46 protein-coding genes and 3 tRNA genes (1 of these 49 only partly in view) are annotated in these 57,671 nt (G+C 49.9%); 18 read left to right on the forward strand and 31 right to left on the reverse strand.

What is annotated here, in order from left to right; all coding sequences use genetic code 11:
• A protein-coding gene (locus tag MJZ25_05700; protein MCQ2123665.1) for a DEAD/DEAH box helicase crosses the window boundary here: on the forward strand, positions 1-2,948 show its 3' portion. The gene continues 733 nt to the left of window position 1, outside the view; 2,948 of the gene's 3,681 nt are visible here — the last part of the coding sequence; its start codon lies off the left edge, out of view; the stop codon is at positions 2,946-2,948.
• A 131-nt stretch (positions 2,949-3,079) separates the two neighbouring features.
• Here the strand turns inward: MJZ25_05700 and MJZ25_05705 are convergent, their stop codons facing one another.
• From MJZ25_05705 to MJZ25_05735, 7 genes are all read right to left on the reverse strand, one after another.
• Entirely contained in the window at positions 3,080-6,865 is a 3,786-nt protein-coding gene (locus MJZ25_05705; protein MCQ2123666.1) for a hypothetical protein, read from the reverse strand.
• Positions 6,866-7,042: 177 nt separating this feature from the next.
• Entirely contained in the window at positions 7,043-7,945 is a 903-nt protein-coding gene (gene ribF, locus MJZ25_05710) for a riboflavin biosynthesis protein RibF (GenBank protein ID MCQ2123667.1), read from the reverse strand.
• The gene (truB, locus tag MJZ25_05715; protein MCQ2123668.1) at positions 7,938-8,873 is read right to left on the reverse strand and encodes a tRNA pseudouridine(55) synthase TruB; all 936 of its coding nucleotides are present in this window, start codon (positions 8,871-8,873) and stop codon (positions 7,938-7,940) included. Before truB ends, ribF begins: the two co-directional genes overlap by 8 nt.
• The gene (gene rbfA, locus MJZ25_05720; GenBank protein ID MCQ2123669.1) at positions 8,874-9,227 is read right to left on the reverse strand and encodes a 30S ribosome-binding factor RbfA; all 354 of its coding nucleotides are present in this window, start codon (positions 9,225-9,227) and stop codon (positions 8,874-8,876) included.
• Positions 9,227-12,319, reverse strand: a complete 3,093-nt coding sequence (infB, locus tag MJZ25_05725; GenBank protein MCQ2123670.1) for a translation initiation factor IF-2 — start codon at positions 12,317-12,319, stop codon at positions 9,227-9,229. The genes rbfA and infB overlap by 1 nt, the downstream gene beginning before the upstream one ends.
• Positions 12,320-12,400: 81 nt before the next feature.
• Entirely contained in the window at positions 12,401-13,576 is a 1,176-nt protein-coding gene (gene nusA / locus MJZ25_05730; protein ID MCQ2123671.1) for a transcription termination factor NusA, read from the reverse strand.
• A 15-nt stretch (positions 13,577-13,591) separates the two neighbouring features.
• Positions 13,592-14,038 carry a ribosome maturation factor RimP gene (locus MJZ25_05735; protein MCQ2123672.1) on the reverse strand — a complete coding sequence of 149 codons (447 nt, stop codon included), beginning with the start codon at positions 14,036-14,038 and terminating at the stop codon, positions 13,592-13,594.
• Between the two features lie 212 nt (positions 14,039-14,250).
• Between MJZ25_05735 and MJZ25_05740 the strand changes: the two genes are divergently transcribed.
• A complete protein-coding gene (locus MJZ25_05740; GenBank protein ID MCQ2123673.1) occupies positions 14,251-14,460 on the forward strand; it encodes a hypothetical protein in 210 nt (69 codons plus the stop codon).
• Between the two features lie 113 nt (positions 14,461-14,573).
• On the opposite strand, the gene MJZ25_05745 is transcribed toward MJZ25_05740, so the two are convergent.
• From MJZ25_05745 to MJZ25_05765, 5 genes are all read right to left on the reverse strand, one after another.
• Positions 14,574-15,305 carry an NUDIX domain-containing protein gene (locus MJZ25_05745; GenBank protein ID MCQ2123674.1) on the reverse strand — a complete coding sequence of 244 codons (732 nt, stop codon included), beginning with the start codon at positions 15,303-15,305 and terminating at the stop codon, positions 14,574-14,576.
• 1 nt (position 15,306) lies between these two features.
• Positions 15,307-16,428 carry a hypothetical protein gene (locus tag MJZ25_05750; GenBank protein ID MCQ2123675.1) on the reverse strand — a complete coding sequence of 374 codons (1,122 nt, stop codon included), beginning with the start codon at positions 16,426-16,428 and terminating at the stop codon, positions 15,307-15,309.
• Positions 16,429-16,447: 19 nt separating this feature from the next.
• On the reverse strand, positions 16,448-17,368 hold the full coding sequence (locus MJZ25_05755) for a M23 family metallopeptidase (protein MCQ2123676.1): 921 nt from the start codon (positions 17,366-17,368) through the stop codon (positions 16,448-16,450).
• Between the two features lie 6 nt (positions 17,369-17,374).
• Positions 17,375-18,025 (reverse strand): hypothetical protein, encoded by a 651-nt coding sequence (locus MJZ25_05760; protein ID MCQ2123677.1) that lies wholly within the window; start codon positions 18,023-18,025, stop codon positions 17,375-17,377.
• 71 nt (positions 18,026-18,096) lie between these two features.
• A complete protein-coding gene (locus tag MJZ25_05765; protein ID MCQ2123678.1) occupies positions 18,097-19,389 on the reverse strand; it encodes a hypothetical protein in 1,293 nt (430 codons plus the stop codon).
• A gap of 57 nt (positions 19,390-19,446) precedes the next feature.
• Between MJZ25_05765 and MJZ25_05770 the strand changes: the two genes are divergently transcribed.
• Complete coding sequence (locus MJZ25_05770; GenBank protein MCQ2123679.1) at positions 19,447-20,355, forward strand: tyrosine-type recombinase/integrase; 909 nt, start codon at positions 19,447-19,449, stop codon at positions 20,353-20,355.
• 125 nt (positions 20,356-20,480) lie between these two features.
• On the opposite strand, the gene MJZ25_05775 is transcribed toward MJZ25_05770, so the two are convergent.
• The 3 genes from MJZ25_05775 to MJZ25_05785 are packed head-to-tail and all read right to left on the reverse strand — an operon-like array spanning position 20,481 to position 24,201.
• Complete coding sequence (locus MJZ25_05775; GenBank protein MCQ2123680.1) at positions 20,481-21,608, reverse strand: hypothetical protein; 1,128 nt, start codon at positions 21,606-21,608, stop codon at positions 20,481-20,483.
• An 8-nt stretch (positions 21,609-21,616) separates the two neighbouring features.
• Positions 21,617-22,819 carry a hypothetical protein gene (locus MJZ25_05780; protein ID MCQ2123681.1) on the reverse strand — a complete coding sequence of 401 codons (1,203 nt, stop codon included), beginning with the start codon at positions 22,817-22,819 and terminating at the stop codon, positions 21,617-21,619.
• A 23-nt stretch (positions 22,820-22,842) separates the two neighbouring features.
• A complete protein-coding gene (locus MJZ25_05785; protein MCQ2123682.1) occupies positions 22,843-24,201 on the reverse strand; it encodes an MATE family efflux transporter in 1,359 nt (452 codons plus the stop codon).
• 109 nt (positions 24,202-24,310) lie between these two features.
• Here MJZ25_05785 and ychF point away from each other — a divergent pair, with 109 nt between their 5' ends.
• Entirely contained in the window at positions 24,311-25,408 is a 1,098-nt protein-coding gene (gene ychF / locus MJZ25_05790; GenBank protein ID MCQ2123683.1) for a redox-regulated ATPase YchF, read from the forward strand.
• A 108-nt stretch (positions 25,409-25,516) separates the two neighbouring features.
• Here ychF and MJZ25_05795 read toward each other — a convergent pair whose 3' ends face one another.
• The 3 genes from MJZ25_05795 to uvrA all read right to left on the reverse strand — a co-directional run bounded on the left by MJZ25_05795 (position 25,517) and on the right by uvrA (position 34,092).
• Positions 25,517-26,128, reverse strand: coding sequence for a hypothetical protein (locus MJZ25_05795; protein ID MCQ2123684.1), 612 nt, complete (start codon positions 26,126-26,128; stop codon positions 25,517-25,519).
• Positions 26,128-28,674: a formylglycine-generating enzyme family protein gene (locus MJZ25_05800; GenBank protein MCQ2123685.1), complete on the reverse strand. Its 2,547-nt coding sequence runs from the start codon at positions 28,672-28,674 to the stop codon at positions 26,128-26,130. Before MJZ25_05800 ends, MJZ25_05795 begins: the two co-directional genes overlap by 1 nt.
• A gap of 69 nt (positions 28,675-28,743) precedes the next feature.
• Complete coding sequence (gene uvrA / locus MJZ25_05805) at positions 28,744-34,092, reverse strand: excinuclease ABC subunit UvrA (protein MCQ2123686.1); 5,349 nt, start codon at positions 34,090-34,092, stop codon at positions 28,744-28,746.
• 149 nt (positions 34,093-34,241) lie between these two features.
• Here uvrA and MJZ25_05810 point away from each other — a divergent pair.
• Positions 34,242-34,314: transfer RNA gene (locus MJZ25_05810), tRNA-Ala, on the forward strand.
• 48 nt (positions 34,315-34,362) lie between these two features.
• Here the strand turns inward: MJZ25_05810 and MJZ25_05815 are convergent.
• The 6 genes from MJZ25_05815 to MJZ25_05840 all read right to left on the reverse strand — a co-directional run bounded on the left by MJZ25_05815 (position 34,363) and on the right by MJZ25_05840 (position 40,275).
• Positions 34,363-35,664: a hypothetical protein gene (locus tag MJZ25_05815; protein ID MCQ2123687.1), complete on the reverse strand. Its 1,302-nt coding sequence runs from the start codon at positions 35,662-35,664 to the stop codon at positions 34,363-34,365.
• Between the two features lie 27 nt (positions 35,665-35,691).
• Complete coding sequence (locus MJZ25_05820) at positions 35,692-36,135, reverse strand: hypothetical protein (GenBank protein MCQ2123688.1); 444 nt, start codon at positions 36,133-36,135, stop codon at positions 35,692-35,694.
• Between the two features lie 198 nt (positions 36,136-36,333).
• Complete coding sequence (locus MJZ25_05825) at positions 36,334-37,788, reverse strand: sigma-54-dependent Fis family transcriptional regulator (protein ID MCQ2123689.1); 1,455 nt, start codon at positions 37,786-37,788, stop codon at positions 36,334-36,336.
• Positions 37,789-37,809: 21 nt separating this feature from the next.
• A complete protein-coding gene (locus tag MJZ25_05830) occupies positions 37,810-38,991 on the reverse strand; it encodes a serine/threonine protein kinase (protein ID MCQ2123690.1) in 1,182 nt (393 codons plus the stop codon).
• Entirely contained in the window at positions 38,988-39,644 is a 657-nt protein-coding gene (locus MJZ25_05835) for a tetratricopeptide repeat protein (GenBank protein ID MCQ2123691.1), read from the reverse strand. The genes MJZ25_05830 and MJZ25_05835 overlap by 4 nt, the downstream gene beginning before the upstream one ends.
• A 196-nt stretch (positions 39,645-39,840) precedes the next feature.
• Complete coding sequence (locus tag MJZ25_05840) at positions 39,841-40,275, reverse strand: DUF3332 domain-containing protein (GenBank protein MCQ2123692.1); 435 nt, start codon at positions 40,273-40,275, stop codon at positions 39,841-39,843.
• Positions 40,276-40,850: 575 nt separating this feature from the next.
• Between MJZ25_05840 and MJZ25_05845 the strand changes: the two genes are divergently transcribed.
• Complete coding sequence (locus MJZ25_05845; protein ID MCQ2123693.1) at positions 40,851-42,383, forward strand: extracellular solute-binding protein; 1,533 nt, start codon at positions 40,851-40,853, stop codon at positions 42,381-42,383.
• A 16-nt stretch (positions 42,384-42,399) separates the two neighbouring features.
• Entirely contained in the window at positions 42,400-44,217 is a 1,818-nt protein-coding gene (locus tag MJZ25_05850) for a diguanylate cyclase (GenBank protein MCQ2123694.1), read from the forward strand.
• Positions 44,218-44,321: 104 nt separating this feature from the next.
• Here MJZ25_05850 and MJZ25_05855 read toward each other — a convergent pair.
• From MJZ25_05855 to MJZ25_05865, 3 genes are all read right to left on the reverse strand, one after another.
• A tRNA-Pro gene (locus tag MJZ25_05855) sits at positions 44,322-44,395 on the reverse strand.
• An 80-nt stretch (positions 44,396-44,475) separates the two neighbouring features.
• On the reverse strand, positions 44,476-45,240 hold the full coding sequence (locus MJZ25_05860) for a hypothetical protein (GenBank protein ID MCQ2123695.1): 765 nt from the start codon (positions 45,238-45,240) through the stop codon (positions 44,476-44,478).
• A 61-nt stretch (positions 45,241-45,301) separates the two neighbouring features.
• On the reverse strand, positions 45,302-45,919 hold the full coding sequence (locus MJZ25_05865) for a class I SAM-dependent methyltransferase (GenBank protein MCQ2123696.1): 618 nt from the start codon (positions 45,917-45,919) through the stop codon (positions 45,302-45,304).
• 57 nt (positions 45,920-45,976) lie between these two features.
• Here MJZ25_05865 and MJZ25_05870 point away from each other — a divergent pair, with 57 nt between their 5' ends.
• Together MJZ25_05870 and MJZ25_05875 are read left to right on the forward strand one after the other, a co-directional pair.
• Complete coding sequence (locus tag MJZ25_05870; protein ID MCQ2123697.1) at positions 45,977-46,606, forward strand: CatB-related O-acetyltransferase; 630 nt, start codon at positions 45,977-45,979, stop codon at positions 46,604-46,606.
• Positions 46,603-47,442 carry an HAD-IA family hydrolase gene (locus tag MJZ25_05875; GenBank protein MCQ2123698.1) on the forward strand — a complete coding sequence of 280 codons (840 nt, stop codon included), beginning with the start codon at positions 46,603-46,605 and terminating at the stop codon, positions 47,440-47,442. The genes MJZ25_05870 and MJZ25_05875 overlap by 4 nt, the downstream gene beginning before the upstream one ends.
• A 14-nt stretch (positions 47,443-47,456) precedes the next feature.
• Here MJZ25_05875 and MJZ25_05880 read toward each other — a convergent pair whose 3' ends face one another.
• From MJZ25_05880 to MJZ25_05890, 3 genes are read right to left on the reverse strand one after another with little or no spacing between them, the layout of a single operon-like run.
• Positions 47,457-47,729 carry a TonB family protein gene (locus tag MJZ25_05880; protein MCQ2123699.1) on the reverse strand — a complete coding sequence of 91 codons (273 nt, stop codon included), beginning with the start codon at positions 47,727-47,729 and terminating at the stop codon, positions 47,457-47,459.
• Entirely contained in the window at positions 47,680-48,075 is a 396-nt protein-coding gene (locus MJZ25_05885; protein ID MCQ2123700.1) for a hypothetical protein, read from the reverse strand. The genes MJZ25_05880 and MJZ25_05885 overlap by 50 nt, the downstream gene beginning before the upstream one ends.
• A 40-nt stretch (positions 48,076-48,115) precedes the next feature.
• Positions 48,116-48,946 (reverse strand): hypothetical protein, encoded by an 831-nt coding sequence (locus MJZ25_05890; protein ID MCQ2123701.1) that lies wholly within the window; start codon positions 48,944-48,946, stop codon positions 48,116-48,118.
• 494 nt (positions 48,947-49,440) lie between these two features.
• On the opposite strand from MJZ25_05890, the gene miaB reads away from it, so the two are divergent.
• The 9 genes from miaB to argS all read left to right on the forward strand — a co-directional run bounded on the left by miaB (position 49,441) and on the right by argS (position 56,319).
• Positions 49,441-50,760, forward strand: a complete 1,320-nt coding sequence (gene miaB / locus MJZ25_05895) for a tRNA (N6-isopentenyl adenosine(37)-C2)-methylthiotransferase MiaB (GenBank protein ID MCQ2123702.1) — start codon at positions 49,441-49,443, stop codon at positions 50,758-50,760.
• A gap of 32 nt (positions 50,761-50,792) precedes the next feature.
• Complete coding sequence (locus MJZ25_05900; protein MCQ2123703.1) at positions 50,793-51,896, forward strand: SPOR domain-containing protein; 1,104 nt, start codon at positions 50,793-50,795, stop codon at positions 51,894-51,896.
• A 77-nt stretch (positions 51,897-51,973) separates the two neighbouring features.
• Positions 51,974-52,057 (forward strand) — tRNA-Leu (locus MJZ25_05905).
• 25 nt (positions 52,058-52,082) lie between these two features.
• Entirely contained in the window at positions 52,083-52,802 is a 720-nt protein-coding gene (locus MJZ25_05910; GenBank protein MCQ2123704.1) for a hypothetical protein, read from the forward strand.
• Positions 52,803-52,810: 8 nt separating this feature from the next.
• Entirely contained in the window at positions 52,811-53,158 is a 348-nt protein-coding gene (locus MJZ25_05915) for an aspartate 1-decarboxylase (GenBank protein MCQ2123705.1), read from the forward strand.
• Between the two features lie 106 nt (positions 53,159-53,264).
• The gene (locus tag MJZ25_05920) at positions 53,265-53,804 is read left to right on the forward strand and encodes a hypothetical protein (protein MCQ2123706.1); all 540 of its coding nucleotides are present in this window, start codon (positions 53,265-53,267) and stop codon (positions 53,802-53,804) included.
• 2 nt (positions 53,805-53,806) lie between these two features.
• Positions 53,807-54,202, forward strand: coding sequence for a LytR C-terminal domain-containing protein (locus MJZ25_05925; GenBank protein MCQ2123707.1), 396 nt, complete (start codon positions 53,807-53,809; stop codon positions 54,200-54,202).
• Between the two features lies 1 nt (position 54,203).
• Positions 54,204-54,620, forward strand: a complete 417-nt coding sequence (gene rsfS / locus MJZ25_05930; protein ID MCQ2123708.1) for a ribosome silencing factor — start codon at positions 54,204-54,206, stop codon at positions 54,618-54,620.
• Entirely contained in the window at positions 54,607-56,319 is a 1,713-nt protein-coding gene (argS, locus tag MJZ25_05935) for an arginine--tRNA ligase (GenBank protein ID MCQ2123709.1), read from the forward strand. The genes rsfS and argS overlap by 14 nt, the downstream gene beginning before the upstream one ends.
• Before the next feature lie 124 nt (positions 56,320-56,443).
• Here the strand turns inward: argS and MJZ25_05940 are convergent, their stop codons facing one another.
• Positions 56,444-57,571: a fibrobacter succinogenes major paralogous domain-containing protein gene (locus tag MJZ25_05940; protein MCQ2123710.1), complete on the reverse strand. Its 1,128-nt coding sequence runs from the start codon at positions 57,569-57,571 to the stop codon at positions 56,444-56,446.
• Positions 57,572-57,671 lie beyond the last annotated feature (100 nt).

Raw genomic sequence — 57,671 nt, forward strand, 5'->3', positions numbered from 1 at the left:
ACGAAATGGAGTTCTGCCGCAAGTACTATTCCGAATTCGAGACCTTCTACGATTTCGCGGAACAGTTCCGCCTATATAATAATAAGACATTCATGATGGAGGGAGAATCCCTTCAGGTGGTCCACTCCGACGGCTGGAAATGGCATTTCATCCAGGCCAAGGACGGCCAGGTCATCAGTTCCGACCTTTCCGTGGAAACTGCCATGGGCGCCCTCTGCGCCCTGAGCCGCGGAAACTTCTTTATGCACCACGTGACGGTGCGTTTCCTGCACCGCGCCCTGATGGCCGCATTCCATCTGGTAAAAACAGGCGCCATCTATCCCCAGGTCTTCTGGATTGGAAAGGACGTGGCACAGATGCGGTGGCTTCCGGCAGAAATGCTGCCCGACGTTTTGGCTGTGGTTGCAGAATTCGAGAAGTTCGCCCCCGCAAGCATCGCCCTGCTGGACCGCGACGAAGACCGACAGCTCCTGCTCTCCCCTGCAGAGCACATCCTTTCCCTTTTCATCGGACAACTGCTGCGATTCGCCCGAAAGTTCAAGCCCCAGACTCAAAAGAGCAAGCACGAAAACCTGCTGGTGTTTTTCTTCAACTGCATTTCCGGAAAGCTGGCCAACAACGCCCACGCCATTCCCGGAAAAATCCAGCAGTGGTTTTCCGTCTATAGCTCCCTGGATTTCCGCGCCCAGATTCTCTTCTCCTGCTCCGAGATTGGGAACGAAATTGCATTGGACGTTTTCGTTCTCGACGATACGGGAACAGGAAGTGTCCGCACGCCTCTCGCAGCACTTTTCGAAAGCAACGATTCCCGTTTACTATCCATCCTCAGCATTTTGAACGGAATTGCAGAAGCCTTCAAGCCCATGGAGAAATACTTGGAGCGGAAGGCCAGCAGTTCCATCATCATGCATGGTGCAGAACTTCTGGACTTCTTGCAGAACTCCCTCAAGAAGCTGGAGGTTCTTGGCATTCAGGCGGAACTGCCCAAGTCCTTGATGAACGTGGGTCGCCCGAAAACCCAGATGCGTGTGCAGGGCACCATGAGCTACGGCGCATTCAAGGCCCAAGACCTCCTGGATTTCGATTGGGAAGTGGCGATTGGCGACGAAGAAATTTCTGCCGAAGAATTCTTGAAACTTGCGAAAAATGCCGAGGGACTTTTGAAATACAAGTCCCAGTACATCCACATTACCGACGAGGATTTGAAGAACCTCCAGGAACGGGTGGAGAAGAAACAGTCCGGCGAACCGGACAAGGAAATCACCCAGGCGAAACTGGTGCAGGCATGCCTTACCGGCCAATGCGAAAGCGTGGGCGTCACCCTCACCGACCAGATGAAAAGCCAGATTGAAGCTTGGCGCGGCGAATCGGAAATCGAATTACCCACAGGTCTCAACGCCACACTGCGCCCCTACCAGCTGCGCGGCTATTCCTGGATGTACAAGAATCTGGATATGGGATTCGGTTGCATTCTCGCCGACGACATGGGCTTGGGAAAAACCTTGCAGGTCATCACCTACCTTCTGAAAATCAAGCAGGAAGGTAAACTGGACGATAACAAGGCCCTGGTAGTATTGCCCGCAGGTCTTTTGTGCAACTGGCAAATGGAAATCAGGAAGTTTGCTCCGGAGCTCACCTTTATGCCTTACCATGGCGGTTCCAGAGATTTGCAGAAGTTCAATGCCGACGTTCTTCTCACTACCTACGCAACCTTCCGCAAGGATGTGGACAAGCTTAAGGAACGCCAGTGGCAAGTCGTCATTATTGACGAAGCCCAGAACATCAAGAACGCAGACAGCGATCAAAGCAAACTGCTGCGATCCATGCAGGCTCCCATGAAGATCGCCATGAGCGGTACTCCCGTGGAAAACCGTCTGCTTGAATTCTGGACCATCATGGATTTCTGCAACCGCGGCATTCTCCCCAGTGCATCTGAATTCCACGAACGTTTTGAAATCCCTATTCAAAAGAATGGAAGTCAGCCTGTAGCGGAACAGTTCCGCAAGATTACGGCACCCTTTATGTTGCGCCGCCTCAAGACCGACAAGTCCATCATTAGCGACCTGCCAGACAAGATTATTCAGGATGAGTACGCGGAACTTACCAAGTCCCAGGCAATCCTGTACAAGACTACTTTGGACAAGTTCCTTGCCGACCTGGAACTTGAAGAGATGATGCGGGAACAGGCCGCAGCCACATCCGGCGTAAGCGACGGCGGCGCAAGTGGAGCCGGCAATTCCTCCTTCAAGCGCAAGGGCATCATCTTGCAGATGATTCTTGCCCTCAAGCAAATTTGCAACCACCCCGCAACCTATATAAAAGGCACGAGGCGCGAGGTTGCAGGTTCGAGGAACGAGGCGCAAGACTCCAGCGAAAATTCAGCAACTGAACCCGAAGCAACTCCGGTCCTGGAATCCGGCAAGTTGCAAATGCTTATTGACTTGCTAAGAACTATTCAGGAGCAGGGTGAAAAAACCATCATCTTTACGCAGTTCACCGAAATGGGCAATTTGCTGAAAAGTTCCATCAAGGAGGAACTGGGCATTGCGGCCAACTTCTATCACGGTGGCTGCACCCAGAGCCAGCGAAACTCCATGGTACAGGACTTCCAGGAAAATCCCGAGTCCAAGGTACTGATTCTTTCCTTGAAAGCAGCGGGCACCGGCCTCAACCTTACCGCAGCAAGCCAGGTCATCCATTACGATCTCTGGTGGAACCCCGCCATCGAAGCCCAGGCCACCGACCGCGCCTTCCGTATTGGCCAGAAGAAGAACGTTCAGGTTCACCGTTTCATCACCAAGGGAACCTTCGAAGAAAAGATTAACGCGTTGCTGGAATCCAAGAGGGCCATTGCGGAACTGACGGTGAACGCCGGTGAAACCTGGATCGCTGATCTTGACGACTCCGCCCTCAGCGAAGTCTTCGGCCTGGACAACAGCGTGGTTTAAATAAAGCTGTCCAAATAAAACATTTGGCTTTACACGAAAAAAAGGATGCCCTTCGGCATCCTTATCTTTTTAAGTCGTTGGCGACAAGCGGAACAAGCCGCGACACTCTAAATTTCAGGACGTTAATGCGATTACTGCACATTAATGCGCTGGGCGGCTGTTTGGCTGCCGACGCGAACGCGGAGCATATAGACACCGCGCTTGGGGACCGTCATTTCGAAGGCGTTGGTGCCGGCAGCCGTTGTGGCCTGCATAGCGGCCTCAACCTTGCCGGAAATACCGACGAGATCCACCTTCATATCCTTTCCGGCAAGAACAGCCCCCGCGTCAAAGCGGACATCAAGATTGCTTCCGGAGCGGGCAACATGGAGCTTGCCCAGGGGGTTCTTCATCAGTTCCAAGGCTTCCGCAGTCACAGTAACCTTTGCTGTTACAGACCCCTTCTGCAAGGCTACCTTCAAAGAAGAACCATCCTTCATCTCAACAGTGCGGTCATCAATGGTCACGTAGACATGCTTGCCGAAACGATTAACCCGAGCCACACCATCCAACTGCAAATAAGCTTCTCTTGCCGTGGTTGCACCAAGTTTGATGGTCCATTCCATTTCTTCAGTTTCCGGCTTGAAGCTCTTAGCAAGAGCACGCGTCCCTTCCATAATGGCAAGACTTACATGGTCACCCATTGCTGTAGGCGGTTCCGATTTTTCAACAACATAGGAATTGGAGCCCATCACGTTCAAAGAATCATATCTACCGTACTTATCCGTAAGAATCGCCTGCAGGGACCATCCGTCAATATCGTTGGACTTGGCCATGGCCTTCTTCACGGAAACACTCGGAGACTTGGCAACAAAGTTCAATGACTTGAAAGAACTTGCTCTAACCCAGGCAGCCTCGAAAGGACCAAGTTTCTTTGCATAATCGTAACCATTGCCATCGTAAACGTAGATGTCTTCAGGACCCAAGCCATCAATGCTTGAAACGTCGATGGTCCAGGCATAGGGATTTGCAACCAGATTCCAGCCGCTATAGACGCTATCTACATCCCACTTAACCTCAAGACCGCTAGGAATCGGAGCCAATTCCTCAACAGACAAACTGTCCGCAGTATAAATCCATGCTCCATGAGAAGCAGAAAGTTCATTGCCGACCTCGTAAGCCTTATACTGCCAGTATTCACCCAAGGAGGTAGATTCATCCCACCAGTAAACAGGGATTTCTGTCTTCAGGCTAACACCAGCCTTTTCCAAACCCTTGACGGAAACCATACGCCATTCAGCGGAACGAGCAGACGCGTCCACGGCAATCACATTGGAAGAACAGGAACCAGTCGGTGGAACAGTCACGCTGCTGGAAGAACTGCTTGTCTGTGTCGTGACACTGGAGGAGCTTCCATCCTGAATAGATTCGCTGGAAGAGCTACTGGGCGGGATTACAGTTTCGCTGCTGGAGGAGCTGGAACTTGGTGAAGAAATAATGCTTTCGCCACTGGAGGAACTAGAACTTGGCGGAGGAAGAATTGTCTCACTGCTAGAACTGCTGGACGATCCCGGAACAACCGGAGTTTCTACCGGGAGTAAAGCAATCAGGTACGGAAGGTCGTCGTTCTTGCCTTTTTCAAAACCCCAAACTGGATTAGCCAAGGATTCTAATCCCCAAGCATAATTCAACTCCTTCTTCAACCCATCAACGCCATCTTTCATCTGCTTGTCAACGAAAGTACCATTGTTAAATTCCGCATCAATGTTATAAGAAGGGCCATTACGGAAGTTGTACTGAATATCCCAACAAGATTCCCAAGAATTCTTATCACATTCATTATTGTACGTGTTCCATTTCTTTGACGTACCCGGATCAAAAAGGCCAATGGCATCCATTGTCACAACCATATCATTGCCGTAATGATAGTTTGACTTCATGACATAAAGAACATCATTCGTTCTAAAACGAGCGTATCCCAACAGGTAACCCACATAAATCTGCTTCATGCCCAAAATATCTTTGGACACATTTAAATTACCCACATGGTAGGAATTCTTAAGAGCAAACTCTGCATTATGACCACTTACATTGGTTGTTGTCAAGTGACCAATGATACCGCCAACCACCATGGAATCTTTTTCTCCAGCAATTTCATGGCTAATATCAAAATTTCCCTTCACTTCAATATTATTGACGGTACCAACCGTTTTACAGGATGCACAAAGTCCACCAACAACGTAGCGGTTATTGTCGCCAGAAGAACTACCTGCGAGAGTGATCAAAGACGAAGGAGAATTAACCTTGATGTTTTCAAAAGTGATAAAGTTTCCTTTTTCACCCGTATAATAATTACCAATACCGCCAGCAACATCAATACTCTTCGCATTGCCATTAACAGCTATGCTTCCAAGATATTCGGAATTCACAACACGAACACTCTTCGAAGAAAAAGAATCATGCATGCCAGCTCTTCCAACAAAACCACCGACAAAAATGGAATCGATGACAGACGATCCGTTCAATGCCACAGTGATATCAACATGGGACGTATCACCATAAACAGCACTGTCACTAACAGCAAAGCCACCAAAGCCCACAAGACCACCAACGGAAATTACACCTGCAGTAACAGAGCTACCAGCGTCTTCCACCACTTCAATAGAACCTGCAGTCTTGGTATTTATGAGGGAGAACATGTCATCTTCGCCGGAACCAAGATTGATTGATTCCATACCACCCACAAGACCACCTAGATAATGCTTCTTTTCAGAAACAACATTGGACTTAAGGTTTGCATCACTAACGCAGTTCCGGATCTTAAGAGGAACGTTGGACAGGAAGTTTCCTCCGATAAGACCACCCATGTAATAGTTCTTACTGGAAGACGGTTTAGAAATATCTCCAGCAAAAGAGGAATTTTCAATCAGAAGACCTGCAACATTGTTTTCACTCTTCTTGATCAAACCAAAAATACCGCCCATGTTGGCGCCACCGCTAATAGATGAACGGCTAGATTCAGAACCAATTTTCACGTTTTCTATTTTACGGGAAGTCGCTTCGGCATGGTCAAACAGGAGATTTCCGGCAAGACCGCCAAGAATCGCACTATCATTGTTGGTTGCAGACAAGGATACATCTATGTCTATCTTGGAAAAACCAACATTGACAGCTAAGCCAACAACACCACCCAAAAATGTATAGGCGCCATTGCCCAGGGAAACTCCAGCGACAGCCGTTCCCGAAGTAATACTGGATTCATTGCTGACAAATATTTTACTAGAACTATTTACGTTCTCAATGGTCGAATTCAAGGCATAGCCAAAAACACCACCGGCCATGACACCAACAACCTTGACACCTTCAAGAGAAAGGTTCTTTACATGAGCATCTTCTGCCATACCGGCCAAGGTTCCTGTGGGGCGGAAATTGCTGGCGGAAACCGTCGACTTACCCGTTACAGAGATAAGGACATTATTGAACTTGATATCGGAAATTGTAACGCCATTAATGGAACCGAAGAAACCCATAGGGGAATTCATCTGACCAGAGGCGGCATCATGGCTAAAGCACATGTTTTTGATGACATTGCCGTTGCCATTAAATTCAGTGACGTTCTTAGGAAGAACAATCGGTGTATGCTTTGTTGAACAGACTTCTCCCGATTCAAATTCGTTCAAATCCAGTTCAGTAACAAGGCTGAGCTTGACAGGTGTGGCGGGAGTCCAACTTTTAAGCAGATTGTTGAGTGTTGTGGCTACATTGCCGTTGGTAACTTCAAGAGAATTTACACATTCCGTGCACTTGGTTTCGGACTGGCCAATAGAACCATAGCCTTCATTGTCCACTTTTAGATTCAGATATGACGAATTTTGGGCCACGGCAGCCGTGGTCATTCCCAAAATCAACGTTCCTATAAAGCTGTTTCTAAAATTCATATGCACACACTCAACACATTATAAAGATACTTTATTTACACAGAGAGACAAGTACAAACATCGTAATCTATCTTCCAATGTGATATAGCGCCGTTCCGTGATTTTTCGCAATAGGTGTTGTAACAAAAAAGACAACTTTTCAGTTGTCTTAAAGTGCGTTGATGCTCAACAAATTAGCTATTCAGCCCAGTGATTTCCATTGTAGTTTCGGGCCGTGTTGGCATCCATTCCGATCTGGCGGACCAAATCGTCGATGCTGGAAAACTTCTGCTCCGGACGGAGGTAGGCCATAAGGTCCAAAACAAGTTGCTGTCCATAAATATCTTCATTGAAATCCAGCAGGTAGGCTTCAATGGCCATGAAGTGGGTTCCCGGCGTAGAAGGCTGGGTTCCGATATTCAATACGGAACGGAAAATGCGACCATCGGCAAGACGTGCATTGGCCACGTACACACCACCCTTAGGCAGGAACTTGAATTCCTCCACTTTGAGATTTGCCGTTGGGAAGCCCAAGGTGCGGCCCATTTGCTTACCAACCACCACTTCTCCAGTCAAACGGTACGGGCGACCCAAATAAGTCTGGGCGCGTTCCACATCACCCATTTCAAGGGCTGTTCGCACGGCGGAGGAACTGACACGTTCGCCCTTGTGAAGCACGATAGAAAGCATCTGGGTGGAAAGTTCCGGGAAAGCTGCCGTAATGGTTTCGTAGTTGCCCTTGCCGCCGGCACCAAAGTTATGGTCGTGGCCAAAGAACATGGAACACACATTCAACTTTTCAATGAGTTCCTTTCGGATAAATTCGTCGAAAGGAAGGCACATCAGTTCACGGGTAAAGGGCAGCACCACAAAATCAAGACCCAGGCTTTCAATAAAGTCCCGCTTTTCCGCCGTTGTAGTCAAGAGCAGCGGATCGCCGGGGCCGCGAAGAACGTAGTTGGAATGGGGTTCAAAACTGATGACCGTAGGGCGCAATCCATTAGCTTCTGCAACAGCCTTCAGGGAACGGAAAAGAGCCTGATGGCCCAAGTGGCAACCATCAAAGTTTCCCATGGTAACAGCACGTTTCAAACTATTCATCTGCAGCCAAATAAATCTTGGGTCTGATGCGGCCCGGTTCGTAGTGGCAGTAGCTCAGGACTTCGCCTTTGAGGTTCGCCACAAAAACATTGCCCTCGGCATCCACACCTTCAATCGGTGTTTTCCAAGGCAGGTAATTTCCCTGGCGGATAACAGCCACCTGGGTATCATCCAGGCGCACCACCGGGAAATCAAGGATCTGGTCCACAGGAATAAGGTGTTCGCGAGTCAAGTCTTCACCGCGGACAGCCTTGTCCAAGGTGACGTTGCCGATGCGATGGCGGCGGATTCCGGAAACGCAACCAACGGTACCGAGAGCGCGAGCAATATCACGACCCAGGGCACGGATGTAAGTTCCCTTGGAGCATTCGCAAATCAGGTCAAAAGTGGCGATGCACTTGCCGGAACAACCTTCAGTTGCTTCGTTTGCCACTGCATCCAGAACCTTCAAGGAACTGATGTTGATCTTGCGGGGCTTCAGTTCAATGTTACGGCCACGTTCCATCAGATCGCTGGCGCGGACGCCGTTGATCTTGACGGCGCAATACTTGGGAGGAATCTGTTCGATGTCACCGGTAAACTGGGGCAACACAGCCTCCAGAGCCTCGCGGGTAATCTGAACGGCGGACGCGCTGGCACTATCAGCGGCGCGGGAATCCTGTTCCAGGACTTCGCCGTCCCATTCCAGCGTGTCGGTTTCATAACCCAAGTGCAACCTAAAGCTATAGCACTTGTCCTTCGCTTCCACAAAAGGCAGCAAACGGGTGACGCGGCCAGTGGCGGCAATAATCAAGCCAGATGCACGCAAATCCAGCGTGCCGGCGTGACCTACCCTCTTCGTAGAAAAGACCCTTTTCAGAGGGAAAAGGGCCTTAAAAGAAGTTTCACCAGCAATCTTGTCTAACAGGACAAAGCCAGAATTGGACAATTACAAATCCCCTTTCTGTTTCAGTTCTGCAAGAATGCTTTCGATATGCATGGCGTGTTCCAGATTTTCGTCCAAAACAAAATTCAATTCCGGAATCTTACGGATCTTCAGGGCCTTGCCCAGAACCGTACGGATGTAGCCGGCAGAATTCTTGAGGCCGATGAGGGAATCGCGCTTTTCCTTGTCGGAACCCATCACAGAAACCATGATCTTGGCATAGCTAAGGTCATCGGTGATTTCCACGCGGGTGATGCTCGCAAGGGAGCTGACGCGAGGGTCCTTAAGACCCTTCTGCATCATCTTGGAGATTTCCTCACGGAACTGTTCGTCCAAACGATCGGTTCTACGACTCATTAAGCGTTTTCCCCTTCGGACTGTTTCTTAGCCTTTTCTTCAGCTTCTTCACGGGCAACGTCCTTCAAGGTACGAGCAACAGAGACTTCCTTGAAGAAGATCAAGCTATCGCCTTCACGAATATCGTCGTAACCCTTAAGACCGATACCGCATTCGAAGCCACGAGCCACAGACTTGACGTCGTCCTTCATGCGCTTCAAAGACTGAACCACGGTAGTGCCCAGTTCTACGCCATTGCGGTATACGCGGACATGGCTTTCGCGGTCCACGGAACCATCGGTAACCATACAGCCGGCGATAAGACCAACCTTGGGAACCTTGAAGACCTGACGGATTTCTGCTTCGCCGCTGAGTTCTTCGCGGAGAGTCGGCTTCAGGAGGCCTTCCACAGCATTGGTGATATCTTCGATGCAGTCGTAAATCACGCGGTAGTTGCGGATTTCGATGCCTTCCTTCTGAGCCATTTCACGTACGGAGAGAGACGGCATCAAGTGGAAGGAGATAATGATCGCCTTAGCAGTGGTTGCCAAGAGAATATCGGATTCGGTAATGGTACCCACACCCTTGCGGATGATGCTGACCTTGACTTCCTTGTTGGAAAGCTTTTCGAGAGAAGCGGCCAAAGCTTCTGCAGAACCACCCACGTCGGCCTTGACGATAAGGTTGAGTTCGGAGAGCTTGCCTTCCTTCTGTTCGTTGTACATGTTTTCCAAGGAGATGGTGCTACGAGCACGGAGGTCGCGTTCACGAGCTGCCATACGACGCTTGGAAGCAATTTCACGTGCGGCCTTTTCGTCGTCAACAACGATAAGGTCGTCACCAGCCTGAGGAGTACCGTCAAAACCAAGAACCTGGCAAGGAGCGGAAGGCGGAACTTCCTTCAGCTGTTCACCACGTTCGTTAAACATTGCACGAACACGGCCTGCGTAAATACCGCAGACGAACGGATCACCCACATGGAGAGTACCGTTCTGCACGAGGATGGTAGCCATGGAACCCTTACCGATATCCAGCTTGGATTCAACGACAGCACCTCGAGCGTGAGCATTCGGGTTAGCCTTAAGTTCCAGCACTTCAGCTTCGAGAGCCAAAGTTTCCAGCAAGTCTTCCATACCCTGACCAGTACGGGCAGAGACTTCGATACAGCTGGTAGTACCACCCCACTGTTCCACTTCAACGCCGCGTTCGGCGAGCTGAGCACGGATCTTGTCCGGGTTAGCAGTCGGGAGGTCAATCTTTGTAATAGCGACAACCATCGGAACCTTTTCGCGCTTGGCAAGTTCGATGGATTCAACAGTCTGGGGCATGACCATGGAGTCAGCAGCCACAACCAGCACGATAACGTCGGTCACCTGAGAACCACGGGCACGCATAGCACTGAAAGCTTCATGACCCGGAGTATCCAGGAAGGTAACCTTACCCTGGCTGGTGGTAACTTCGTATGCACCAATATGCTGAGTAATGCCGCCGGATTCGCCAGCCACAACGTGGGTCTTACGAATCCAGTCGAGGAGAGAAGTCTTACCGTGGTCAACGTGACCCATCACGGTAACCACCGGATGACGAGGCTGGAGGTTTTCTTCCTGTTCCTCTTCAACACCGAGTGCTTCTTCTTCGTATTCTTCCATCAACTGAGCTTCATAGCCAAATTCATCAGCCAAGAGCTGGATGGATTCAAAGTCGAGACGAGCATTGATGGTCACCATCATGCCCATTTCCATGCACTTCGCGATAACGCGTGCAGGCATCTGTTCCATAAGGCCAGCGAGTTCGCCGACGGTAATGAAGTCGGAAGTCTTGAGGATCTTCTTTTCATCACCGGTATCACCTTCGTTCTTTTCCTTACGGTAAACCTTCTTGACAGGCTTCTTGGAGAGGTCAGCCATCACGCGGGAAACGTTCTGACGAACGGCTTCCTGCTGCTGTTCTCTCTGCTGTTCCATGCGGTCCTTGCCATTGCTACGACGGTTCTTGTCGTTCTGGCCATGACGACCATTCTGCAGGCCACCCTTGCCGCCCTTACCGCCCTGGCCTGCGCCAAAGCCGCCCTGGGCAGCGTTGTTGCTAGCATTGAAGGCGTCCTGCATGGAGGAACCGGTAAAGCCACCGGTGCGGCCGGTAAAGTTGCGACCGCCATTATTATTGTTACGATCGTTGTTGCGATCACCACCCGGACCACCCTGGCCCGGACGACGATTGCCACCATTGCGGTTATCCTGACCGTTATTCAAGCGGCCGAAGGTACCAGTATAGCCCTGCTGGTTGCCACCGTTACCACGGGGACCACCCTGACCAGGACGACGATTGCCACCGCGGTTTGCAGCGGCAGCCTGCTGGGACTTCTGGATACGGGCAAGGATTGCAGCATCAGGCTGGAACACCTGGGCCTTCATAGGCGGCTGCTTCAATTCAACATTGGAAACATTGGCTGCGGTTTCAGCCTTGGGAGCAGCGGCAGGTGCAGCCGGCTTAGCTTCGGCAGGCTTCGGGGCAGGTTCGGCCTTAGGTGCGGGCTTCGGTTCGGCCTTCGGGGCAGCGGGAGCTGCGGCAGGTGCAGCAGGCTTGACTTCAGCGGGCTTGGCAGGTTCGGCCTTAGGTGCTGCAGGAGCAGCGGCCTTAGTTTCAACAGGCTTTTCGGCAACAGGTGCAGCGGGCTTTTCTGCGGCAACCGGCTTGACTTCAGCCGGCTTAACTTCAGCCTTCGGAGCTGCGGGAGCTGCGGCCTTCGGGGCAGCGGGAGCTGCGGCGGCAGGCTTAACAGTAGCCTTCACCTTGGCGGCCGGATTTGCACCCTTGATCAAGGTAGCCTTGAGAGTGCGACCACCGATGGTCACACCAGACTTTGCCTTACTAGTTGTTGCGCTAGGAGCATCGGATGTAGTGTTCTTCTTCAAGTTTTTGTTACGAGCTTCAGCTTTCTGCTTTTCAGCTTCAGCAGCGGCTTCGATCTTCTCATAGTCCTTGGCGTCCACCTTGGACATATGGGTACGGACAGTGACGCCCGCGTCACGAAGCAACTTCATCACAACGTCCACCTTAACGCCGTGAGATTCTGCCCAGTCTGTTGGTTTTATTTGATTTTCACTTACCATGAATTGCCTATTCCAATGTTCCTTTTATTCTCAAACCTTTCAAGACCCACACCCCTTGTGTGGGCCTAGTATAGCCTCTGGTTAGCGGCTGGCGCGACGACCGTTTGCGTGAGCGAGGTCAGCTGCAGACGGAGTGGTAATCTTTGCCTTGGTTTCGTCGTCCTTTTCAGACCATTCCTTTTCACCAAAGACATCGAGATTACGCTGGACCAGTTCTGCAGCCAGCTTAACGTTCTGACCATTCTTACCGATGGCGAGAGCGAGGTTTTCATCGCTGATGATCACAACAGTGCGGCGGGTTTCGGGCACGTGGATCAGCTTGATAACGTTAGCCGGAGCGAGAGCACGCTGGATGAACACATCCAGATCCGGGTTCCACTGCACGATATCGATACGTTCGTTGCCCAGTTCACGGACGATAGTCTGAACACGAGCACCCTTCATACCGACGCATGCGCCAACCGGGTCGATCTTTTCGTCGCGGGAGTAAACTGCAATCTTGGCGCGGAAGCCCGGTTCACGAGCGACGCCCTTGATTTCAACAGTGTTTTCGTAGATTTCCGGAACTTCCTGACGGAAGAGTTCCTTGAGGAAATCGCCGTTGGAGCGGGACAGGATAACCTGAGCGCCGTTCTTGGAAGATTCTTCGACGCGAGCAATCACAGCCTTAATGGAGTTGCCCTGAGCCCAACGTTCGCGTTTAATCTGTTCGCGATACGGAATCATGGCTTCGGTCTGCTTGCCGAGGCGTACGATGATGTTACTTTGTTCCAAACGAATCACTTCGCCGCTGACCATAGAACCGATACGGCTGCGGTAGGTGTCCATGATCTTCTGACGTTCTGCGTCGCGGATCTGCTGGTTCAAAAGCTGCTTTGCAGTCTGAATTGCCTGACGGCCAAATGCTGCAATAGGAATTTCCATTTCGAGGAAGTCACCCGGCTGAGCGTCTTCGTTGAAGTCGCGAGCTTCTTCAACCAGCATGTAGCCCTTGTCCAGTTCTTCGACTTCGTCGGCGGTCATGTTCGGGTCGTAGTCCGGATAGTCATCCACAACGGCCACGCGGAGGAACACGTGTACTTCGTTAGCTTCTTCATCGAAGTCCACTTCAATCTTCTTCTCGATGTGCAGGTACTTGCGAGCAGCGGTGATCAAGGCTTCCTTAAGGGCGTTCAGCACCAGGGAGTCTTCCATATCCTTAGCTTCGACAACCTTCTTAAGCACGTCAAGCAAGTTTTCTTTCGGTTCGTTTTTCATAACATGACCTTCCTATTAGATTTGTACATCCACTTTTGCCACAAGCACTTCGTCACGAGGAATGACTTCTTCCTCTTTCTTGCCCTTAAGTGCCAGGGTTAAATTCTTTTCATCCACTTCGATCAGCTTGCCGACCACCGGCTTACCAGCAGGGCGGGTCACACGGATAAAGCGGCCCTTGTTTCTGATGAAGTCTGCGTCCGACTTCAAGGGGCGGTCCAAGCCCGGGGAAGAGACTTCCAGGGTATAGGCGCCTTCGATAATTTCGGGATCAAGGTCCAGAGCATCAGACAGGAAATGACTTACGTTAGTGCAGTCATCGATGGAAACACCTTCCGGCTTATCAATATAAAGGCGGAGCGTCTTGCGCTTGCCTGCACGGAACATGTCCTGTTCCACCAGAGAAACTCCGGCGGCTTCGCATGCCTGAGCGATCAGCGAATCCAACTTTTGGTTTGCCAAATAAACCTCTTATAAAAAAATTGCCGTCCGCTAACGGTCGACGCTTTACCTGAAAACTCGTTCATGATAAGGCTTCGGCCACGGACAGTCTTAAAACCGGAAACAAATAGAGAAAAAAAAGGGGACTCAGGCAACCACGCTTCAAGGAATAATACCCTTTATTGGCTCATTTTTACCCTTTTTGAACGGGAAATAACTATTTTATGGCCACTATGGCATACGTATTAATTATTCTCGCAACTCTTATCGGTCTCGCAGGCTGCGCCTATTACTGTCGCATCAATGTTCTCGCCATTAACGAAAAGAACAAGAACGAGCCCAAGAAATACAAGCGAGTATGGAACCACGTGCTGAACGCCCTGTGGTACGGCTACCTGACCATTTTCTTTGTAGGCCTTACAGTGAATAATCTTTTCTTTTAGGCGCGAGGCACGAGGTTCCAGGTACGAGGCACGAGGTGCGAAACTTGATTTGGCGCCTTCGGCGCATTAAAAAAAAAGCTCGGCAACGCCGAGCCATTATTTTATCTCATACATCATACTTGCTCAAGGCTTCTGCCTTGAGCGCGCAGCCAGCGTTCGTACATGAACAACGCCACCAGATTCTTGCCGTCCACAAATTTGCGGGCAGCTTCTTCGTAAGGAAGCACCTCGGTGCGAATCCACTCGATTTCTTCGGTGTACTTCTGATCCTTGCCGTCCATGGCTTCCAGCTCTTCACGGGTCACGTCACGTTCGATTGCATACAAACGAATTCGTTCGTCCAGGAGGCCGCAGCTACCGGCAAAGCCAACAGAAGCACCCTGGTACCAGAATTCTGTCAAATCGATGAGTTCAGAATCTTCCGCCACAATCTGGGCTTCCTCTTCTAATTCGGACAGAGCCACCTTGCGGTAGTCACCCGTCCAATCCAGAATGCCAGCGGGAATTTCCAGGGAAGCCTGTTCAGAAATTGCAAAGCGGGGCTGGCGGACCAAAAGCAAATAGGGTTTGCCTTCGCAGCGAAGCACTACAAGAACACCCACCGCATTGCCGCGGACAACAACGATGCCGTGAACCGGGCGTCCATCCGGCAGGAATGCCGTAGCTTCCAGCTTGATGAACAGAGGCTGACGACCCTTCAGCAAGAAATCTGCAGAAGCGAAGTGAACCTTCTTCACCGTAAACTTTTCCTGGGACTTTTCCAGCCATTCCTTATAGATTCGGGAATTCAGTAGAATAGACTTGTCGGCTTCAGCAATTTCTGCAGCGAAGGAATATTCGATCATCTTACTCGTCCTTTACAATCAAGGTATCCGGAGCAACGTCTGCTTTTTTCCAGGACTCAATCAGACCGTCCACAACCTGCACCGAGTCGTTATCCAAAACCATCTTACGGTTGGACAGATTGTAGAACATCCACTCTTCGGCACTAGCGGGGCCACAAGCCGATTCATCCTCATCAGGAATCATCAACTCGCGAATAAAGCGGGAGTTCTGCCCCACCCCCAATACGGTTGCAGCGAAGGAATTATATGACGCACACTTGGAAATTCTTTCAGCCAAGTAGGTGCTGTAATGCCATATGGTATCAGGGCGTTCCTGCAATTTTCCCAAGGCGGAAGAATCATTTTCCCACTTGTTGTTAATGCAGTAAATCAAATTCGTGTCTGCGCAGGAATATCGCACCGGCACCAAATTCGTATCACTAATGTTCCAACTGCTCGGGTAAATGGTATCTGCCACAACATCATCGCATATATCGATTCGATGGGTGCAGCTGGACCGCATCGTGCGCCAATAGAATACACGGGGGGTCAAGGAATCCAGCACACGTAAAATCGTTGGAACCGAATCTTTTCCCTTCAATTCCTTTGTTCGCAGCGGAAAGTTATGGGCGTCCGAAAAAATGGAATCCACGTAAATCGAGAAAGTATCTTTAACAAGACGGCCGTAGCGAACAAGAATCGAATCCATGAGGGAATCGGCGTCGTTCTTTACGTTAATTTGTTTCACACCATCCAGCATACCTTCAAGAGACAATCTAAAGGTCGTATCGGGCCTGTTGTACGGAGCAGCGCACTCGTCCTCGGTAACGTGGATATCAATTATCGGAGAAATCCAAAGGACGTTTCCCTGAGTCTCGTAATCAAGGTTGATAGCCTTCAAAGCGCAGTTCGAGAAAGTCCAAATTTTCTTCAAGTCAAGAATCAAGGAATCCGAAGCCAAGTGGAACGTATTACCTGAATCCAGCGCGGCACCAAGAAAATAGCCGTTACCATCGAATTCCAGATCACCACGAGAAGGCTTTATGGGACCGTCAGAGCTATACTCGCATCCCGCCAAAAAGGACATAGCAAGGACAAGGATTGCGCCAATCACTGCCAAACTTTTTTTGAATTTCGGGAACATGGTAACAAACTACAAATTGTTAGAAGCCTAGAGACTTTTCATATTCCCGCACGGCATCCTGGGACACGGGATGAGCCGCTGCATAGAAATCGTTCCATCGAACAAAAAGACCATTCTGTCGGACTGCCAAGTAAAAAGCGGAGCTGTCCTGGGGAGACAAGCGGCCGATGGTAGAACCAGCCTTGATGGAATCTCCCACCATCAAGTTATCCTTCAAGAAACCCATTCCGGAAGTCTTGCTAGTAACATTGAAACCATGATCAATTTCAACAAAATATCCTAGGGAATCCTTACCCATGGAAAGAATAATGCCCGGAAGAATAGGCTGGATGGGAGCTTCTCCAATACCGCAGAAAACGTCCATGGCAATCAAGGATTCCTGGCCTTCAAAGTCAAAACCATCAGAAATGGAAAGGGCGGACCATTCCATCGGAAGTTGCGGACAAATTCCCGGGAAACGACAACCAGTCTTTCGAGAAACCCACACGTAGCTGGAGTCCTTCTGCATCATATGCAAGTACGCGTAGGATGTAGAATCTTCATGAAGAACAAAACGGGCATTGGAGAAATCTTCCACAGGAGCAACCCAGTGGAGTTTCGAATTTTCCGACTGGCGCAAGGACGCCACATAACGCAGGAAAGAATTAGGCAGACTTTGGGCTGAGGTCGAATCATTCAGGATCCAGGAGCACTGGGCCAAGCCATTTTCCAGGGCAAAGGACGTTCCGCCATAATTTTTGCAACGGCTTTCCCAATTGTCTACCACAACCACTTCTTCGTTGCCGGGCAAAGGCAATGCATCAGCAATCTTTTGTGCAAGACCAGTCCAATAAGCCAAAAAGGCAGCTGCAGCAACCAGCAGCAGTCGGATTAACGGAAACTTATGTTGATTCTTGATTTTTTTCCGTCTGCCCTTGTATTCTTGGAATTCAACGGACATCGGGAACTAGAAATAGAGGAATGCCAAAGTTCCGCCGATGGCGGCAATGAGCAAAAGGATTACAAAGATAACCGTACGTGCAGAAGAAGGCTCTTCGTCGAAAGGCATATCCAAGCCCTTCTTCTGGTTTTTCTTGTCGTCCTTGACGATTGCATTGAAGCTCTTGGTAAAGCGACGATGTGCACCCGTATGACGGTCAGCAGAAGCGCTCTTGATTTCAGAATTGATATTCTGGGAGGCCACAGCAGTCGGTGTTTCAGGTTCAGAAACTTCAGGAATTTCTTCGGACTGGGCAGGAGCCTGAGCGTGCAGGGAGAAGGACATCAAGTCGGCTTCAAAAGAGAACACCTTGATAGTCTTGTCCAGGCCGGCCTTCTTGAGACCATCCACAATAATCTTATTGTTGGTAAGGACAGCGAACATACCGCCACGACTGGACATTTCCTGCTGGAACATGATGAAGGCGTTATAGGCGTCGCTATAGACGAAATCCAGACCCGTCAGATCCACTGCAATGAACTTTTCGTCCTGCTTTTCAGCAAGAAGGTCGCGAACATCTTTTTTGAACTGTTCAGCATCAAAAGCCCCAATCGGATTGAGGGGTGCAGACAGCAAATCAAAATTTCCAACTTCGCGATAATTCTTTAACTGAGGCATATCAAAAATATAGCCTATTTATTTGCAAATAGTGAAGACCGTCACGTAAAAACGACCATTTTTGACCACTTCTACTCCAAAACCTCATCATCAGTTTCCACAACGACGCCCTTGGAGGGAGCCACTTCCTGGATTACCTGGGGTTCTTCCACAACTTCCTGGGGATTTTCCGGCACGTCGGCAGGAACATCCGATTCAAACTTTTCCGGAAACACTTCGTTATTTTCCGGTTCGTTTTCCTCAGAGGACTCTGCAGTTTCTTCGGTCAGGAGGGAGGACTTGCGCACAGTTTGTGCAGCCTCTGGCGTACCGGGACGCGGCTTCTTGGAGAACAAGTACGGACTCAAGCTGACACTTACGCGATGCACAGGGGAAAGCACCGGATGGGCTTCAAAGGCGTAGTCCACCTTGAGGAACTTGGCGATTACAAGACCCGCACCTGCAGTTACACTCTTGAATGTGGTAAAGCTACTCAAACCGGCTCGCAAGGAAAGGCCGAAATCAAAGGTAAATTCAAAACCGCCGTGACCACCGGCAAGCCAGTCCAGGGGACTCTCCCATATGCGGCCACCACGGTCATCGTCGTCGAAGCCCATGGCACGAGATTCCTGGTGGAAAAGACCAGCGCTCTGCCAGTACATTCCCAGCTTTCCGTAAAGGTACGGAATCGGAAGGCCATAGCTTGCCGCCAAGTAGACTTCGGGAGAGGCGTACTCGAATTCGCCGGAGGACCAGACTGCAGCAGAAGAAGTCCAGCCCTTCAAAAAACCGGACACGTAAAGTTCATCTACCACATGATAGCGAAGGCCCACATCGGAACGGAAGCCGAAACCGGACTGGTCCATATCGCGGTAGACACCATGGAAGGATACACCCAGATCTAGACGATCAAGAATTTTCTTACCGAAGGAGACGGAGAACATCCAGTCTGCAATAGAAAGCGTATTGTAGATAGATCCAGACGGAAGCGGTTCACCATCCTTGATATACGGGATGTCGTCGGCACCGAATCGGGCAAAAGCAACGCCAATGCCCTGGCCCTTGCCAAGAGGAACCACCGCAGAAGCATAATCGTACTTGGTATTTTCGTAATACTCCGTATGGGACAAGGATGCCCAGCCATAATTCACGTTGGCCAGCTGATACGGATTGAAGGACAAACCAAGGTAGTCGCCATCTACAGCCATCGCAGCAGAACCTATAGCCGCAGAGCGTGCGCCAGGTTCCACATCAAAAGATGCATTTGCACCAGACACTCGGTCGGCAGCAAAGGAGACATTCGCAAAAACGAACGCAGCAGCGCATGCAACGATGCGACGGCACGTCAGCTTTTCAAAAAAAGATTTTTTTCCTGCGAATGTCATAACTTGACTTTCAAGATAGATTATTTTTGGTTACGAATCTTTCATAGAATATACAAAATGATTCTTTCTGAACAAATCCGGCAGTTTTTAACCCATATCGAAGTTCAGCGACGCTTTTCGCCGCGGACTGTGGACACCTATGGGAAGTCCCTAGAAAAATTCGCCGCGCATTTGAGAGAGAACCACCAGAATCAGGAACCTTCCTTAGACGCCTTTACCGAAGCTAGCGTAAAAACATTCGTCTGGAACCTGAAAATAAAACAAGGCCTGGCACCTGCAAGTATTTGCGAACATCTAGCGGCGTTAAAAAGCTTCGGCAAGTACCTGGTCCGTTCCATGGTCCTTCAAACAAACCCTGCAGGGAACGTTCCCATGCCCAAGCGCCCCAAGCGCTTGGTGTCCTTCATGAGCCAGAAGGACCTTGCCGAGGAGAAGTTTCCCGAACCAGAGAACCCCACGCTGCCTCAGGTCCGCGCCCGCCTCCTGCTGGAACTGATCTACGGTTCCGGCCTACGAATTTCCGAATGCCAGAGGCTCTGCTGGAACCAGATTCAAGAAAAGGAACACTTGGTACGCGTATTCGGTAAGGGCAGCAAGGAGCGAATCGTTCCCATTACCGAAGCATTGCTTCAACGTATAATTGCCTTCAAGCAAATGGAGGCCGAAGCAGGACACCTGCCCACCCCCACCGGTTACGTATTCCTAAGCGACGACGGCAAACCATTCAGCATACGAACTTTGCGAAACGACATCCACAACCTGCTCCGCGCCATCGGTTGGGAGGGCAAGGCCAGCCCACACGTTCTTCGCCACAGCTTCGCCACCCATCTGCTGGAAAATGGCGCTGAAATCATGAGCGTCAAGGAAATGCTTGGTCACGAAAGCATTTCCACAACGCAAGTCTACACTCACGTCAGCGCGGAACGACTCCGCGAAGCATTTAAGAAGACTCATCCCCGCGCTTAGAGCCCGGCCGAAGACTCCCCCATAGCACAACCCTATGTTTAGAACAAAAAAACGGGCGTGAAATAGCCCGTTTTATTTTTGTTTAGGACTTCGGTTCTGGACTGAAGGGAGTCCCGCAATATGCTTTAAAGGAAACTTCCCTTCACGCCCACAGCAATTGTCCATTGCTGTCCCAGGTCACTCCAGTCCGGAGCATTCCATTCACGCATAGGCTTTTCATCGTATTCGTTTTCAGGATTGGCAGCGTTGGCTTTATCATGAATAGGAATAGACAGAGCAAGGAAAATCGGGAAGTCCGCATTGGAGAATTCAATTCCATAGGCAAAGGCCGCAGACCAGGCCTTGTGATCCGGATCCGGACGCGGGTCATACTTGCCTGCAGTTTCAGAGGAAATCCAGGCAACGCCAAGAGGAACAGAGAAACTCATACCGAAAGACTGGACAATTCCTGCACGACCGCGGTAACCATAGGCAATAGAACCACCGACTGAAGGAGGTGTGTATGCGCCCAAGTCATTTTCACCATACGGTTTGAAATGATAATTGAAGCGGTCGCCCTTGTGCTTCAAATCTTTCCAATAGGTATCATTAAATTCGTTCTCACCGGAGAACAAGTGCATGGCAAAGGGATGGGTGTAAGTCAAGCCGTAGAGCCAAATGCCCTTATCTGTATCGCGACTGTAATCCCAGCCTAAAGTCAGGCTATAGAGACCGGAGCCCTTCTGGAAACTGCTGGGCAAAATAAGTTCCGCAGCATCGGTACCACGCTTGATATCGTACTGACCCGTCGGAAGAGACAAACTTGCAGAAAGCGAAGCTGCGCCGCCGCTGCCAATGGTCTTGCTGAAATCAAAGGACAAATCCCCAAGGCCACCCGTAGAACGGTCTGCCGGAATCTGGTTAGTACGATACTGAACTTCGCCTCGATGGCTCATCCAAGGAATACTGACACCCAGTTTGGTGGACCAGGTCGGTTTGATGGACAAATGAGGGGTCAATGTCAAGCCGGAGAAATTCTGGCCCACGGAATACTTGGTAAATGCCTCGACTTCAAGATAACCGCCAGAGACACCCTGGCCGATCCACTTAATGCCATCACTGGCTCCACCGCCAGAACCACCAGCACCACAACCACCAATGGATTCCCAAGGTGTAGCAACTTCAACCGGAGCCTTAAAGCCAGCGACAAAAGCAGTCGCACAAACTGCAACCAGGGCGCCAACAGACCAAACTTTCTTTGAAAGCATTTTCATTCTAAGCCTCACGGAAGTTTAAGCAAGAAAGCCTTGCTATCGCCAGTTGCCAAAAAACGTCCATCAGAAGAACGACCACCAATCATAGGAACGGGAGCCACTTCCCTTGTATCACCAATCCATTCCACGGCAAGATCAGCAGGCGCATCTGCCATCAAGGAAACTTCACGCATTGCAGTTCGGCCACCAGAGCCGTCGTGCATGGAAACTTCAGACAAGTCGTCCTGTTGACCGGTCATCATTTCTCCACTGGGGAACTCTGCCCAAAGAACAAAAGTACGACCTTCATAGGCAAACCAATGAGGCTGTGCAGGCATGGACATCATTCCACTTTGCTTTTCCATCAAAACCGGAGAAGAATTTTCCGAAACCTGCTGTACATAAGAGTTCCAACCGGTTTTTGTTTTTTCAACAACGTTGTAGACAACAAAGTTTCCATCGGGAGAAAGCAAAGGACTTTCAATATAGCCACTGCCGATATCCGCAGGCATTTTCATTTTCTTCGGATTAGCCAAAGCCTTTTTCAAGTCTTTTTCGGATTTCACACCAGAGAAATCCACAAACTTAATACCCTCTTTTTCGTCCACATAAGTCAAGCGAACATTATTGGTACCAAAGAAACCTTCAATGGTAGAGGCATCGGCTGTCGTATCAATTTTTGCGGAAGGATCCACCCACAAGTGCGGCGTAGCCTGTTCGCTAATGCTATCGCTATAGAACGTGAACCTTTTCTTATCACTCATTCGAATAGCGACAATACCGTAGTCCAAATCCCTACCACACTTTTCATTAACCATGTATGCCCTAAGGGTAACAACAAAGGCACCATGGGTACTCCATTCCGGGTCCTGGAACTGGCAATCGCCAAGAGCGGAATCCGCCTTCACATACCAAAGAACTGTATTGGACGTGTCGGTCACCGTCAATCGGTCATGCTGAATCACCTTTGTCGTATTATAGGCGGAATCGTCGGTATTGACAGTCAGCTTACCACCAAAATTCAACCACAACATAGATGCCGGATAATTCACCGTATCCTGAGTGACAGAGGGGTTACAAACCTGCAAAAAACCATTCAACTTGTAGAGGTCTCCGATTTCGGATTTTGCGGACCCGGATTCACTGCTGTCAGCTATAAACTGTTCCGGCTCATACACACAAGCGGAAAAAAACAGCATGGACACAATTGTTGTCAATAAAATCTTCTTCATCAAGGGAAAATATACAAAAGTCCCTAAGGATTTTTGCACCATTCCAATCGGGTTTTCCTGATAAAGCGCAGATAAACACAGAATATAATGGTTCCCGTAACCAGCCAACTCATGGGGTAACAGACCATAAGTGCCGCAAAAGTATTGTACTTCGGGAACATCAGGAACACCCAGGAGATTCTGACACCGCAAATACCGAATACGCAAATCAAGGCGGGAACCATGGACTGTCCCATACCGCGAAGAGCCCCGGAACAGACATCAATCAAAACATTGATAAATTCCAGGCCGATGACGATATAGACTCGGTAAGCACCGGTCTGGATAATGGCTTCGTCATTGGTAAATATGGAAAGGATGGGGTGATAGAAAATAGAAGTCAAGGCACCCAGCAGGAACGTGGAGGACGCCGCCAGGAGAATGGTCCAGCGGACAACTTTTCTGCAACGGTCCAAATTTTTCGCACCGTAGTTCTGCCCCACAAAAGTCACGCAGGCGTGGCCAAAGGAACTGAGCCAGAAGTACACAATCAGTTCCGGATTCATGGCCGCTGCAGATGCGGCCACTGCTGTGGACCCAAGCGAATTGATAGCCGACTGGATACAGACATTGCTAAAGGAGAACACGGCGCCCTGCACGCCAGCAGGCAATCCAATCTTGACGATTCTGCCGAGGATATATGGCGTAACGCGGAGTTTCCAAAATTCAAACTTGAAGGGACCGGTTTCACGTTTCAAGAAAAACAGTAAAGTCAAGGCACTGATGACATTGGCAATTACCGTCGCAACAGCAACACCATCCACATCCATGTGGAAGCCGATAACAAAAACAATGTTCAGAACCAAATTGATTGCACCAGCTACAAGCAACACGTAGAACGGACGCTTTGTATCGCCCTTGCTTCGTAACAATGCTGCACAGAAATTGTACAACATAATGAAGGGCATGCCCACGAAATAAATCTTGAAATACAGTGCCGCAGAATCGATAATATCTTCTGGTGTTGAAATCAGGGAAAGAATCGGGTGAGCAAAAAAGATTCCAACCAAGGCAAGCAACACGCCGCAAATCAGGGAAACAGCAATCGCAGTATGAACCCCCCGGGAAACAGAACGGGAACTGCGTTCACCAAGAGCGTTGGCCACCACCACATTGGCCCCGATGGAAAGGCCCACAAAAAGGTTCACCATCAAGTTGATGACGAAAGTATTCGCCCCCACGGCGGCCAAAGCCTTATCGCCAGCAAACTTACCTACAACGGCGACATCGGCAGAATTGAACAACTGCTGAAAGATGGAACTCGCAGCTAGAGGCACGGCAAACTTCAGGATTTTATCCCAAATCGAGCCCGTCAGCAAATCCATATTTTTAGCAGTAGCCATAATCGGGTCCAAATTTAGTTTTTTGGACCTCTCGCCTAAAGGGTAATTACTAACTTTGTGGCGTAAATTTTTGGGACGAGACAATCCGTCCCCACAAACGGAGATTATCATGGGTTTTAAATGTGGTATCGTAGGCCTGCCGAACGTCGGCAAGAGCACCATCTTTAACGCAATCACCAATGCAGGCGCAGAAGCAGCAAACTATCCTTTCTGCACCATCGACCCCAACGTGGGTATGGTGAACGTTCCGGACGCACGTCTGGACGCTCTGGTAAAGGTCTACAATCCCAAGTCCATCGTTCCTGCCGTCACTGAATTCGTGGACATCGCAGGTCTCGTGAAGGGTGCAGCAAACGGCGAAGGTCTGGGCAACCAGTTCCTCACCCACATCCGCGAATGCCAGGCTATCATGGAAGTGGTCCGCTGCTTCGACGACGGCGACATCGTTCACGTTCACGGTTCCGTGGATCCGGTTCGCGACGTGGATATCATCGAAACCGAACTTATCTTGAAGGATCTGGAATCCGTCGAAAAGCGTCTCGCTACCGAAGCAAAGAATGCACGTATGGGTGGTGCCGAAGCTAAGGCACGTCTCGCCGCTTGCGAAAAGCTCCGCGACGCATTCCAGGAAGGCAAAGCCGCCCGCGGTCTCGCAGGTGAAAGCGAAGAAATGGACCAGATTATCAAGGACCTGGCCCTTCTTACCGCAAAGCCCCTCTTCTACTGCGCCAACGTGAAGGAAGACGACATCCTCACCGGCAACGCCTACGTAGACGCTCTTAAGGAATACGCAGCAAAGAATGGTCACGAAGTCATCATGATCAGCGGCAAAATCGAAGAAGAACTTTCTCAGATGGAACCGGCCGACAAGGTGGAATTCCTGAAGGATCTTGGCCTTGCAGAATCCGGCCTCGACGCTGTGGTCCGCAAGGGTTACGAAATTCTCGGCCTCCGCACCTTCCTCACCGCAGGCGAAAAGGAATGCCGTGCATGGACCTTCGAAGCTGGCTTCAAGGCTCCCCAGTGCGCAGGCGTTATCCACTCTGACTTCGAACGCGGCTTCATCCGTGCAGAAACACTGAGCTACGCCGACTTCGAAAAGTACGGCAGCTGGAACGCCGCCAAGGAAGCTGGCGTACTCCGTACCGAAGGTAAGGAATACGTGGTGCAGGACGGCGACATCATGCTGTTCCGCTTCAACGTGTAAAAGAGAAGCCGGCTACACCGGTTTTCTCAATTACGAATTACGAAGTACGAATTACGATTTTTTCGCAAACAAAAAAGGACTGCCCAGCAGTCCTTTTTTGTTTATCCTTTAACCTTTATCCTTTACGCTTTTCTTAGCTGCTCGGCGGGCTTTCAGTTCTACAACAATTGGCCTTATAATCACAGCCAAATTCATTGCTGTACCTATAAAAATCAGTATCGTTGCCGCATTATAGCCAATACCCGGGTCTACACTCAACAGCGGAATTCCCATATTGGCTAGAAGTTCCGCCAGCTTTGCATAGAACGCTCCCATGGAGACCATGGTCAGCATACCCAACGCAATGGAACCCAGGGGGGTAAACCAAGCAAACGCTGCGGCCAAGATAGCGCCAACAAGAAGTATATAAAGAGCGGGCATCGGATCCATCTTAGGAAAGTTCGGTATCGTTGTACGGAATCTTTCTATTGCCTTAGGGTTGCCAGTCTCCATCTTCTTGAGCATACCGATTGCAGGTTCCTGCAAGGCAGTTTCAAGATCCAGGCCCGAAGCCAGTTCATAGACATTGGGAGAGGCAATCACCTTGTCATCATTGCAGGAAACGTTTGCAATAGGCATGAGCAAAGCCACGATTACCAACAAGTATGGGATCGCAGTGATGCGCTTAAACAGGCGCAATGCTTTCGATTCCTTGCTATCAACTTTAGTTTTGTCACTCATTATTTTCCCTCAAAAGCGCTTCGCGGGAAAGCGCAACGGAAACCGATGCGGTCAGACCAGTAACGGGGATCTTCGTCATCGTAGTCAGTCAAATTCAAATACTTTTCCTTATCCATCCAGGAACCGCCCTTGTGGATCTTGTGGGATCCCATCATAGCACCTGTAGGGTTCGAATCCTCCACAATAAGGGAGAACATAAAGTACTTATCCCTGGTCCATTCAGCGACATTACCGGACATATCGTAGAGGCCCCATTCATTGGGCTTTCTGCTAGCCACCGGCTGCGGACCATAGTTCGGGTGTTTCTTGCCGAAGTTGTAGGAATTATCGCGGTAAATAGCGTAGAGGCTGGCGTTAGGTTCTTCATCAAGATTCCAGAGAGAGCCTTCATTATTGTCTGCACGACCTGCAAATTCCCACTGAGCTTCCGTCGGAAGATCACCACCAATTGCCTTACAGAATTCCTGAGCATCATACCACGTGATGTTGTGAACTGGCTTCTGAGCATCAGAATACTTGGATCGATCAATCTTGCGTTTGGATTCCTCAAGGCGGTCCATAACTTCTTGATAGAAGCCCTGGGTTACTTCAGTAGTATGGATTGCAAAAGGAGACATGGAAACGACCTTTCCCTTATAGCGGAAGGCTCCAGAATCGATCAAGGCCACCGTGCCCATTTTTGCATCGGCAACAATTCTCGGAACTTTGGGATTTTCTGCAGGGTAATCATCATCGTCATACTCAACAATCTTAACGTTCGGAGAAAGTTCAATAACACGCTTTTCTTCAGCAGGCTGTTCCGCAGGTTGTTCCACGGGTTGTTCCACGGGTTGTTCCTCGGGTTTCGTGGTATCCACGACAGCGGTATCAACAGTTGCGGTATCGGCAGCGACCGTGTCAGCAGCGACTGTATCAACGGCAGCAGAATCCACAGCAACGAAGACTGCAGCAGTGTCTACGACAGCAGAATCTTCAATAGCGGGACCAACAGTAGCTGAGTCAACGATAGCAGAGTCTACTGCTGCAGAGACAACAGTAGTCGTGTCGACAATAGCCGAGTCTACAGTTGCGGAAGCAGAGGTCACCATAGAATCAGCCGCAGGAACTACGGCAGAATCAACAACCTGTTTAGCCAGCCATTCCAGCACTTCAGGCTGATCTGCAACATAAGCCGGGAGCTTAAATTCGCCATGGCATTTGTAGGTCTGGTCATCAACAATCAAATCCAGGTCCTGGAAACGATACTGATAGCGGCCAACCAAAGTACCTTCATTGTAAACCCAGACAGGTTTATTATTTGCCAAGGTCAAGTGGGCAGCAACAGTCTCGGATGCATCCAAAATAGCGTACAGGGTATCCGTCACCATGCTGTCAGCGGAGCCAACCCATGACACATTAAAACGTTCATATTCCTTGCCGAAAGTCAAACGAATTGCGGAGACCTTCTTTTCTTCGGAACCCTCAACTTCTTCAAATATCGGCTCGATCTTTTCTGGAACCATTGTTCCGGAAATAGAAAGACTTTGCAAGCTATCCATTTTCTGGAGCAGAGCCTTGTTTACTTCGCTAGCAACACCAAGTTTGCTGGTTCGCCAAAGTTCCTTGGCGTCCTCACGGCGGGCAAGGTATTGTTTTGCATATTCCACGTATTCTTCTGTGGAATCCGTAACCCCAAATTCCGCAGCAGTCTTCTTCGCAGGATATAACGATACAAAAGCATTGGAATCAATCAAGGAGACGGTACCCTGAATTTCACCGACAAACTTGTCGTACAATACTTCAAGATCTTCCAGATATTCCGCAGCGGCAACAGAATCCAGCGTGACAGTCGTGGAGACATTGATGCTAGAGTCCTGCACAAACACCGGCAACTGGGGAACCAGCGATACAATCGTTGATTCCGGCACGGCAACAGCATCTACATAAGGATAATAACCCGGAGCAGAAAACTCAAAAGCATACATTCCCTGTTTCACAGGATAAATCTTTTCCACCTTTCTCTTCAGCTTTTTGGTCAAGGAATTCACCTGCAAATCCACGATGGACGTATCAATCTTGATTACGCTAGGGCGGACAGATTCCTTCAACATTTCCCAACGGCCATTCTTCCAAAAGAACAGTGTTGCAATACGGGACGAATAAATGTATTCCCTATCGAAATAGATGTCGGCTTCATCCTGGAAAGCCTTGTACATTTGGGAACCATAGAAGCGCATGTAGAGGACTTCTGCCGGTTTCAGGTAGTTATCCTTCATGCTAAAAGCATGTAGCTTACTGAAATTTTCCTCATCCATCTGTCCAACATACCAGTGGAATTCCTTCGGCCCCTTCTTATGACGTAAATACATGGTATGGGCATGGAGTGGAAGCTCCGGCATTACAGAAACCGAATTCAACCCTTCGTTGATAATCGCCAGTTTGGAATTTTTCTCCAAAAGCAAGCCATCCTTGTACTGATCAGGCGCAATCTGGAATAGGTGATCGCCATCGGCGAGAGCCATTGCCGGAACAAGCATCAAAAAGGACAACAAACGGTTTAGGGACATAATATCTCCTATAAGCAACAAACAAGGAGGTGCGAGGCACTCCTTTTTCTTACAAAGATAATATTAAAACTAGACGTTGCTACCCATTTGGAGCAAATGTCCACCATTTCCACCACCCACAGGGCCCAATTCCACCTTCCAGTCGGCAAGGCGGATAATGTCCGGATGATGCTCGATAACGATCACGGTATCGCCACGGGCAGACAGACGACGCAAAAGATTCCACAAAATCTGGATATCCTTCAAGTGCAGACCTGTGGTCGGTTCATCCAGAAGGTAAACCGTCTCCTTGGCGTTTTTACGGGAAAGCTCTGCAGCCAGTTTCAAACGTTGGTTTTCGCCGCCGCTGAGGGTTGTCACCGGTTGGCCCAAACGAACGTAGGGCAAACCCACATCGCGAAGAGCTTCCAACTTCGGCAAAATCTTGGGTTGGTCCTTGAAGAATTCGCAAGCTTCGCTCACGCGCATATCCAGCACGTCGGCAATGTTCTTGCCCTTGAAGGTGACAGTCAAGGTTTCCTGATTATAACGCTTACCACCGCAGGCATCGCAAACTTCCCAAACGTCGGAAAGGAAGTGCATTTCCACGGAGACGGCACCGCGGCCTTCACAGGCGGCACAGCGGCCGCGGGCAAGGTTGTAGCTGAATCGTCCGTAGTCAAAGCCCTTGATCTTGGACTGTTCAAGCTTACTAAACAACTTACGAATGTCGTCAAAGACGCCGGTAAAGCTGGCCGGGGTACTGCGTGGTGTTCCAGAAATAGGGCTCTGGTCCACCAACAGGACTTCGCCAGATTCCTTCTTCTTGCCACGGGCCTGGAACTTGCGCTTTAATGCCGGGTAGATTTCGTCCATGACCATGGAACTCTTGCCGGATCCGGAAACTCCGCACACAACGCTGACGGCGCCCTTGGGGAACTTCACGGAAATGTTCTTCAGGTTGTTATGGGACAGGTTCTTGAATTCATAGAATTCAGAATCTTCGGTAACGGGCTTCGCCTCGATCTGGTTGGCAATGGGATTGCTATGAGTCAGGAACTTCACCGTTTCGCTTCGCGGGAACTGCTGGAGCGCATAAGGTTTTGCAAGGGCGGCCGGGGCGCCCTCGGCGACAACCTCGCCGCCGAATTCTCCGGCGGCAGGTCCCATATCAATGATATGGTCGGCCGCCTCCATCATTTTCATATCGTGCTCAACAACAACAAGGGTATTGCCCAAGTCTCGCAGGCGGTACAAAGTATCCAGCAACTTTGCAGTATCACTTTCGTGCAAGCCTACGGTCGGTTCATCCAAAACATAGAGCACCCCTTCCAAGCCACTGCCGATCTGGCTTGCCAAACGAATACGTTGGGATTCGCCACCGCTCAAGGTATCGCCGGAACGGTCCAGGCCGATGTAGCCCAAGCCCACACTCTTCAAGAAATCCAAGCGACCGATAATTTCACGGAGCAAAGGTTCTGCAATCTTAGCCTTCCCTGCCCCATTCTTTTCGCCATCGAAGCTTACATTAGCAAACCAGTCGCGGGCATTGTCAATGCTCATGTGGTGAACATCCATAATGTTCATGCCAGCGTCAAGGCCTCCGTGGTCCTTGCCACCACCGATGCGAACTGCCAAATACTCAGGTTTCAAACGTTCACCGTTACATGCCGGACAGACTTTTCCCGCCTCGCGCTTGGAATCCTTCAGCACGCCCATACCAAGGCAGGTTTCGCAAGCGCCCCAGTGCGTATTGAAGCTGAAGTGCTTGGGATTCAAGGCGCTGTCCATGTACCAGCCACATTCAGGGCAGCCAGGCTTTTCGCTGGCGGACAAACGCTCGTGACCTTCAGATTCCAAGTACAGAATTCCGTTGCCATCACGGTAGGCCCGCTCAAAAGCTTCCACCAGGCGAGCGCGATTTTCTTCCTTCACAATCACCTGGTCCACAACAGCAAGGATTTGCTTTTCGCGGGTCGGAACCTTAGGCAACGGCAGTTCTACAAGCTTATCACCCATATAGACCTTACGGTACCCCTTTTCCGTCAGGATCTTGGAAAGCTTCAGGATGTCCTTCACTTCAAAAGGAGCCAACACCGTCACCATCTTATTCAAGTCACGGTCAAAGGCAAGCTGCATCAAGTCGCCGGCAGCATAGGAATCCACAGGCTTTCCGCAATGGAGGCAGTGGGGCGTTCCCACGCGGGACCAGAAAATACGGAAGTAGTCGTAAATTTCAGTCAACGTCGCCACGGTACTGCGGGGACTCTTGCTGGCAGACTTCTGGTCAATGGCAATTGCGGGAGCAAGACCTGTAATAGAATCAATGCTACCTCGGTCGGGTCGGCCTAAGAAACGGCGAGCGTAGGTGCTCAAGGTTTCCACAAAGCGCCTCTGGCCTTCGCTAAATAAGGTATGGAACGCAAGGCTACTCTTGCCGGAGCCCGAAACGCCAGTCACCACCGTCAACTTGTGGCGGGGAATAGTTACATCAATATTCTTCAGGTTGTGCTTGCGGGCGCCGTGGACTTCAATATCCAGGGACGGGCCGTCCTTTCCGGAAGCCTTCGCCACAATATCGTAACGAGCCTTGTTTTCGGCAAGGTTGTTCATCAACTGAGTGATGGGCTTGTAACCATTATTGGCTCTAGCAAGTACAGGAGCCAGGTAGCGGCCCGTTTCGGACTTCTTGCATTTTGCAATCTGTTCGGGAGTTCCCGTAGCCACAATCTTACCGCCGTGTACGCCTGCATCAGGCCCCAGGTCAATAATCCAGTCGGCACACTTGATCACATCCAGATTGTGTTCAATAATCACAATGCTGTTGCCAAGGCTACGCAAACGATTCAAGCAATCCATCAGTTTGCGGATATCTTCAAAATGCAGACCGGTGGTAGGTTCGTCCAGCAAGTACAAAGTCTTGCCTGTACCCGGGCGACGCAATTCAGAAGCGATCTTGATACGCTGGGCTTCGCCACCGCTCAAGGTGGTAGAAGGCTGGCCCAAAGTCAAGTAGCCAAGGCCTACTTCGCAAAGCAAGTTCAACGGTTGGGCAATGCGGGGCTGATCCTTGAAGAACTCAGCGGCATCGCTAATGCTCATGTCCAGAATTTCGGAAACATTCTTTCCCTTGAAATAAACTTCGCGAGTCGCATCGTTAAATCGCTTGCCGTTACAGACTTCACAGGTCACCTGTACACTTGGCAAAATGTGCATGTCAATTTCTTTTACACCGGCACCTTCACAGGCATCGCAACGACCGCCCTTTACGTTGAAGCTGAAACGACTCTTGGTGTAGCCACGAATCTTACTTTCTTCCATGCCGGCAAACAAGTCGCGGATATCGTCCCAAATCTTGGTGTAGGTGGCAGGATTACTGCGAGGAGTGCGGCCAATAGGCGTCTGGTCAATTTCAATGACCTTGTCAATATTTTCAAGACCTTCCAGATGATCAAACTTGCCCACCGGCTCTTCGGAATTGAAGAACACACGAGCCAATTCGCGGCGCAAAATCTGGTTCACCAGCGTACTCTTGCCGGAGCCTGAAACCCCTGTCACCACAGTCAACGCGCCATCCAGGGGAATTTCCACATCAATGTTCTTCAGGTTGTTTTCGGCAGCACCGCAAACCTTTAACTTCGGAGTATCCTTGTCAATCTTCTTGCGCAGCTTGGGAACTTCAATGGCCTTACGTCCACTGAGGTAGGCGCCAGTCAAAGAATCCTTATTTTTCTCAAGCTGGTCAACAGTTCCTGCAGCAATAATGCCACCGCCTTCAACGCCTGCACCAGGACCCACATCAATGACATAATCCGCATGACGCATGGTGTCCTCGTCGTGTTCCACCACAATGAGGCTGTTGCCTTGGGCTCGCAGGTGATCCAGCATTCCCAGCAACTTATCGTTATCGCGGGGATGCAAACCGATGCTAGGTTCGTCCATCACGTAGAGCACACCCTGAAGACCTGCACCCACCGCACTAGCCAAGCGAATACGCTGGGCTTCGCCACCGCTCAAGGTAGACGCCTTGCGGGAAATATTCAGGTAGCCAAGCCCTACCGCATCCAAGAAATTCAAGCGTCCGCGGATTTCCTTCAGGATTTCGCGACCAATGCGCTGTTCCTTTTCAGACAGTTTCAGGCTATTGAAAAATTCCACAGACTTTTCTACGGACCATTCCGTCATCTCCGTCAGATTATGGCCATGGAAATCCACTGCGTTTGCAGTACGGTTAATGCGGGAGCCCTTACATTCCGGGCAGACGCCAATCTGCATGAACTTTCGGAAGTGGAAAATGTGCCACATGTCCCAAAGTTCCTGGATAACATCGATGACACCCCGTTCGCTTCCGCTGGGTGTACCATACAGAATCGCATGCTGCTGGGCGGGCTTCAACTTGTTCCAAGGCGTATCGAAGGTAAACTTCATTTCGTTAGCGATGGTGCGCAAGTTTCGCCAGCCGTAATCGCTGAACAGCAAAGTTCCTGTATCCTTTTTCTGGACAGCCAAGGCGCCCTGCTTCAAACTCAATGTCTTATCAGGAATAATCAGGTCCAGGTCGAATTCGCAGGACTCGCCCATACCCTTACAAACGGGGCAGCGGCCCTTGGGATCGTTAAAGCTAAAGAAACGCGGTTCCAATTCCGGAATAGAAACGCCGCACTTGGGGCAAGCCAACAACGTACCCTGCAGGCGGTATTCCCCATCGCCAAACAAGAAGCTGACCAACTTTCCGTCCGTCAACTTGAGAGCCCCTTCTAGGGCTTCACGCAAACGGCTCATGTTCTTACGTTCCAAAGTCAAGCGGTCAATGACAGCTTCGATGGTGTGCTTCTCGTAACGCACCAACTGAGGTACATCATCAATACGATAAATCTCCCCATCCACACGAACACGGACAAAACCATTTTCCTTCAGGTCCGCCAGTTCCTTACGATATTCACCCTTACGTTCCTGAACGATGGGGGCCATCACCGTCACCTGACGGGGCACACCATTGATTTCGCCGTCACCGGCATAAAGACCATCCACAATCTGGTCCACGGTCTGGGCCTGAATCACGCGGCCACATTCCGGGCAGTGGGGCACACCCAAACGGGCGAACAGCAAACGATAATGGTCCAAGATTTCTACCACCGTACCCACCGTACTACGGGGATTGCGATTCACCGTCTTTTGGTCGATGGAAATGGTGGGAGAAATACCGCGAACGCTTTCCACCTCGGGATGCTTCATGCGGCCAATGAACTGGCGGGCATAGGCAGAAAGAGATTCCACAAAGCGGCGCTGCCCTTCCTGGAAAACAGTATCGAAGGCAAGGCTACTCTTACCGGAGCCAGACACGCCAGTGACCACCACAATGGAGTCGCGGGGAATATTCAAGCTGACATGGCGTAAGTTATGCTCGTGGGCATCGCGGATATCAATGGACTTTGTCATATAAAAACTTCAAAATTTGCGCAGTTATCCCTGCGCGTTATACCACACAAAATATAGTGAACATTTGAATACTTTTCAACAACTTTTCCCAGAGGCGCCACCATTTGCTTGCCAAAAAAATTCCCAAAATCTATATTCGGCGCACCTACGGGGGTATAGCTCAGTTGGTAGAGCGACAGGTTCGCAATCTGTAAGTCAGGAGTTCGACTCTCCCTACCTCCATAAAATTTAAGGACGACCATCCGGCCGTCCTCTTTTAAATTTGAACCCTTAAATTTCCCACTTGACTCCGACCTTAAGTTCCGTCAGCAAGTTTCCCTTGGAGAAAATCTTCTTGTAATAGTCAGACAAACTATAACCTTTATAGATTTGCTCCAAGCCAAGGTATACCGTACCAAAGCTGTTCGGTTTCCAATAAGCCATCAAGCCCCAGTTCCCTACGAGTTTCTGGATTTTCTCGTATTCCGGATCAGGGCCGTCAATCACAAAACCGTAGAACAAATTCAGCTTTCCTTCCACAGAAATATTGTTCCTAAATTTGTACGAAATCTTTGAACGAAGGGTTGGACCAATCCACTTTCCATAGTAACGAGAAACAGGCACTACAATGGAATCCATAAGTTCATCAATACGATCCTCCCAGTACAGGGAATCAATTGCATTTTCATCCATAATGGGACATTGATCGCCATACTTTTCCATGCAGTAGGCTACAGTCAACGGCATACCAACTTCTCCCCAGCCATTGTTCACCTTAACAGTGCATTCCTCTCGAGTATCACTGGTAGAGCAAATTTTCTTCGCCTCTTCCTTTAATTTTCTTTCATAGTCCGCAAGGAACTTCTTGTAGTCAGAGACATAGTCCGCCTCGAAGCGCAGCCCCAGGTAAGCCGATCCATTCAAACCATAAGTGGACGTTCTGTTCCAGGAAGCAAACAGCGCATAAGACCTCGGCCCTTCCGTATCCACGTAGGCCCAGGCCGCCGCGCCAAGACGATCCTTCCCCTTTCTATAGAATTCCTTTTGCAACCAGCCGTAGAATGTTGCAGAAACATCTTCGCCTTCAGCAAAATTCAAATCAATTCCCGCATTCAGCAACACGGTCTGACCAACCAAGGAGTATTCCGCACCTAAAGCCAAAGTCCAATCATTGGTATCCAAAGCCGGCATATTATCATTCATCAAGAACCAGTCACCGGTAAGCCCCAAACCGAGAGAATGAATCCAGGAACCTGAGGAATAATCCATAAAAGGCGTAAGCGACAAGTACATATCGCCGCCATATTCACCCTTATTTTTTGCTGAACCGAACTCATCATAACGCAAGCCATAAAAACCTGCGTCACCTAAAATGCGAAAAGACAGCGCACCCGATGCACTATCGTCCTTTACACCCAGAGCATCATAATAACTCTTTAAAATTTCCTGAAGTTCCGCGGTATAAGGACCAGGCAAAGCCACAGCATCTTCAAAAGCCTTAACAGCGGAAGACACATCCCCCGCCTCTTCGGCCTTCATTGCACGAAAATAAGCCTCTTCCTGAGTTTCAGCCCAGAGAAGAGTAGAAAGCAATAGAAGAACTACTGCTATCCGATGCATTTAGTGGTGATTTCGATCCCCTTCATTAGGGCGGGGATTCTGGAAATCTCGCGGACCCATGGGCATCATCGGCATCATCGGCATCATCGGATGTGCACCCGGTCTGTCGTAGTTCTTCTGATGTTCGCGAGAATTATTGGGCATTTCCCCTTCGAAGCGAGGACGAGTTTCCTTCTTCTTGGAAACTTCCTTACGAATAGAATTCTTTTCAGCAGCGGAGCTAGCGCGCAAATCCGAGAGGATCTGCTCACGAGCTTGACGACGTTCAGCACGGAGTCTCTGCCAATCTTCGCTTTCCTTTGCACCGAGAGCGGGAGCATCCTTGGATACAGCGACTCTTTCAGCAGGGGTCGGGATAGAGGATTCGGGACGATCCAAAGGCTGGGCGACAACCGCAGTTGCCGTCATCATCAAGAAAATCGATATGAAACCCAATTTTTTCATTTTCGTCTTCATGCCTTAACTTTCGCAAATTCCGTGCCAACTATCCGTTTAGGCTATAATTTAGACAAATTCATCTAATTTCGGTTGATTTTTATACTTAATATAAAAAAACAACTATTCATCCAAATTGATTTTTTCGGGAATTCCGGCCCCAGCGGGACAAATCACCCCGAAAAATCGCCTAAACGAAACAATCTCCTAATTTTTAAAATCTTCCTTCTTCATATCAAGTCGCTCCATGATTTCACGGAGGACCTTTCTATCAATGCCCAAAATCGTTGCCGCCAAGGTCAAATTTGCATTACTGTCCTTCAGGGCTCGAGCAATAACATCTCGTTCAACCGCTTCACGGGCTTCCTTCAAAGTGCGGGGCGACTCCTTGGCTTGCGCCTGGACATCACCTAGGCCAAGATCCTCAGGCTGAATCACGCCATGGACCGCCATGACCAAAGCCTTCTGAATTCTATTTTCAAGTTCACGAACATTGCCCGGCCAATGATAACCAAGCATAGCTTTCTCAGTGTTACGGCTCAGGTGGCACTTGCCACGGCCATATTCCGCACCATACCTTGTAAGAAATTCTTCCGCCAAAAGCACTACATCCTGGCCTCGTTCTCGGAGAGGCGGCAACACCATCGGCATCACTTGCAGTCTAAAGTACAAGTCCTCTCTAAAACGCTTTTCCCTTACAGCTTCTTCAAGATCCACATGGGTTGCGGAAATCACACGGACATTCACCGGGATTTCGCGATTATCGCCCACACGGGTAATGTGCTTTTCCTGCAACACGCGTAAAAGCTTCACCTGCATGTTCATGGGAAGTTCACCAATTTCATCCAGGAAAATGGTGCCACCGTCAGCCTCTTCGAAGAAGCCCTTACGGTTGTCGATAGCGCCAGTAAAGGAGCCCTTGGCATGACCGAACAAAAGGGATTCCATCAGGTTTTCCGGAATGGCACCGCAGTTCACCGCGATAAAGGGCTTGTCGGCGCGGGGGCTGTGCTTGTGGATGTACTTGGCAAAGACTTCCTTGCCAGTACCCGTCTCGCCGCGGATAATCACAGGCATGGGAAGGGGCGCAAGCTTGTCTGCAAGAACCACAAGTTCCGCCATCACTGCGGAGGAGTAAACAATACCGTCCTTACGGACAACATTTTTCAATACGTCCAGGGATTCCTTGTCGCGAAGGCGGTCGTAAACCGCGAAGGCGAACTTTTCGCAAACAGCCACGAAGGAATCAAACAGCTGAACATCTTCGTCGGTGAAGGGTTCCTCACGGGCAGCGCGCTGCAGGTACAGGTAACCCGCCTCGGAGTCCGGCGTTCTAAAGGGCGACACCATAATGCTTGTCAGCTGGTTCTGCACAATGGACTTGGACAAGTCCGCAGAATCATCGTCCAGCTGGTTCCAGACCACAGCCTTGTTCTCGGACTTGGCCTGACGCACCGCAGAAATGGAAATGGAAACTTCTTCAGGGTTGCTGAGGTGCAGAGGTTTCTCGCCGGCAATGTCAAGCACTGCGGCGTCGGCGCGGAGAACACTTCTGGCAACTTCGAGAATCTTCGGGAACAAGGTTTCCGGCTGGTCCTCATCCAAAAGAGTCTTTACCACATCCAGCATCTTTTCCGTAGCAAGCATTGATTCCGTTTTCAAGACAACCTCGACTTAAAAAATTTACTCTGAAGCTGGAGTGGGCAAGTTCTGCAGCATTTCCTTTATCTGTACAGAATCCGTTGTAACAGGTTCCGTGACAGAGTCTGCCGCCTCCGCATTCAAGCTTCTGGACTGCATCAACAACATTTCTCCTGTAGCATCTATGTCAGAACCTCTCGTTCCGAAATAAAGGCCCAGGGCTACAAGCAGAAATATAAGTACCAGAACCGCAATCGGGGCTTTCCAGCCCAGACGCTTTTTCCGTGAAGTCCCACAAATCGTGTAGGGCAAATCACACTTCGTTTCAGGCGATACATTTATTCCCGATTTTGGCAAAATTTCCTGCTGCAGGAAACTTTGGATTCCCTTCAGCAAGGCAACCTCACCTCCGGAAACCTTGCCCAGGGCAATTTCCAGAAGTTCGTCCAGTTCGTCAAAATCCTCCACGCGGTTTTCAGGATCCGTGGCCAGCAAGCCTTGCCACAAAGGATCCAACGCGTTGATGGATTCCGGGTCCAGATTTAAACCCAAGTACAGTTTCTCTGAAACATTGATATCACCAACCGCAGTTACTTTGGACGCAAAATCATCATAGCCATTGGCCTCGATCAAGTCCGAGCCAGAAATCCAGCGGTAAAGCAGCAAGCCCAGGCTGAACAGATCACTTTTTTCGGAAGGCTGCTTTCCCAGGAACCGTTCCGGGGCCGCGTAGGCCAAGGCCCCCGGGCCCACAATGCCAAAGTCAATAAGCATCGGGCAAAGTTCCAGGGATCCATTCTTCTCTGCCGCCGTAAAAATCACGTTGGAGGGGTGCAAATCCCCATGGGAAACATCCAACTTACTTGTGCGGCCAAGAGCAAAAGCCACATAGCGCAAGGCCTGCAAGGCCACCGGCACAGGAATTCTCCCCAGGCAATCTGAGGAAGCGCCATCTACAAAATCGTAGACCAGGTAGGCGGAGCCATCACGTTCGCCAAACTCCACCACCTTGTACAAGTTTGAAATGCGGGAGTTTTCCAAGGTTTCCAAAACATCCTTATTAAAGGATATCCCAGGTTTGTACCATTTCAGAACACAATCCCTGCCATCAGCAGAAACCTTATAAATACTGGACTCGCCGCCAGAATGCAGCAAGTAGCAGTCCGTCATGGAATCAAGAATAGACGGTTTGCCAGAAGGATTGTCCAAAGTATTCAGACTCATAGCTCTTCCGACAAAATTTTAGCCTTGAGGGAATCCTCCGCCACCTTCGTCCAATGGGCAAGCGCCCTATCCTTGGGCAAAGCCTCGTGACCCATGGACCAAATATCCCAGGCAGATTCAATATCGCCTTCTTCCCAATAGATGTTACCCAAATTCACGTAAGCCGAGGCAAATTTCGGTTCCTTGGTAACTACGTAGATAAAAATGTTTTTGGACTCTTCGGTGCGACCCTGCCTTGCCAAAATCAAGGCCTTCAGGTTATAGCTAAAGAAATTCAGGCTGTCCAGCTGGATGGACTGATCTAGCAAGGGCAACACGTTGGCCTTACGGTGCTGTTCCATGGTGGCCTTGGCCAGGTAGAACAAACAAGTGGAATAATTGGCGTCAATCTTGCCGCTGCTATCCACGCGGGACAAAATTTCAAATTCCCGGGCGGTGCGTTCCCACAGCTCAAAGGTGGGGCCGTTCAACTTTTCCCCGTTTTCAGCCACGGCGTAGTACGAAAGAGCAAGGCCATAGCGGGCGTTACGGTGGGCAGGCTGCTGGTCCAAAGCCTTATTGAAGTTGGCGATGGCTCGATCGTAGTCCCCGATTCTCAGGGCATCGTTTCCACGGGCCACGTCCTCGTCCACACAAGCACAAAAACAAACCATAGCCGCGGCGGCTACGATTTTCAGAAAAAAACTTCTAATTTTTGGGGATTTTCTATCCCAAATGCTCATATATCCACAAAATAACTAAAAAATTTTGGTTTATGCAAAAAAAGTGCCTCACCAGGGGTCTCCCATAAAAAAAATCCCCACCCGCAGGCAGGGATCTTTGAAATCGATTTCTTAAAGTAATTAAGAATTACTTTTCAATTTCGCGCTGAGCAACAACGTTGCCTTCCATGTCGAGAGCGCGGACAACGTTTTCATCGCGCTGGAAGGTCAGGTTAGCCTTTTCGCCCTTAGCAGTGGTGATTTCAACGGACATAGAACCGTCAGCGTTCTTAACAGCTGCGATTTCGTTGCCCTGAGCGTCCTTTTCATAGTAGGAGTCGCCAGCAGCGAGCGGGTTGGAACCAGTCCAGAATTCAACAGTGTTCAGGATGACGAAGTCAATGAACATGGTGAAGGAATAGACCTGGAAAGATGCCAAAGCAAAGTGAACGATGGAGTTGAGCCACTTGTTACCAAGGGTGCCGTTCCACTTGTGGAGCTTGTTGAAGCAAGCGTTAGAGCCGTAGCAACCGGTGAGAACGATCATGCTTGCGCAAGCGAGAGTGATGATAGCTTTTTTCATTTGTTATACTCCTTAAGGATTGAGTTATCGCTTTGTTATGCGATGCCCGAAATATAATTAAAAAAAAAGTTTGTCAACAAGATTTTGCTAGAAATTTTCAAGTGTTTTGATAGACGTCACACAGCCTGGCGACAGACGAATTCTTCGTAACTCATTGATTTTCAACCACTTAAACGAGGAATACCCATTTACCCAACGCACTTTCTGGGATATTTCCACGCCGTATGAAAAAAATCTTACATTGGGATTTCTTACCATACTCCTCGCCCCGATAAATCGCGCACCGGCAACCTGCACGGAAAGGCACTCAAAGAAGTTCCTTTCCAGGGAATCCTCGGCAGTCTCTCCGTCCTCAATTTCAAAAGTGGGAAATTCCCAGGAGCCTCCAAAAAGCATTTCCGAAGACCTCCGGCACACAAGAACCCGACCTTTCCTGGCAACGATTCCAGAAACCGCTAACACCGCCCCTCCTTTTACATTTTTTTTGAGATTTTTCGCGTTTTTTTTGTTAAATTACAAAAGAAGTATATCCCCAGGCCAGTGGTGTATCCTGGGGGTTCACAGGAGTATTACGCATGTTGGGTAAATTGAAAGTTTCCATTTTTGCAACAGTACTGGCAGCAACGGCAGCTTTGGCTGCACCGAAGCCCCTGACAGTCTGGATTATGCCCAATGGTGCCTCTCCTCAAGAAAAACTTGAACAGCGCCTAAACCTCTTCACCAAGAAAACCGGCATTCCTACGCAGGTGCAGGTTTTGGACTGGGGCGAAGCCTGGAACCGCATTTCTCTCGCACTTAGTGGTCAGCAGGAAGCCCCGGATGTATTGCAGTTAGGAACCACCTGGATCCCCTACTTCGCTTCCCGCAAGGAAATCAAGCCTCTTAACGGATGGCTCAAGGATATCGACCCTAGCAGATACGTCCCTGTCAGCTGGAACACCACCCACATGGATGCCGACACCACCATTTATTCCGTACCTTGGTTCATCGACATTCGCCCGGTTCTCGGCAACAAGAGAATCCTCAAGAAATACGGCATCACCAAGGAATCCGTCTCTACCTATAGAGGTTTCGTCGACGCAGTCAAGAAGATTGAACATGCCAACGAAACCCTGGAAGACGGCACCAAGATCCACGGCTACGCATTCCCGGGCAAAAGCGACTGGAACATTCCCCACAACTTTGCACCTTGGGTATGGAGCAACGGTGGTTCTTTCGTCAAGAAGGACGAAGAAGGCAAATGGCAGGCAAATATCCTTTCCGAAGAGACCCTTCTTGGTATCGCCAGCTACCTACACTTCGTGGTCGACACATTGGTCCAGGCAGAAGTCCTTCAGACCAACACCGCACAGGTGGCTCAGCAGTTTAATAACGGCGAATTGGCATTCATCGTCAGCACCACGGAAATCATGATGCAGACCCGTTTCGACGGTTCCATGGGCGGTCTCTCCAACGCACGCATCGGCGCCGACAGTGTTGTCGCCATTCCGTTCCCTAGCGGTGCAGCAGGCAGTTCCAGCTTCATTGGCGGAAGCAACCTGGCAATTCCCGCAGGCAACAAGCGAGCCGAAGCCAAGGATCTTTTGCTTTTCCTCGTAAATGACGAAAACCAGGACGCCTATACAAAGCAAATCGGTCTCCTCCCCACCTCCAAGAAGGTGCTTGCCAACTGGGCTAAGGACGAAGACTACGCCGAATTGATCAAGGCTCTAGAAACCGGCAAAACATACGTTACCATTCCTGAATGGGGCACCATCGAGCAACAGTTGGTGGCTATGTTCAGTTCCGTCTGGGAAATGATGGAAATTCCCTCCCTGTACTCCGAAGAAAAGCTTTACAGCATCTTCAAGCAGTACACCATCGAAATTAACAAGACAGTAAACCATCCCACCGCAAATGTCATGACCGAAGCAGAGTTCAAGGCAATGTGGGAGAACCTGTTCAATAAGAAGATTCACAACCATGGCGAAAAGCCCAGCAAGGATACAACGTCCAAGGACAACCGCGACGAAATCGTCAACAGCAATTTGTCCAAGGCTCCTTTCGTATTCATTGCAATGGTTATTCTCGGATTCCTGTTCAACTTCCGCAGGAAGAGAAAGCAATAGTTTCTAACGGTACCTTATGCGAGATTCCGCTATCCTAAGATTTTCCCGAAGCATCATTTTCAAGTCCATCTTGATTTTGACCGTGGCAATGACCTTGGTGGTCACTGGCGGCATCTGGCTCTATACCCAGAAACAATCTGCTCTCATGTTGGAATGGAGCTACAACAACAACGCTGCCCAGCTGAGTCAGATCGCGGCAACCGCCAGCAATGAAATGAAGCAGTTCGGCGACCGTCTTTCCCTTTTGGCAAAGACCTCTGAAATCCAGAGCATGGACCCGACTACCGCCGCCAGTTACCTGAAGAGTTACAACATTTCCACCCTGTTCATCTCCGGTGAAAACATTTCCATTTACGACCGCCAGGGAAATTTTGTCTGCGACAATTCCATGACCGGCATGCAGACGGGAAGCAACTACCCCGTCGACTTTTCCCGAATCACGCCCCACCGCCCCTACGTCACCCCTTGGTACAAGACCAGCAAGGAATCCGCTCCCGAACGCATTTTCGGAATCAACATTTCCAACCGAGCAGTGGGTGACGGAAGCCTTGTAGCAACCTTCTCCCTCCGCAGACTTTGGAAGAGCTTCGCCGATTACAAGATTGGCAAGAATGGTTTTCTGGTGGCAATCAATACCCAGGGCGAAATTCTTTACCACCCTGACTTAAAGACTTGGTTGACCGACACCCACAAGATTTCTGAACTCGGACTTGCCGATGTGGACCCGAGAAATTTCAGCGTTCAGAAGCCCACTTTCCAAAAGCTTTCCGATGGCAAATCCTACCTGGTAAACTACGTCTACGACAACAACTACGATTTCGGCATCTTCGCATTCCAGCCCAAGAGCGAAATTGATGGTCTTGTAGCATCCGTCCGCCAAAGCAGCCTGCTCATCCTTGCTGTAGCAATCTTCTTCATCTTTGGCCTCGCCGCCTGGATGTTCTTTATGCTTGGTCTCCCGCTGAACAAACTGACCAACCACATCCGCAAGATTTCCGATGGAAACATGGATGTTGAACAAATTCACGTTGGCCACCGCAAGGATGAAATCGGCACGCTGTCCCAGGCATTCAACCTGATGCACAGCACCATCCTGCGACAGTTGAAAGAACTTGAAGCCCACCGCAACATGTTGGAACAGGAAGTCCGCGACCGTACCAAGGAATTGGAACTGGCCAACAAGAAGCTGGACTTGATTTCCAGAACCGACGAACTGACCGGCCTCCCCAACCGTCGCGATATGAACGAAACTATCGCCAACGAAATTGGTAGAAGCCAGCGTACCCACAAGCCGTTCTGCTTCATCTTTATCGATATTGACCACTTTAAGGCCATCAACGACACCTACGGCCATGCCTGTGGTGACGTTGTGCTGAAGTCTGTAGCACAAACCGTCCGCGGTCTCCTCCGTAAGTACGACGTTTTCGCCCGCTACGGTGGTGAAGAATTCCTGACCTTGCTTCCGGAAACAGACCTGGATGGTGCCACAATCGTGGCAGAGCGCTTCCGCAAGAAGATTGAACGGATGACGGTCCATTACGGCGACTACACCATTAACGTTACCGTTACCTTGGGTGTAGCCAAGTTCGACGAACGCCTCGGTGCCGATCGAAGCATTCAACAGGCCGACAAGGCCCTGTACCAGGGTAAGGAAGGCGGCCGTAACCAGGTTGTGGTATGGAAGCCTGAATGGACTACCGAAACCGATTACGAAATGGCAGCCATTGACATGGCAGAAGCCAAGAAGATGTCCGACACTCAGGCCATGAACGCCATTGCTGAACAGGCCGAACAGATCATCAACGTCGAATTCAGGGACGAAGACAATAAGTAATCAAACACAAAATTGATCCGGGATTGATCGCCCCATCGTAGCAAACTCCGCGCACGACTCAGGAATTAAAAAAAGTCCGCCGCTTAATGCGACGGACTTTTTTATCGGGATGACTGAATTCGAATCAGCGACCTCTTGAACCCCATTCAAGCGCTCTACCAGGCTGAGCTACATCCCGAGGTCTTTTTTAAAAGAGTAGACCAAAGGTAGTTAAAATTTCACTTTTGGCAAGGCAAACCTTCCAAAAAATGTCAAATTTTACTTCCAATAACCGATAACCAGCACCTCAGGAGTGGCCTTCGGGTATTTCTTGCTCTTAAAAGTCACAATTTTGCGGATGCTCTGCTGCTTCAGCTCCCAGCCTTCGCGGCTCAGACCCTTGGTAGAGAGGGTGATCTTGAGGGCCGGAATCTTGCCACCTTCGGAAACCTTGCCGTTTTCGTCCACCTTAACCTTCACGTTCTTGGTCTTGATGGTGAAGTCCTTGGCAGATTCGTCTGCCAGGGTCAGATCCGGGCGAGCCTTCTTATCGGTTTCCCAGACGTAGAAGGACCATTCACGAGATTCGCCAGCAGTGTAGAAACCTGCATCGAACATCTTTTCGCTGAAGAACACCGGAGCCTTCACATTACCTTCCAAAGCTGCAGTGTAAGGTTTGCCGTCGGTACCTACGAGAACCACAGTGGGGCTCACCGGACCTTCCATACCGGAAAAGTCCATATCAAATTCGATGACCACCGCGTTCTTGGGCTGGATAGATGTGGGATACTTGAAGTTTGACATGCCAATGCCCTGGCCCATCACGGTTTCCAGTTTGATTTCCTTGCCGGATACATTGGCTCCCTTCAAAACAAAATGCTTTACATCGCCCTGGTTCACTTCACCGATCTGGTAAATGGCAGGGGTAAACAAAATAGCGTCGGCAGCGAATGCCTGGGTTGCGAGGGCCGTTGCGAAAACGGATGCGCGGAGTACGCTGCGAGGTGCGCGAAAAGTTGCGCGGGAATTAAAAATTTTCTTCATGGTCTGAATATACAAATTTTGCAGAACAAAGGACACTCATTCCCAAAAGGATCCCCGCTGTTTATGCCTTGGTGTAAACCACCACGAAGCTTTTGCCTTTTACAATATCCAGAACCTGGATATTTTCAAAGCCAGCCTGTCTGCCAAGTTCCATCAGCTGTTCCGGTTCGAACTTCTTGAAACCCTTCCTGGTGTAGGAAAGTTTGTCCAGCCATTCCCTGGTGTAGACCACATTGTAAAAGGCGGCGCCCGGTTTCAGCACTCGACGGATTTCAGAGAGACCCTTCACGGTGTCAGACCAGAAATAGATAGTGTTGATGGAGGAGACGGCAGCGAAGGTTTTGTCGTCGAAGGGGAGCGCACAGCAGTCCCCCACTTGCAAATGAAGGTGACCATTGCTAGCGGCAGTGGCGTTGCGGCGTGTGGCTTGGTCCATCATGTCCTGGGAGATGTCGATGCCGTACAAGTCCGCTTTCGTTTTCTTGTACAGACGCTGCAAAAGGTAGCCGTTGCCGTAGCCAATGTCCAGCACTTTTTCGCCGGGCTGAACGTTCATCAAGGCCACCGTATTCTTGTACATGGCCTTGTTGATGAAGTTCATGATGACGCAGCAGACCTTCCCCACGAAACCGCGAGGATTCCCAAACTGCGAGCCTATATAATCTGTGAATTTTGACATGATTGCGCGACCTTTTAACGAAGGTAAAGCTAGCATTTTTTATTTTTGCAAACCGATATGAGTCCGAATCCAAACACAGTTCATCCTATCACTGGGTACGATAAAGAAATCTACGTCAAACCCACCATCAAAAATCCAAACATCGTCGTTGGGGATTTCACTTATATAGCTGATTCGGAATTCGAAAGTCATGTCACCCATTTCTACCCTTGGAGCAGGGATAAGCTGATTATCGGCAAATTTTGCCAAATTGCCGCAGGCGTTGAATTTGTCATGAACGACGCCAACCATCAGATGAATTCCGTTTCCACATTTCCTTTCTATACTCTTGAAGGTTGGGACATGAAGCCACCAAAGGCCGAAGACATGCCTTTCAAAGGCAACACTGTCATTGGGAATGACGTATGGATCGGTCAAAACGTCACCATACTCCCGGGTACACAAATCGGAGACGGAGCCATCATCGGAGCAAGCAGCGTTGTGTGCGGGAAAGTCGAGCCCTATACAATCATTGCAGGAAACCCTGCAATACCTATCCGCAAGCGATTTGACGACGAACTGATTAGTATGATGCAAAAATGGAAATGGTGGGACAAATCCATTGAAGAAATCAATTGTTTGATTCCCATTCTCACCAACAGCAATCTCGAAATCGTCAAAGAAAAAATCAAAGAGTTTTTGAAATGACAACTTCTGCAGAACTGAAAGAATTATTGGCCCGCAAGGAACTGTTCATTTTTGATTTGGACGGAACCATGTTCAATTCATTGGGGGACTTGGCTCCCGCCGTGAATTACGCATTGAAAGTGTTTGGCGTTCAGCAGATTTCAAAGGATAACGTCAGAAGTTGCATCGGAAACGGATCCCGCAATCTTATTCGCAGGTCTGTAGCTTCAGGACTCATGTTTGCCGCAGGAAAGACTGCCGGCGAGCCCATTGCAGGTAAAAGCAGCGTCGAACATTTGGACGTTCGCGACAAGGAAGCCGTCAATATTATTCTGGAAAAAGCCGGTTTTGACGAAGCCAAAATTGACGAGGTTCTGAAGACTTATTCCAATTACTATTGGGATCATTGCACCGAAGATACAGTTCCCTACGAAGGGGTCATTGAAATCATCAAACGCATCAATGCAGCGGATTCCATCTGCGGCGCAGGCAAGAAACGCGCCGCCATGCTGACCAACAAGCCGGTTCTTCCCGCCAAGAAAATTCTAACGAAATTCGGGTTAATCGGTGGCGCAGAAAACCGCCCCGCGGACCTTATTTCCGCATACCTTTGCGGAGACACTTCACCGGAGCGCAAGCCCTCCCCTGCCGGCATTTTCGCCATCATGAATCAGTTCGGAATCACTCCCGAAAAAACGGTGATGATCGGCGACGATACTCCGGATGTGATGGCCGCCAAGAATGCAGGCGTCGATTGTATCACTCTACTGGAAGGTTTCGGCCGCCCCGAAAATCTTTTGCCCTTGGAGCCCCGCTATACCATTAGGCACATCAAGGACTTGCTGAAGCTGGTATAATAGGCCGCTCAGCCCTATTTATCCGACGATTCCGAAAATTCAAACGGAATGGTCACAGAGGTGATTCCGTCGGATTTTTCAAATTTCCAACGACTTACAGCCATCTTTATTTCTGCGTCAAAATCGTCATAACCAGTGGTTGATGATTTTACGACAGCATTGGTTATTGAGCCGTCAGGAGCAATGGTCAGCTGCAACACCAAGCGACCTTCAAATCCAGGCTTCTTTTTTAAGAACTTATTGTAAAGATGACGCAAGCCAGGTGTTCGCTGACGAAACACTTTCACAAGTTGCCCCCCCCCCAGATAGAGAACCTTTTGATTCAAGATCCTGTTCGGTAACTGTCTTTACAGTTGCTTTCACCTTTGACACCATGGGTGCACCATAAAGACAATCCCCAACAACAGGCATCGTTCCGTAGAGAACGGAAGTTCCCTGGACAACAATACTTTCTTGTTTTGGAAGATACTTGGAATCCTTGATTTCTTTTTTCAGCAGGGAGCTAGAAGAAATGTCCCTTGCAGGCTCCTCCTTTACAGATTCTCTCTTCTCAGCATTGTCGCAACCTGCCCACAGGGCGGCTGCAGTCATAAGGGCAAAACGGCCTAAGCATTTGTAGAAGAAACGAGCCATGTCTATAATATAAGAAAGTCCGAGCGGTGAGGGCCGCGATCTACAGCAAAAAGGTTTTTACAAGGATTTCCACTTCCTTGCGATCCAGCGGGATGCCGTCGCACTCCATAGTAAGAATCAGATTCTTGCCAGGAATAAAGCCGTTCTTGCTGTAGGTTCGCAACTTCATTACCGTTTTCATCGAGTAGTCCGAATCATCCATACGTCCTAAATGCTCCCACAAAAACTCCTGACGAGTCCGGAGATTCACGCAGGTGAAATCGGGATAGACCGGAATCAGCTTGCCGCCCGCGGCCTTCATTTGCTGAGGGAGCTCGTACTTGTAAGGAATGTTGTTTTTCGCGAGGATATCTGCAATAATCATCTCCGACTTGGAGCGCACCCGTTCCCCGCGGCTAGTGAGAAATTCCGGCTCCCCCTCCCGAAAAGATTTGCCCTTGTAAGGCAGCGCAAGCCAGCGAACCGCATATTGTTCATCAGAAAATTGCACCGGCAACACAAACTGACGACGATTTTTATGAAGTCGTTCAAAAACTTTGAGTGCATCACATTTGGCATACTCTTGCATGAATTTTTCAATCAGAGAAAGCTGCCTTTCCAGTTCCTTCAGCAAGGCTCCGTCATAATCCTTCTGGGCAAGTCTCTTAATGAATCTTATTTTATCCTTCGGGATATAAACACCATTGGAATCCGATGACGGAGAAACATGGTAGCAATGCCATTGTTTTCCATGCATGGCAACTCGCAAACGGCCAACAGGCGCATTCGCCAAAGATTTTCGTTTTTCAATGATTACGGCAAGTAGCGTCTCTGCTCTACTTTGCATTTCCGGCAAAAACTGATCCGGAGACAGGTTTTCAATCTGGTTCATAAAGCCTCTTAGGTTTTATGTCCATATATCAACGTAGGCACACTCGTGTCTAATCGAAAAACGTACAAATTTCAATGCTGAAAAAGTATTTTTTGGAAAAACAGCGGGCATTTTGCGGAAATAGGGAACCAAACAACTAATGAGCACAATTTTGGTACCCCAAAAATTAATTTGTACAAAACAAAATTAAACTATTTGAGTCTCACCGGGGTACTAATGTCACATCACCACCAAATTTAGTGCCCTACACCCACGCAGAAACACACCCCCAACAACAAATTTCGGTTAATTTGTCCGTAATTCAAGGTACCAAAGGGGTAATCAAAAGCTTTTTAGTACCCCATTTTGACCAAAACGTCTCTTCAATTTCAGCTTTCAAACCCAATGGAGCCCATTTATCACGAAAAGCGCCTTACCAGCCTCACCCGCAACAACCCTCATCCTAAAATTTTCTAAATTTTGATCCGAAAAAGAACTTTTATATACCCGCGCCCATGAAAAAATATTACTTGGCCACATACGGCTGCCAGATGAACGAGTATGATTCCGCCCTCATTGCCCAGCAATTGGACATGCGAGGTTGCATAGAGACCGGTGACATTGCCGAAGCCGATTTCATTATCGTCAACACCTGCTCCGTTCGCGAAAAAGCAGAAGATACCGCATTTGCCAACATCAGCAAGTACCGCAAGCTGAAAAAGGCCAACCCCGACAAGAAGGTGGTTGTCTGCGGCTGCATGGCCAAGAACCGCGGCCCGGAAATTCTCAAGCGACTGAAAGTGGTGAACTACGTCGTAGGTCCGGACCAGTACACCAAAATTCCTGAGCTTCTGCTGGACGGTCCTGAAAGCCCGCTGCACAAGACTCACCACCGTATGTTCCTGGATGAAGACATCACGGAAAATTACGTGGGCAATTACGCCAAGGTGAAGCACGACTTCAGCACTTTTGTGACTATCCAGCGCGGCTGCAACAAGCGCTGCAGCTACTGTATCGTTCCTTACCTCCGCGGCCCCGAAAAGTACCGCGACATGGACGACGTTTTGACGGAAGTCAAGAAGGCCGCGGACAAGGGCATTAGCGAAATCATGCTTTTGGGCCAGACGGTAAACGCCTACAAGAACGGCGACCACAATTTTGCAGACCTGCTTACCAAGGTTTCTGAAATCGGAGGCATCCAGCGCATTCGCTTTACAAGCCCCCATCCCCGCCATTACACCAACGAACTGATCGACGTTCTGTTGAACAACCCCAAGGTTTGCCACTACGCCCACATTCCTATCCAGAGTGGTAGCGACGCCATGCTTAAGAAGATGCGCCGCCAGCACAATATGGAACAGTACATGAGCGTCATTGAGCAGCTCCGCAGCAAGGACCCGTACTACGCCATTTCTACCGACGTGATCTGCGGTTTCGTAGGCGAAACAGACCAGGATTTTGAAGACACCATGAAGGCTTTTGAAGCCTGCCAGTTCGATACCGCCTACATGTTCATCTACAGTCCGCGTAAGGGTACCGAGTCCTACAAGGAACAGGAAACCTTGACCGCCGAAGAAAAGTTGGCTCGTCACACTCGCCTGGTTGAACTTCAGAACGAAATCACCAAGAAGCGTAACGAGATGATGCTTGGCCGTACCGAAACCCTGCTGGTGGAAGGCGGATCCTCCCGCGACAATGCGGAACTGATGGGCAAGACCGACAACTTCAAGAAGGTCATCTTCAAGCCCACCCGTATCGTAAAGCCGGGGGACTACGTGAAGGTTAAAATTGACGACATCCGCGGATGGACTCTTCGCGGAACACTTTTAGATTAAGTTTGACAGATTGAGACTTTGGGAGAAATAAAGTGAAAACTAAACTCGCAGTTCTTTTGTCTACAATGATGGCTGTTTGCGCAGGCGCTCAAACTGCAAAGACCATGGCTGACGCACAGAAGGCCTACGTTTCCGGCAACTGGAAGGAAGCAGCAGCAGCCTACGCAGCCGTTTGCCCCAAGGAACCTCAGGACAAGCAAGCCGAATGCTGGTTGTGGAACGTTCTCGCCCTTTCCCAGACAGGCGAAGCAAAGTCCTTCAAGGAAGCAGGCAAGCGTTTGGATAGTTTGATCCAGGTGGTCAATCCGCAGCAGTCCCTCTATTCCGACTTGCTCATGACCAGCGCCCAGTTCCGTCTTTACCTCGGCAAGTACGACAAGGCTGCAGAACATTTGATTCAGGCCATTGAAACGGCCCACCCCCACCAGTACGTGGTCCTGCAGAAGGTTTGCCAGGCCGTGAAGACAAAGTTCCATTCCGATGATCTTGCAGAACGTTGCGAAAGTTTGAAGAACCCGCCAGTTGAACAGCCCAAGGCAGCTGAAGCAACTACAGCACCTGCACAGCCGGCACAGCCCGCAACCGCCCCGGCTCAGGAAGCACAGCCCGTAGTTACATCTTCTTCATCTGCAGCCGCACTGGTCGCTCAAGCTGAACAGCCCAAGACTGAACCAGCAAAGGTCGAACAGAAAACTGAACCCGCTAAGGCAGCTTCCTCCAGCAGCGCCGCAGCAACATCAGCAGCCGTAGCCCCGGCATCCTCCGCCGCACCAGCACCCGCAGTGCAACCTGCACAGCCCGCCGTTGCACCCGCACAGACCGCGGCATCTTCCGCACCGGCTCAACCCGCCCAGCAGGCAGCACCGGCAACTGCAGCACAGCCGGCAGCAGCCGCAGCACAAGAATACTGGGTCCTCCAGTTGGGAGCCTTCGGTGTCAAGGATAACGCAACCTTGTTAGTTTCCACTCTCAAAAAGCGTAAAATCCAGGCTAACATCGTGGAACAATTGCGCGGTGAAAGAACCCTCTACTTAGTCCAGACCGGCCATTTCGCTACCAAGGACGAGGCCGTGGACTACGGAGCAAAGCAACTTGCCCCCCTAAAAGTGGAGTTTCAGCCCCTTTTTAAGAAATAATTTTACATAAAACGGCTTTTTTTTAACGTTTTCACCTACAAAAAAACGAAAACTGTTCTATATTTGATGCAACCCCAGCCGGGGTGGTGAAATTGGTAGACGCGCCGGACTCAAAATCCGGTAGAGGTGACTCTGTGAGGGTTCGATTCCCTCCCCCGGCATTAAAGGATTGAAGGAAGAAAAATCATGTTGAATTGGCGTAAATCCATTGCGGCTGTACTCCTTTGCGGGTCCTTCGTGTTCGCCCAATATGATGACGAAGCTTCCTCTGAGAGCTACTCCTACGGCTCTGAAGAAACCGCCGAAGAATCTGTCGGTGAAGCAACCGCTTCCGACGACGAATGGAAGGGTTTCAATTACGAAGAAATGGGTCTTACCCAGTGGGAATTCCAGCAAGCTAAGCAAGAAGGCATCTCTCGCGACAAGTTGACTCGACTCGTCGAGATGGGCGTTCGTCCTTCCGAGTACATTCAGAAACCCTGGGAAAAGATGGGCGTTTCTGAAGAAGAATGGCTTGGCAAGCGTTCCAAGGGCCTCGAAGACGCAGACATCGACCGTTCTTACCGTTATCGCCACGGAGACCAGAATTACGCTTACCTGTCCCTGTTGGTTCCGTCCCTTTACCAGTGGAAGACCGAGAATTCCTCCAAGGCTATTTGGATGGACGCTCTTTGGGTAGCAAGCGTAGGCGCAACCATTTATCTCGCAGCTTCCGGTGAAACTTACTGGTGGTACGGCTTGATCGCAGTAGCAGGCGCACACATTTGGTCCTTCGCAGATGCATTCTTCAGCACTCAGTGGGACAGCAACCCGGACGCAAATCGTTTCAGCTACGGTATCATTCCTTCTCCTGCTAGCGACAACGCAAGCATGGGCGTTACCGGCTTCTTTAACGTAAAGTTCTAAGCTCTAAAATGCAGCTGGAATTACTTAAAAGCAAAATCCATCGTGCAACAGTAACCGACGCGAACCTCAACTACGAAGGTTCCATTACCATCGCACGCGATCTGATGGACGCTGCAGGAATTCTTCCTTTCGAAAAAGTCGGCGTTCTCGACGTGAACAACGGTTCCCGCCTCGACACCTACGTTATCGAAGGTCCTGCAAAGTCCGGCGTTATCTGCCTCAACGGTGCAGCAGCCCGTTTGGTCCAGCCAGGTGATTTGGTCATCATCGTCGCCTACGCAACCATGAGCGAAGAAGAAGCCAAGAGCTGGAAGCCCACCGTCATTCACGTTAACGGCAAGAACGAAATCGTCTAAGATTTGCCAGATAATTTGGAATTAAAGGCGTTTGGCTCTGGCCGACGCCCTTTTCTATATTCCAGACATGCGCCTTTGGCCCTTTATCTTGTGTCTGGTTTTAACCGTGTCCGCATCCTTTGGAGAGCCTCCCAAGGACAGTTCTGCCGCATCGAAACAAGTGGTCCCCGCAGACGCCCCGGAAGACACTGTCTACATGGTCTATGATAGCGGAATTCCCTGGAACAGGGAACACTTCGACCCCGCTCGCCTTTACAAGCACGAAACCTTTGATCAGGCACTGAAAGCAGCCTACACTTACTCCATCAATTTTGTCGGTGGAAGCTTCGGTTCCTTCGCATCCCAGAGTTTCATGGCCCACCTAGCCTATGAATTTTCTCCAGACCTTCACCTCTACGCAGATCTTGGAATTTGGATGCCCATGTACGCCAATCTCAAGTTCGGAGCGCCCATCGCCAAGGAGGACATGCGGCAAGGCCGAGTCCAGTTCATCCTCCCGGACATAGAACTGGAATACAAGCCCACGGAAAACACCAGTTTCCGCCTCATGTTCATCAACGAAAGGGACGCAATCAAGGCTTACGGGCCTAGAAGATACTACTACGGCCACTGCGACGGCTGGAGAAATTCTATCTTTTGCCCGTGAAAATGCGACTAATCATTTGCCTTATTTTTTTCCTTGTGTTTGCCGGTTGCGAAGAAGAAAAAGCGCAGCCCCAAAAGGTGCAGGAAATCAAGCGCACCTACAAAGGTGACGTGGAGCTTTTGAATAGTTGCGGTATGCCCGGTGCAGCCGCCAAGATGAAGGTGTATCTCAGGGATAACGGTTTCGATGTAGTCAGCACAAGAAACGACATCGTTCAAAACTACGAACAGACCGTCCTCGTCCTCAGAAATCCGGAATGGGAAGGCGCGCAAGCCTTGGCCAAGGCACTCAAGACCGACAACGTCATGACTGTTATCAGCAAGAGAGCCTTGGTGGATGCATCCGTGTATATCGGAAAGGATTTAAAACAAATAGTAGAACCCGAACAGGGAGAATAAAATGACAACAAAGAAGCTAGACTTGCCGGAATCTATCCAGCTTGGTGCAAGCATTCTGTTCGAGCTCCGCGCTCAGGACATCCAGCTCATCGACCTTCGCGGCATCAAGGACGTAACCGACTACTTCCTGATCGCCACTTGCGAAAGCGAAGCCCAGATGCAGGCTATTCTGAACGAACTCCACAAGGAATTCAAGTCCAACAAGATTCCTACCGTTGGTGTTGAATACAAGGAAGGCGTTCGCTGGGCCGTATTCGATGCTGGTCTTGACCTGATGGTCCACCTCTTTGAAGAAGAAAAGCGTGCTGAAATTTCCCTTGACCGTCTCTATGCCGACGGCAAGATTGTAACACTGGAAGAAAAGGACTTCGTCAAGAAGACCGAAACCAAGAAGAGCGACGACAATGAACTCGTTTGAGCAAGAAATCGCAAGCGCATTGGAAGCTACCGGCAGCTTTACTGCCGAAGCAGCTCTCAAGCTTATCTCCGTGCCGCCTGATACCACTCACGGCAACTTTACCATTCCCTGCTTCTCCCTTGCAAAGGTCATGCGCAAGGCTCCGAAGATGATCGCAGAAGACCTGGCAGCCCAGGTAAAACTTCCCGCAGGTCTCTCCAAGGTTGAAGCTGTCAACGGCTACCTCAACTTCTTCATCGACCGTGGTTTCCTCGCCAAGTCCACCTTGGACGAAATCGCCGCCAAGGGTTTGAACTACGGCCATCAGGAATCCAACGGCAAGGTTGTCTGCATTGACTTCAGCTCCCCCAACATCGGTAAGGAACTTGCCTTCCACCACCTCCGCTCCACCATGATCGGAAACTCCCTCAGCCGCATCTACAAGGCTGCAGGTTACAAGGTGGAACGTATCAACCACTTGGGCGACTGGGGTACTGCATTCGGTAAGTTGATCGTCATGTACTTGCGAGAAAAGCTTCCCACCGACCAGGCCACCCTCGACGCTCTCACCGTCAAGGAACTGAACATCCTTTACGCAGCCTTCTCCAAGGCTTCCAAGGAAGAGCCTGGTCTTGAAGACGAAGCTCGCGCCGCCTTTACCAAGCTGGAACAGGGCGACGAATTCTACCGCACTCTGTGGACCGCATTCCGCGCAGCAACACTCAAGGAACTGATGCGCATTTACGACATGATGGGTGTTGGCTTCGACCACTACACAGGCGAATCCTTCTTCGAAGACAAGATTCCCGCCATCCTGGACGAACTCCGCGAAAAGAATTTGATGGTGAAGTCCAACGAACTGGACGTGGTGATGCTGGACGAATTCGACTTGAATCCGTGCCTCATCCGCAAGAGCGACGGTTCTACTTTGTACGCAACCCGCGACTTGGCTGCAGCAAACTACCGCATGAAGGAATACAACTTCGACAAGTGCCTTTATGTTGTTGACCTCGGCCAAGCACTCCACTTCAAGCAGGTGTTCCACGTGCTGAAGAAGATGGGTCGCGAATGGTACACCAACATGTACCACATCCCCTTCGGCGTTATCCTCCAGATGGTGGACGGCAAGTGGGAAAAGGGCAAGACCCGTACCGGTACCGCAAGCCTTTTGCGCGACGTGATTGACGCTGCCCAGAAGAAGATTCTGGAATTCATCGATGCTAAGAATCCGGAACTGGAAAACAAGGAACTGATTGCCCGCCAGATCGGTATTAGCGCACTCACCTTCAACGACTTGAAGAACAGCCGCTTGAAGGACGTCCGCTTCGACTGGGACGCAGTAATGAGCTTCGAAGGCGACACAGGTCCGTACGTTCAGAACGCACACGTGCGTCTCTGCAGCATCATGCGCAAGGCTGGCTACACTGTTAACGTTTCCGACGTTGACTACGCCCAGCTCACCGATGATCATGCCTACAGCTTGATTAACATCCTCGCAAAGAAGGGTGACAAGATTCTCACTGCAGTCAAGGACGACGAGCCCAGCGTTCTCGCCCAGTATGCATTGGAAATCGCAGAAGCCGCACACAAGTTCATCCACGAAGACCGCGTGCTCGGCAGTGCTGAAGAAAAGTCCCGTCTGTTCCTCGTACAGTCCACCCAGATTGTACTTGAAAACGTTCTGGACCTCCTCGGCCTCTTCCCGATTCGTTCCATGTAATGGACACGAGGTGCGAAGAGCCACGTGGCCTCCTCGCCCCGAGTCTCAGGAAAATCAAAAAAAAGACCCGCGATTTTTTCGCGGGCCTTTTTTTACTTGTCTTTTAAAAAGTCACTGAACTAAATTAGTCACCGTTGATGCAACGGACAGAGTAAGCGTTGGTCTTGCTAGGAACCAGCTGACGAACCATCTGATCGCTCATGCGGCCCATGGACCAGAGCCAAATGGTTTCGTTGCGACCATTCTGTGCAGACCAAAAACCAGCATATTCACCCATGTCTTCATAACGGACCGTAGACTTACCAATAACCTTACGATAGCCGGAAGAGAAAATGGAGAAACCATATTCGTCGGTACCGCCACCGCCCTGCCAACCGGTGGTAGCCTTCATCTTCTTTGCGAAAGCTTCACACTTGTCAACACCGTCGTAGCAATGGGTAAGACCGGTCAGCAAGTCGTGCCATTCGCGGTCACGGGGCAGATGCCAACCAGACGGGCAAGCCTTGCGGGCACCTTCCAAGTCATAAAGACGACCACTGCGCATGCAGTAGGAATCCTTGTCTTCGTAGCACCAGGAATGACCATCTACATTGAAGTTAACGTTCTGTGCGAACCATTCACGACCTTCTACCTTGATGGTACGGTAAACCTGACCATCGCGGGGATCCTTGAAGAAACCGGAAACTTCCCTAAGGGCAGCACGATGTTCCTGTTCTGCCTTGCGGAATTCGGCCACCTGCTTACGCTGATACTTTTCACGGCCTTCCAATTCAGCAGCCCATGCAGCCTGAGCCTGGGGGTCAGTAAACTTGATCTTAAGATCGCTCAAAGCGTAAAGATCGTCACCGCAGGCAAGGTCCACACCAGCAATGTTGATGATGTACTGAGATTCAGACTTGTTCTTGCCCTTGCCGGAAGTGAATGTACGGGGCTTGTCAAAATAGGAAATCCAGGCTTCCTTGGTGCTGTTGCAATCGCCTTCGAAATCAGTCTTTTCGATTCGATCTGCAGGAACAGTCATGTTACCAGCAACGGAGAATGCGAATAAACTATCGTTCACCTTGAAGGAAACCGGCTGAACACTCTGATAATGGGTGTACTTGCCAAGGCGAATATTGCCTTCGATTTTTGCAGAGGTGTAGTCACCTTCACCTTCTGCCTTATAGATTGCGTCCCAGGTTTTCGGTGGAATAGCAAAGGAGCTAGCAGCGGCAACACCGAGAACGGCAATAAGAGTCTTCTTGAAATTCATTTTGATCTCATCCTAAATTTAAGACAAGGTCAAAATTAGCTTTTTTCACCTATTTCTTAAAGTATTTTTTTGGTAACCTTTTCAAATTCCGTTGTAGCCA

Source organism: Fibrobacter sp. (assembly GCA_024399065.1).
Classification (GTDB): domain Bacteria; phylum Fibrobacterota; class Fibrobacteria; order Fibrobacterales; family Fibrobacteraceae; genus Fibrobacter.

What these genes read in the sequence shown, in the direction of transcription:
- MJZ25_05705 (MCQ2123666.1), bottom strand. Translation starts at nt 6,865, where the DNA reads ATGAATTTTAGAAACAGCTTTATAGGAACGTTGATTTTGGGAATGACC.
- ribF (MCQ2123667.1), bottom strand. Translation starts at nt 7,945, where the DNA reads ATGAATAGTTTGAAACGTGCTGTTACCATGGGAAACTTTGATGGTTGC.
- rbfA (MCQ2123669.1), bottom strand. Translation starts at nt 9,227, where the DNA reads ATGAGTCGTAGAACCGATCGTTTGGACGAACAGTTCCGTGAGGAAATC.
- infB (MCQ2123670.1), bottom strand. Translation starts at nt 12,319, where the DNA reads ATGGTAAGTGAAAATCAAATAAAACCAACAGACTGGGCAGAATCTCAC.
- nusA (MCQ2123671.1), bottom strand. Translation starts at nt 13,576, where the DNA reads ATGAAAAACGAACCGAAAGAAAACTTGCTTGACGTGCTTAAGAAGGTT.
- MJZ25_05740 (MCQ2123673.1), top strand. Translation starts at nt 14,251, where the DNA reads ATGGCATACGTATTAATTATTCTCGCAACTCTTATCGGTCTCGCAGGC.
- MJZ25_05745 (MCQ2123674.1), bottom strand. Translation starts at nt 15,305, where the DNA reads ATGATCGAATATTCCTTCGCTGCAGAAATTGCTGAAGCCGACAAGTCT.
- MJZ25_05750 (MCQ2123675.1), bottom strand. Translation starts at nt 16,428, where the DNA reads ATGTTCCCGAAATTCAAAAAAAGTTTGGCAGTGATTGGCGCAATCCTT.
- MJZ25_05755 (MCQ2123676.1), bottom strand. Translation starts at nt 17,368, where the DNA reads ATGTCCGTTGAATTCCAAGAATACAAGGGCAGACGGAAAAAAATCAAG.
- MJZ25_05760 (MCQ2123677.1), bottom strand. Translation starts at nt 18,025, where the DNA reads ATGCCTCAGTTAAAGAATTATCGCGAAGTTGGAAATTTTGATTTGCTG.
- MJZ25_05765 (MCQ2123678.1), bottom strand. Translation starts at nt 19,389, where the DNA reads ATGACATTCGCAGGAAAAAAATCTTTTTTTGAAAAGCTGACGTGCCGT.
- MJZ25_05770 (MCQ2123679.1), top strand. Translation starts at nt 19,447, where the DNA reads ATGATTCTTTCTGAACAAATCCGGCAGTTTTTAACCCATATCGAAGTT.
- MJZ25_05775 (MCQ2123680.1), bottom strand. Translation starts at nt 21,608, where the DNA reads ATGAAAATGCTTTCAAAGAAAGTTTGGTCTGTTGGCGCCCTGGTTGCA.
- MJZ25_05780 (MCQ2123681.1), bottom strand. Translation starts at nt 22,819, where the DNA reads ATGAAGAAGATTTTATTGACAACAATTGTGTCCATGCTGTTTTTTTCC.
- MJZ25_05785 (MCQ2123682.1), bottom strand. Translation starts at nt 24,201, where the DNA reads ATGGCTACTGCTAAAAATATGGATTTGCTGACGGGCTCGATTTGGGAT.
- ychF (MCQ2123683.1), top strand. Translation starts at nt 24,311, where the DNA reads ATGGGTTTTAAATGTGGTATCGTAGGCCTGCCGAACGTCGGCAAGAGC.
- MJZ25_05795 (MCQ2123684.1), bottom strand. Translation starts at nt 26,128, where the DNA reads ATGAGTGACAAAACTAAAGTTGATAGCAAGGAATCGAAAGCATTGCGC.
- MJZ25_05800 (MCQ2123685.1), bottom strand. Translation starts at nt 28,674, where the DNA reads ATGTCCCTAAACCGTTTGTTGTCCTTTTTGATGCTTGTTCCGGCAATG.
- uvrA (MCQ2123686.1), bottom strand. Translation starts at nt 34,092, where the DNA reads ATGACAAAGTCCATTGATATCCGCGATGCCCACGAGCATAACTTACGC.
- MJZ25_05820 (MCQ2123688.1), bottom strand. Translation starts at nt 36,135, where the DNA reads ATGAAAAAATTGGGTTTCATATCGATTTTCTTGATGATGACGGCAACT.
- MJZ25_05830 (MCQ2123690.1), bottom strand. Translation starts at nt 38,991, where the DNA reads ATGAGTCTGAATACTTTGGACAATCCTTCTGGCAAACCGTCTATTCTT.
- MJZ25_05835 (MCQ2123691.1), bottom strand. Translation starts at nt 39,644, where the DNA reads ATGGTTTGTTTTTGTGCTTGTGTGGACGAGGACGTGGCCCGTGGAAAC.
- MJZ25_05840 (MCQ2123692.1), bottom strand. Translation starts at nt 40,275, where the DNA reads ATGAAAAAAGCTATCATCACTCTCGCTTGCGCAAGCATGATCGTTCTC.
- MJZ25_05845 (MCQ2123693.1), top strand. Translation starts at nt 40,851, where the DNA reads ATGTTGGGTAAATTGAAAGTTTCCATTTTTGCAACAGTACTGGCAGCA.
- MJZ25_05850 (MCQ2123694.1), top strand. Translation starts at nt 42,400, where the DNA reads ATGCGAGATTCCGCTATCCTAAGATTTTCCCGAAGCATCATTTTCAAG.
- MJZ25_05860 (MCQ2123695.1), bottom strand. Translation starts at nt 45,240, where the DNA reads ATGAAGAAAATTTTTAATTCCCGCGCAACTTTTCGCGCACCTCGCAGC.
- MJZ25_05865 (MCQ2123696.1), bottom strand. Translation starts at nt 45,919, where the DNA reads ATGTCAAAATTCACAGATTATATAGGCTCGCAGTTTGGGAATCCTCGC.
- MJZ25_05870 (MCQ2123697.1), top strand. Translation starts at nt 45,977, where the DNA reads ATGAGTCCGAATCCAAACACAGTTCATCCTATCACTGGGTACGATAAA.
- MJZ25_05875 (MCQ2123698.1), top strand. Translation starts at nt 46,603, where the DNA reads ATGACAACTTCTGCAGAACTGAAAGAATTATTGGCCCGCAAGGAACTG.
- MJZ25_05885 (MCQ2123700.1), bottom strand. Translation starts at nt 48,075, where the DNA reads ATGGCTCGTTTCTTCTACAAATGCTTAGGCCGTTTTGCCCTTATGACT.
- MJZ25_05890 (MCQ2123701.1), bottom strand. Translation starts at nt 48,946, where the DNA reads ATGAACCAGATTGAAAACCTGTCTCCGGATCAGTTTTTGCCGGAAATG.
- miaB (MCQ2123702.1), top strand. Translation starts at nt 49,441, where the DNA reads ATGAAAAAATATTACTTGGCCACATACGGCTGCCAGATGAACGAGTAT.
- MJZ25_05910 (MCQ2123704.1), top strand. Translation starts at nt 52,083, where the DNA reads ATGTTGAATTGGCGTAAATCCATTGCGGCTGTACTCCTTTGCGGGTCC.
- MJZ25_05915 (MCQ2123705.1), top strand. Translation starts at nt 52,811, where the DNA reads ATGCAGCTGGAATTACTTAAAAGCAAAATCCATCGTGCAACAGTAACC.
- MJZ25_05925 (MCQ2123707.1), top strand. Translation starts at nt 53,807, where the DNA reads ATGCGACTAATCATTTGCCTTATTTTTTTCCTTGTGTTTGCCGGTTGC.
- rsfS (MCQ2123708.1), top strand. Translation starts at nt 54,204, where the DNA reads ATGACAACAAAGAAGCTAGACTTGCCGGAATCTATCCAGCTTGGTGCA.
- argS (MCQ2123709.1), top strand. Translation starts at nt 54,607, where the DNA reads ATGAACTCGTTTGAGCAAGAAATCGCAAGCGCATTGGAAGCTACCGGC.
- MJZ25_05940 (MCQ2123710.1), bottom strand. Translation starts at nt 57,571, where the DNA reads ATGAATTTCAAGAAGACTCTTATTGCCGTTCTCGGTGTTGCCGCTGCT.